This is a genomic window from Mesorhizobium sp. B3-1-9, from assembly GCF_006439595.1.
In the GTDB taxonomy this organism is placed as follows: domain Bacteria; phylum Pseudomonadota; class Alphaproteobacteria; order Rhizobiales; family Rhizobiaceae; genus Mesorhizobium.
The window spans coordinates 1-56,768 of sequence record NZ_VFTJ01000001.1; the positions used below are offsets into that span (position 1 = coordinate 1).

General features: G+C 65.1%; 49 protein-coding genes (1 of these 49 running past the window's edge). 17 read left to right on the forward strand and 32 right to left on the reverse strand.

The genetic code is table 11. The features are described from left to right. Positions 1-73: 73 nt before the first annotated feature. The 3 genes from FJW07_RS00005 to FJW07_RS00015 all read left to right on the forward strand — a co-directional run bounded on the left by FJW07_RS00005 (position 74) and on the right by FJW07_RS00015 (position 4,573). Positions 74-2,449, forward strand: a complete 2,376-nt coding sequence (locus tag FJW07_RS00005; RefSeq protein ID WP_140853617.1) for an aldehyde dehydrogenase family protein — start codon at positions 74-76, stop codon at positions 2,447-2,449. Between the two features lie 347 nt (positions 2,450-2,796). Next, positions 2,797-3,528, forward strand: coding sequence for an SDR family oxidoreductase (locus tag FJW07_RS00010; protein WP_140853619.1), 732 nt, complete (start codon positions 2,797-2,799; stop codon positions 3,526-3,528). Positions 3,529-3,727: 199 nt separating this feature from the next. Beyond that, positions 3,728-4,573 carry a fumarylacetoacetate hydrolase family protein gene (locus FJW07_RS00015; protein ID WP_140853621.1) on the forward strand — a complete coding sequence of 282 codons (846 nt, stop codon included), beginning with the start codon at positions 3,728-3,730 and terminating at the stop codon, positions 4,571-4,573. Positions 4,574-4,878: 305 nt separating this feature from the next. Here FJW07_RS00015 and FJW07_RS00020 read toward each other — a convergent pair whose 3' ends face one another. From FJW07_RS00020 to FJW07_RS00045, 6 genes are all read right to left on the reverse strand, one after another. Beyond that, positions 4,879-5,877, reverse strand: coding sequence for an ABC transporter ATP-binding protein (locus FJW07_RS00020; protein ID WP_140648047.1), 999 nt, complete (start codon positions 5,875-5,877; stop codon positions 4,879-4,881). A gap of 15 nt (positions 5,878-5,892) precedes the next feature. Then, a complete protein-coding gene (locus FJW07_RS00025) occupies positions 5,893-6,954 on the reverse strand; it encodes a Gfo/Idh/MocA family oxidoreductase (RefSeq protein WP_140853623.1) in 1,062 nt (353 codons plus the stop codon). Continuing rightward, the gene (locus FJW07_RS00030) at positions 6,951-7,790 is read right to left on the reverse strand and encodes a carbohydrate ABC transporter permease (RefSeq protein WP_140853625.1); all 840 of its coding nucleotides are present in this window, start codon (positions 7,788-7,790) and stop codon (positions 6,951-6,953) included. The genes FJW07_RS00025 and FJW07_RS00030 overlap by 4 nt, the downstream gene beginning before the upstream one ends. A gap of 8 nt (positions 7,791-7,798) precedes the next feature. Beyond that, positions 7,799-8,728: a sugar ABC transporter permease gene (locus FJW07_RS00035; protein ID WP_140648051.1), complete on the reverse strand. Its 930-nt coding sequence runs from the start codon at positions 8,726-8,728 to the stop codon at positions 7,799-7,801. A gap of 244 nt (positions 8,729-8,972) precedes the next feature. After that, complete coding sequence (locus FJW07_RS00040; protein ID WP_140853627.1) at positions 8,973-10,232, reverse strand: ABC transporter substrate-binding protein; 1,260 nt, start codon at positions 10,230-10,232, stop codon at positions 8,973-8,975. A 117-nt stretch (positions 10,233-10,349) separates the two neighbouring features. Beyond that, entirely contained in the window at positions 10,350-11,300 is a 951-nt protein-coding gene (locus FJW07_RS00045) for an N-acetylmuramic acid 6-phosphate etherase (protein WP_140853629.1), read from the reverse strand. A 201-nt stretch (positions 11,301-11,501) separates the two neighbouring features. Here FJW07_RS00045 and FJW07_RS00050 point away from each other — a divergent pair, with 201 nt between their 5' ends. Genes FJW07_RS00050 through nagA form a run of 4 tightly spaced genes read left to right on the forward strand, consistent with a single transcriptional unit; the run spans position 11,502 to position 15,344 of the window. After that, complete coding sequence (locus FJW07_RS00050; RefSeq protein WP_140853631.1) at positions 11,502-12,383, forward strand: N-acetylglucosamine kinase; 882 nt, start codon at positions 11,502-11,504, stop codon at positions 12,381-12,383. Further along, positions 12,380-13,159: a GntR family transcriptional regulator gene (locus FJW07_RS00055; RefSeq protein WP_140659693.1), complete on the forward strand. Its 780-nt coding sequence runs from the start codon at positions 12,380-12,382 to the stop codon at positions 13,157-13,159. The genes FJW07_RS00050 and FJW07_RS00055 overlap by 4 nt, the downstream gene beginning before the upstream one ends. Then, complete coding sequence (locus FJW07_RS00060) at positions 13,156-14,187, forward strand: SIS domain-containing protein (RefSeq protein ID WP_140853633.1); 1,032 nt, start codon at positions 13,156-13,158, stop codon at positions 14,185-14,187. Before FJW07_RS00055 ends, FJW07_RS00060 begins: the two co-directional genes overlap by 4 nt. Then, positions 14,184-15,344 (forward strand): N-acetylglucosamine-6-phosphate deacetylase, encoded by a 1,161-nt coding sequence (gene nagA / locus FJW07_RS00065; RefSeq protein WP_140853635.1) that lies wholly within the window; start codon positions 14,184-14,186, stop codon positions 15,342-15,344. The genes FJW07_RS00060 and nagA overlap by 4 nt, the downstream gene beginning before the upstream one ends. A gap of 118 nt (positions 15,345-15,462) precedes the next feature. Here nagA and FJW07_RS00070 read toward each other — a convergent pair whose 3' ends face one another. From FJW07_RS00070 to FJW07_RS00125, 12 genes are all read right to left on the reverse strand, one after another. After that, positions 15,463-16,989, reverse strand: coding sequence for a malonyl-CoA synthase (locus FJW07_RS00070; protein ID WP_140853637.1), 1,527 nt, complete (start codon positions 16,987-16,989; stop codon positions 15,463-15,465). A gap of 180 nt (positions 16,990-17,169) precedes the next feature. Continuing rightward, positions 17,170-17,907, reverse strand: a complete 738-nt coding sequence (locus tag FJW07_RS00075) for a GntR family transcriptional regulator (RefSeq protein ID WP_246680615.1) — start codon at positions 17,905-17,907, stop codon at positions 17,170-17,172. A gap of 256 nt (positions 17,908-18,163) precedes the next feature. Beyond that, positions 18,164-18,841: a ribulose-phosphate 3-epimerase gene (gene rpe, locus FJW07_RS00080; RefSeq protein WP_140648036.1), complete on the reverse strand. Its 678-nt coding sequence runs from the start codon at positions 18,839-18,841 to the stop codon at positions 18,164-18,166. A 290-nt stretch (positions 18,842-19,131) separates the two neighbouring features. Next, positions 19,132-23,010, reverse strand: a complete 3,879-nt coding sequence (locus FJW07_RS00085) for a hypothetical protein (protein WP_140853641.1) — start codon at positions 23,008-23,010, stop codon at positions 19,132-19,134. A gap of 11 nt (positions 23,011-23,021) precedes the next feature. Next, entirely contained in the window at positions 23,022-24,986 is a 1,965-nt protein-coding gene (locus FJW07_RS00090) for a hypothetical protein (RefSeq protein ID WP_140853643.1), read from the reverse strand. A gap of 365 nt (positions 24,987-25,351) precedes the next feature. Further along, positions 25,352-26,284: an alpha/beta hydrolase gene (locus FJW07_RS00095; RefSeq protein ID WP_140853645.1), complete on the reverse strand. Its 933-nt coding sequence runs from the start codon at positions 26,282-26,284 to the stop codon at positions 25,352-25,354. A gap of 214 nt (positions 26,285-26,498) precedes the next feature. After that, on the reverse strand, positions 26,499-27,281 hold the full coding sequence (locus tag FJW07_RS00100; protein ID WP_140853647.1) for a carnitinyl-CoA dehydratase: 783 nt from the start codon (positions 27,279-27,281) through the stop codon (positions 26,499-26,501). Beyond that, entirely contained in the window at positions 27,274-29,352 is a 2,079-nt protein-coding gene (locus FJW07_RS00105) for an acetate--CoA ligase family protein (RefSeq protein ID WP_140853649.1), read from the reverse strand. Before FJW07_RS00105 ends, FJW07_RS00100 begins: the two co-directional genes overlap by 8 nt. Before the next feature lie 64 nt (positions 29,353-29,416). Beyond that, a complete protein-coding gene (locus tag FJW07_RS00110; protein WP_140853651.1) occupies positions 29,417-30,580 on the reverse strand; it encodes an acyl-CoA dehydrogenase in 1,164 nt (387 codons plus the stop codon). Between the two features lie 4 nt (positions 30,581-30,584). Then, positions 30,585-31,730, reverse strand: coding sequence for a carnitine 3-dehydrogenase (locus FJW07_RS00115; protein ID WP_246680616.1), 1,146 nt, complete (start codon positions 31,728-31,730; stop codon positions 30,585-30,587). 5 nt (positions 31,731-31,735) lie between these two features. Continuing rightward, positions 31,736-32,362 (reverse strand): HD domain-containing protein, encoded by a 627-nt coding sequence (locus FJW07_RS00120; RefSeq protein WP_140853653.1) that lies wholly within the window; start codon positions 32,360-32,362, stop codon positions 31,736-31,738. Positions 32,363-32,376: 14 nt separating this feature from the next. Continuing rightward, positions 32,377-33,300, reverse strand: coding sequence for a 3-keto-5-aminohexanoate cleavage protein (locus tag FJW07_RS00125; protein ID WP_140853655.1), 924 nt, complete (start codon positions 33,298-33,300; stop codon positions 32,377-32,379). A 131-nt stretch (positions 33,301-33,431) separates the two neighbouring features. Between FJW07_RS00125 and FJW07_RS00130 the strand changes: the two genes are divergently transcribed. Continuing rightward, positions 33,432-34,412 (forward strand): GlxA family transcriptional regulator, encoded by a 981-nt coding sequence (locus FJW07_RS00130; protein ID WP_140853657.1) that lies wholly within the window; start codon positions 33,432-33,434, stop codon positions 34,410-34,412. Positions 34,413-34,484: 72 nt separating this feature from the next. On the opposite strand, the gene FJW07_RS00135 is transcribed toward FJW07_RS00130, so the two are convergent. Continuing rightward, positions 34,485-34,688, reverse strand: coding sequence for a hypothetical protein (locus FJW07_RS00135; protein WP_140702175.1), 204 nt, complete (start codon positions 34,686-34,688; stop codon positions 34,485-34,487). Between the two features lie 171 nt (positions 34,689-34,859). Beyond that, a complete protein-coding gene (gene xylA, locus FJW07_RS00140) occupies positions 34,860-36,185 on the reverse strand; it encodes a xylose isomerase (RefSeq protein ID WP_140853659.1) in 1,326 nt (441 codons plus the stop codon). A 113-nt stretch (positions 36,186-36,298) separates the two neighbouring features. Between xylA and FJW07_RS00145 the strand changes: the two genes are divergently transcribed. Continuing rightward, on the forward strand, positions 36,299-36,661 hold the full coding sequence (locus FJW07_RS00145) for a nuclear transport factor 2 family protein (RefSeq protein ID WP_140853660.1): 363 nt from the start codon (positions 36,299-36,301) through the stop codon (positions 36,659-36,661). A gap of 197 nt (positions 36,662-36,858) precedes the next feature. Here FJW07_RS00145 and xylB read toward each other — a convergent pair whose 3' ends face one another. The 3 genes from xylB to FJW07_RS00165 form a co-directional block, all read right to left on the reverse strand. Next, complete coding sequence (gene xylB, locus FJW07_RS00155) at positions 36,859-38,313, reverse strand: xylulokinase (protein WP_140853662.1); 1,455 nt, start codon at positions 38,311-38,313, stop codon at positions 36,859-36,861. A gap of 82 nt (positions 38,314-38,395) precedes the next feature. After that, positions 38,396-39,715, reverse strand: coding sequence for a tetratricopeptide repeat protein (locus FJW07_RS00160; RefSeq protein ID WP_181182546.1), 1,320 nt, complete (start codon positions 39,713-39,715; stop codon positions 38,396-38,398). 108 nt (positions 39,716-39,823) lie between these two features. Further along, entirely contained in the window at positions 39,824-40,447 is a 624-nt protein-coding gene (locus tag FJW07_RS00165; protein ID WP_140853666.1) for a LysE family translocator, read from the reverse strand. A gap of 330 nt (positions 40,448-40,777) precedes the next feature. On the opposite strand from FJW07_RS00165, the gene FJW07_RS00170 reads away from it, so the two are divergent. The 6 genes from FJW07_RS00170 (at position 40,778) to FJW07_RS00195 (ending at position 46,829) form a co-directional block, all read left to right on the forward strand. Continuing rightward, positions 40,778-41,446 (forward strand): L,D-transpeptidase, encoded by a 669-nt coding sequence (locus FJW07_RS00170; protein WP_246680637.1) that lies wholly within the window; start codon positions 40,778-40,780, stop codon positions 41,444-41,446. Positions 41,447-41,681: 235 nt separating this feature from the next. Then, entirely contained in the window at positions 41,682-42,848 is a 1,167-nt protein-coding gene (locus FJW07_RS00175; RefSeq protein ID WP_140853670.1) for a diphosphate--fructose-6-phosphate 1-phosphotransferase, read from the forward strand. A 14-nt stretch (positions 42,849-42,862) separates the two neighbouring features. Further along, positions 42,863-43,609 (forward strand): MBL fold metallo-hydrolase, encoded by a 747-nt coding sequence (locus FJW07_RS00180; protein ID WP_140853672.1) that lies wholly within the window; start codon positions 42,863-42,865, stop codon positions 43,607-43,609. Positions 43,610-43,795: 186 nt separating this feature from the next. Then, positions 43,796-45,334 carry a DegQ family serine endoprotease gene (locus tag FJW07_RS00185; RefSeq protein ID WP_140853674.1) on the forward strand — a complete coding sequence of 513 codons (1,539 nt, stop codon included), beginning with the start codon at positions 43,796-43,798 and terminating at the stop codon, positions 45,332-45,334. A 113-nt stretch (positions 45,335-45,447) separates the two neighbouring features. Beyond that, complete coding sequence (locus FJW07_RS00190) at positions 45,448-46,059, forward strand: molybdopterin-dependent oxidoreductase (RefSeq protein WP_140831968.1); 612 nt, start codon at positions 45,448-45,450, stop codon at positions 46,057-46,059. Positions 46,060-46,082: 23 nt separating this feature from the next. Continuing rightward, positions 46,083-46,829 (forward strand): ferredoxin reductase, encoded by a 747-nt coding sequence (locus FJW07_RS00195; protein ID WP_140853676.1) that lies wholly within the window; start codon positions 46,083-46,085, stop codon positions 46,827-46,829. A 13-nt stretch (positions 46,830-46,842) separates the two neighbouring features. Here FJW07_RS00195 and FJW07_RS00200 read toward each other — a convergent pair whose 3' ends face one another. The 6 genes from FJW07_RS00200 to FJW07_RS00225 are packed head-to-tail and all read right to left on the reverse strand — an operon-like array spanning position 46,843 to position 52,134. Continuing rightward, the gene (locus FJW07_RS00200; RefSeq protein ID WP_140853678.1) at positions 46,843-48,315 is read right to left on the reverse strand and encodes a nucleotidyltransferase family protein; all 1,473 of its coding nucleotides are present in this window, start codon (positions 48,313-48,315) and stop codon (positions 46,843-46,845) included. After that, entirely contained in the window at positions 48,315-48,992 is a 678-nt protein-coding gene (locus tag FJW07_RS00205) for a glycosyltransferase family A protein (RefSeq protein WP_140853680.1), read from the reverse strand. The genes FJW07_RS00200 and FJW07_RS00205 overlap by 1 nt, the downstream gene beginning before the upstream one ends. Beyond that, a complete protein-coding gene (locus FJW07_RS00210; protein WP_140853682.1) occupies positions 48,992-49,744 on the reverse strand; it encodes a glycosyltransferase family A protein in 753 nt (250 codons plus the stop codon). Before FJW07_RS00210 ends, FJW07_RS00205 begins: the two co-directional genes overlap by 1 nt. A gap of 46 nt (positions 49,745-49,790) precedes the next feature. Further along, entirely contained in the window at positions 49,791-50,543 is a 753-nt protein-coding gene (locus FJW07_RS00215; RefSeq protein ID WP_181182524.1) for a glycosyltransferase family A protein, read from the reverse strand. After that, positions 50,512-51,588 carry a serine kinase gene (locus FJW07_RS00220; RefSeq protein WP_140853684.1) on the reverse strand — a complete coding sequence of 359 codons (1,077 nt, stop codon included), beginning with the start codon at positions 51,586-51,588 and terminating at the stop codon, positions 50,512-50,514. The genes FJW07_RS00215 and FJW07_RS00220 overlap by 32 nt, the downstream gene beginning before the upstream one ends. 36 nt (positions 51,589-51,624) lie before the next feature. Further along, complete coding sequence (locus tag FJW07_RS00225) at positions 51,625-52,134, reverse strand: PqqD family protein (protein ID WP_246680617.1); 510 nt, start codon at positions 52,132-52,134, stop codon at positions 51,625-51,627. 534 nt (positions 52,135-52,668) lie between these two features. On the opposite strand from FJW07_RS00225, the gene FJW07_RS00230 reads away from it, so the two are divergent. Beyond that, positions 52,669-52,875 carry a DUF680 domain-containing protein gene (locus FJW07_RS00230; RefSeq protein WP_140650748.1) on the forward strand — a complete coding sequence of 69 codons (207 nt, stop codon included), beginning with the start codon at positions 52,669-52,671 and terminating at the stop codon, positions 52,873-52,875. 70 nt (positions 52,876-52,945) lie between these two features. Continuing rightward, positions 52,946-53,179 (forward strand): DUF680 domain-containing protein, encoded by a 234-nt coding sequence (locus FJW07_RS00235; RefSeq protein ID WP_140853686.1) that lies wholly within the window; start codon positions 52,946-52,948, stop codon positions 53,177-53,179. Positions 53,180-53,273: 94 nt separating this feature from the next. Here the strand turns inward: FJW07_RS00235 and ugpC are convergent, their stop codons facing one another. The 3 genes in view from ugpC to FJW07_RS00250 are tightly spaced (at most 33 nt apart) and all read right to left on the reverse strand, a layout consistent with a single transcriptional unit that may run on beyond the window. After that, on the reverse strand, positions 53,274-54,386 hold the full coding sequence (ugpC, locus tag FJW07_RS00240; protein WP_140853688.1) for a sn-glycerol-3-phosphate ABC transporter ATP-binding protein UgpC: 1,113 nt from the start codon (positions 54,384-54,386) through the stop codon (positions 53,274-53,276). Positions 54,387-54,419: 33 nt separating this feature from the next. Continuing rightward, positions 54,420-56,084: an alpha-glucosidase gene (locus FJW07_RS00245; protein WP_140702209.1), complete on the reverse strand. Its 1,665-nt coding sequence runs from the start codon at positions 56,082-56,084 to the stop codon at positions 54,420-54,422. Positions 56,085-56,088: 4 nt separating this feature from the next. Beyond that, positions 56,089-56,768 carry the 3' portion of a carbohydrate ABC transporter permease gene (locus tag FJW07_RS00250; protein ID WP_140650738.1) on the reverse strand. Its footprint extends 475 nt past the window's final position, so only the last 680 of its 1,155 coding nucleotides appear in the window; its start codon lies beyond the right edge, outside the window — the gene reads right to left on this strand; the stop codon is at positions 56,089-56,091.

Sequence of the window (56,768 nt, forward strand, 5' to 3'; positions counted from 1 at the left end):
GTGGGGGAGATGTCCGGCAGGACAGAGGGGGGCGCGAAGGATCGCCTGCCAAGACGATTACCAGGAGCATGTTATGAACATCCTCGAACGCTATCACGCCATGGAATACGGCCCGGCGCCGGAAGCCCGCAACGAGGCCGATGCCTGGCTTGCCGCGCGCGATTTCTCCAAGGCCCTGTTCATCGACGGCGCCTGGAAAGCGGCGGCCAGCGGCAAGACTTTTGAGACCAGCGAACCGTCCTCGGGCAAGCTGCTTGCCAAGATCTCGGATGCTGGCGCCGCCGACATCGATAGCGCGGTCGCTGCTGCGGCAAAAGCGCTGCCGAAATGGTCGGCATCCTCGGGCTATGCCCGCGCAAAAGTGCTCTATGCCATCGGCCGCGCCATGCAGCGCCACCAGCGCCTGTTCGCGGTGCTGGAATCGATCGACAATGGCAAGCCGATCCGCGAGAGCCGCGACATCGACGTGCCGCTGGCGATCCGCCATTTCATCCATCATGCCGGCTGGGCGCAGGCGCTCGAGAAGGATTTTCCCGACCACAAGCCGGTCGGCGTCGTCGGCCAGGTCATCCCGTGGAATTTTCCGCTGCTGATGCTGGCCTGGAAGATCGCGCCGGCTCTTGCCGCCGGCTGCACGGTGGTGCTGAAGCCGGCTGAATTCACGCCGCTCACCGCCATCCTGTTCGCCGAGATCTGCGAGCGGGCGGGCGTGCCGAAAGGCGTCGTCAACATCGTCCAGGGCGGGCCGGAAGCGGGTGCCGCCATCGTCAATCATCCCGGTGTCCAGAAGATCGCCTTCACCGGTTCATCCGAAGTCGGCAAGATCATCCGCAAGGCGACGGCCGGCTCAGGGAAAAAACTGTCGCTGGAGCTTGGCGGCAAGTCGGCCTTCATCGTCTTCGAGGATGCCGATCTCGACAGCGCCGTCGAAGGCCTGGTCGACGGCATCTGGTTCAACCAGGGCCAGGTCTGCTGCGCCGGCTCGCGCCTCCTGGTGCAGGAGGGCATTGCGGAAGCACTTATCGCCAAGATCAAGGTCAGGATGAGCCGGCTGCGGGTCGGCAGCCCGCTCGACAAGAACACCGACATCGGCCCGTTGGTCGACCGCAGCCAGCTCGACCGTGTCAAGGGCCTGATCGCCGAAGGCGCCAAGCAAGGCGCCGTCTGCTGGCAGCCGGACGCCGCGCTGCCGGCAACCGGCTATTATCATCTGCCGACGCTGGCGACGTCTGTTTCGCCGGCTAATATTCTGGCGCAGGAAGAGGTCTTCGGGCCGGTGCTGGCGACGATGAGCTTCCGCAACACCGAGGAAGCGATCGAGCTTGCCAATAACACGCGATACGGCCTCGCCGCTTCGGTGTGGAGCGAGAACGTCAACCTCGCGCTGCATGTCGCGCCGCAATTGAAGGCAGGCGTCGTCTGGGTCAACGGCACCAACATGTTCGACGCCGCCTGCGGCTTCGGCGGCTATCGCGAAAGCGGCTTCGGCCGCGAAGGCGGCCGCGAAGGCATGTTCGAATATCTCACCGCCAAGCTGCCGGTCGGCCCGGCCATCAAGCCGGCCGCGGCTGGCTCGGCCCAGCCGGTCGAGCAGGCCGACGGCTTGGCCATCGACCGCACGGCAAAGCTGTTCATCGGCGGCAAGCAGGTGCGGCCGGACGGCAATTACTCGCTTGCCGTCGCCAGTGCCAAGGGCAAGCTGGCCGGCGAAGTCGGTCTCGGCAACCGCAAGGATATCCGCGACGCCGTCGCCGCTGCCCGCGCCTGCAAGGCCTGGCCGGATGCGACGGCCTTCAACCGCAGCCAGGTGCTCTATTATCTTGCCGAAAATCTGTCCGGCCGCGCCGACGAGTTCGCCGCGCGTCTTGTCCAGTTGACCGGCGTCGCCGCCAAGGCTGCGCGCGAAGAGGTCGAGCAGTCGATCGAGCGGTTGTTCCTCTATGCCGGCCTCACCGACAAGTTCGAGGGCCGCGTCCATCAGCCGCCGGCCCGTGTCGTGACGCTTGCTCTGCATGAGCCGGTGGGTGTCGTCGGCATCGTCGCGCCCGACAATCAGCCGTTGCTTAACTTCGTCTCGCTGGTCGCGCCGGTGCTCGCCATGGGCAACGCCGTGGTCGCCGTTCCGTCGGAGCGCCACCCGCTTTTGGCCACCGATCTCTACCAGGTGATCGAATATTCCGACATTCCGGCTGGCGCCATCAACATCGTCACCGGCCGCAGCGCCGAGCTGGCCGGCGTGCTGGCCAAGCATGACGATGTCGACGGGCTCTGGGTGTTCGCCGACGCCGAGACCTGCGCTAAAGCGGAGGCCGACTCCATCGGCAATTTGAAGCGCGTCTGGACCGGCAATGGCCGCTCGCTCGACTGGGCGTCGGACGAAGCTGCCGGCGAGGCTTTCCTGCGGCGCGCCATCGAGGTCAAGAACGTCTGGGTTCCCTATGGCGACTGAAGCCCTTCGCACGAGGCGCGTCCGCAACCTTGCGGCAATGATGTCGGCGCGCCGGAGCCCGTCTGGTCGCTGTCGCGAAGGTGATGGCGTTCGGGCTTGACGCTCGGGCGCGTGTTCTTTAACGAGAAAAAACATCTTTATCTGTGAAGCAGGGACTTAGGCCGCACGATGCTGGCGGTCTGGCACACGACGCCGGGGCTGGCCATCGATAGAGGCGGACGCACTGAAGCAATTTTCCAGGAAAGTGTGAGCGGTTTTCCGTCCGGAATTGCATCAAAACAAGGAGATAGAGCGGTTCGCCGTTTCCGTGAAACGGTCAGACGCTCCAGGCAGGCGAGGAGAAGAACATGGCGGATCTGGCGGGTAAGGTGGTTGTGGTCACCGCGGCGGCGCAAGGCATCGGCCGGGCGAGCGCGCTGGCTTTCGCCAAGACGGGCGCGACCGTTCACGCCACCGATATCAACGAGCCGCTGCTGGCCGAGCTGGGCAAGACGCCTGGCATCAAGATACGCAAGCTCGATGTGCTGAACGATGCGGCCGTCGCTACTGCCTTCGCCGAGATCGGCCAAATCGACGTGCTGTTCAACTGCGCCGGTTTCGTCCATGGCGGCTCCATCCTCGAGATGAAGGACGAGGACCTCGACTTCGCGCTCAACCTCAATGTCCGTTCGATGATCCGCACCATCCGTGCCGTGCTGCCCGGCATGCTGGAGCGTGGCGACGGCTCGATCATCAACATGGCGTCGCTTGCCAGCTCGCAAAAGGGTGTGCCGAACCGCTTCGCCTACGGCCTGACCAAGGCGGCCGTGGTCGGCCTGACCAAGGCGGTCGCCGCGGACTATGTCGCCAAGGGCATACGCTGCAACGCCATCTGCCCGGGCACCGTCGAAAGCCCGTCGCTGCAGGACCGCATGCATGCCCAGGGCGACTATGAGGCGGCGCGCGCGGCTTTCATCGCCCGCCAGCCCATGGGCAGGCTTGGCACGCCGGAGGAAATCGCCGATCTCGCCGTCTACCTTGCCGGCGCCACCTACACCTCGGGGCAGGCCTACAACATCGACGGCGGCTGGTCGATCTGAGGGATCGGAACGGGCTTGGCAGGAGATCGGGGTTCTGCATCCATCAGTCTGAAAATCCCTTTCGCCAGATCGCCCGATGCGGCGTTCGCGCTTGCCGGGGATCAGATCGATGGCTACGGTCCGCCCGGCTTTCGCGACGTCACCCCAATCGAAACGAATTCTGCAAAATGGCTTCAGGCCGCACCTTAGGAGAAGAATGATGAAGTTGTTGCGCTATGGCGAAGCTGGCAGCGAAAAGCCCGGCCTGCTCGATGCGGATGGGACGATCCGCGACCTTTCTGCTCACGTCGCCGATATCGCCGGCACGACGCTCCATCCGGCCTCGCTGGAGATGCTCTCGAAGCTCGATCCGAAGTCGCTGCCGGTGGTTTCCGGCAAGCCGCGCCTGGGCGCCTGTGTCGCCGGCACCGGAAAATTCATCTGCATCGGCCTCAACTATTCCGATCACGCCGCTGAGACCGGGGCTACCGTGCCGTCCGAGCCGATCATCTTCATGAAGGCAAGCTCGGCCATCGTCGGGCCGGATGACGACGTGCTGATTCCGCGCGGCTCGGTCAAGACCGACTGGGAGGTCGAGCTCGGCGTCGTCATCGGCAAGACGGCGAAGTATGTCTCGGAGGACGACGCGCTGGATTATGTCGCCGGCTACTGCGTCGCGCACGACGTTTCCGAGCGCGCCTTCCAGGCCGAGCGTCAGGGCCAGTGGACCAAGGGCAAGTCCTGCGACACCTTCGGCCCGACCGGCCCGTGGCTGGTGACCAAGGACGAGGTCGCCGATCCGCAGAACCTCAAGATGTGGCTGACCGTCAACGGCAAGACGATGCAGAACGGCTCGACCAAGACCATGGTCTACGGCGTGAAGTATCTGGTTTCCTATCTCAGCCAGTTCATGTCGCTGCATCCCGGCGACATCATCTCCACCGGCACGCCGCCTGGCGTCGGCCTCGGCATGAAGCCGCCGGTGTTCCTGAAGGCCGGAGACGTGGTGGAGCTGGGCATCGAAGGGCTCGGTCAGCAGAAGCAGACGTTCAAGGCGGATGAGTAACGCAGACTTTCCGTTCTCTCCTTTTGATATTCCGGAAGTGAGAAGGTGGTTTCGCGCCCTTCCTCTCCCCCGTCGATCGGGGGAGAGGTGGCTCGGCGAAGCCGAGACGGAGTGGGGGCTCGACCACTCGTCAAGACCAACATCAAGGATCCAAAGAATTCATCATTCGCTGTCTGCCGGGGCGCCCGCACCAGCGCCCCGGTTCCTGTTCTACGGCTTCGACTTGGGTCTAGGTCTTCCCCCACTCCGTCGCCGCTTCGCGGCGCCACCTCTCCCCCTCCGGAGGGAGAGGAAAGAAACTCCGCCTACTTCAACACCTTCCCATCCGCCCCGAACCGATACGTCTTCGCCGCATCGGGCGTCGCATAAAGCGTCGCGCCTGGCTCGGCATTGTAGACGCCGAAGATGCGCACCGTGATCAGCCCGGCCTTCTCGCAGTCGAGATAGAGGTTGGTGTCGGCGCCGAGATGCTCGGCATGCACGACCGTGCCTTTCCAGGCGCCGGACTTCGTATCGACCGTCAGATGCTCCGGCCGCACGCCGACGGTCTTGGCCGTCTCGCCGAGCCTGGCGCCATCGATGAAATTCATCTTCGGCGAGCCGATGAAGCCGGCGACGAATTCGTTGGCCGGCGAATTGTAGAGCTCCATCGGGCTGCCGATCTGCTCGATGCGGCCGGCATTGAGCACGACGATCTTGTCGGCCAGCGTCATCGCCTCGACCTGGTCGTGGGTGACGTAGATCATCGTCGCCTTGAGGCGGCGGTGCAGCTGCGCGATCTCAAGCCTGGTGTTCACGCGCAAGGCGGCATCGAGGTTGGACAACGGTTCGTCGAAGAGGAACAGCTTCGGCTCGCGCACCACGGCGCGGCCGATGGCGACGCGCTGGCGCTGGCCGCCCGACAGTTCCGCGGGCCGGCGCTCGAGATAGGGCTCGAGCGACAGCATCGCGGAAGCGATCTTGATGCGCCGCTCGATCTCGGCCGCCGGCGTGCCGGCCTGCTTCAGGCCCAGCGCCATGTTGTTCTTCACCGTCAGATGCGGATAGAGCGCGTAGGTCTGGAACACCATGGCGATGCCGCGTTTCGCCGGAGGCGTGATCGAGACATCGGCGCCGTCGATCAGCACGCGGCCGGAGGTCGAGTCCTCAAGCCCGGCGATGACGCGCAGCAGCGTCGATTTTCCGCAACCGGACGGGCCGACGAAGACGACGAACTCGCCGTCCGTCACCTCGAGGTCGATGCCCTTCAGAACCTCGACCGGCCCGAAAGCCTTCTTCACATTCTCGATCTTCAGCGAGCCCACGGCTTCGTTCCTGTTCTAGAGTTTGACGGCGTCGCCTGTGCGCACGCTCTCGTCGGCGGCGAGGCAGACGGCGAGCGATTTCACGGCATCATCCATGTGGCGGGTGAGGTCGATATTTTCGCGGATGGCCTTGAGCAGGAAGGCTTGCTCCAGATCGCAGAGCTCCTGATGGCCCGGCTCGCCTTCCATCGACAGCAGCCGGTCTTCCCTGGCGAATTTACCGTCCGGTCCGGTCTCGGCGCTGTGCAGCCGGATCGTCGAGGTCTTGGTGTGGGTGTCGATGTCGTCGGACTTGACGCCCTCCTTCATTACGATTGACACACAGCCTTTGGGCGACATCACATCCTTCACGAAGAAGGCCGTCTCCGAGATCATCGGCCCCCAGCCGGCCTCGTACCAGCCGACCGAGCCGTCCTCGAACAGCACCTGCAGGTGCCCGTAATTGTACATCGACGGCGCCACCTCGTCGCTCAGCCGCACCCCCATGCCGCGCACTTCGACCGGCCTGGCGTCGGTGATCTGCAGCATGACGTCGAGATAGTGCACGCCGCAGTCGACGATCGGCGACGTGGTCTGCATCAATTGCTTGTGCGTCCCCCAGGTATGGCCGGAGGATTGCTGGTTGAGGTTCATGCGGAAGACATATGGACCGCCGAGCTTGCGCGCCTCGGCGATCAGCCGCACCCAGGACGGATGGTGGCGCAGGATATAGCCGATCACCAGTTTCCTGCCGTTGGCCTTGGCGGCGTCGACGACGCGCTTTGCGTCGGCAACCGTCGTCGCCAGCGGCTTCTCGACGAAGACATGGCAGCCGGCCTCGAAGGCCCTGACCGCATAATCGGCATGGCTGTCGGAATAGGTGGCGATCGCGGCGACGTCGGGTTTCTCGTCGCGCAACGCGTCCTCGAAGGAGCGTCTGATGCCGTAGTTCCCAAGCCCGTCCGGCAGCGGCACGTCGGAACGGTTGACGAGTGCGGCGATCTCGAAACCTGGATTGGTGTGGTAGGCGAGCGCATGGCTGCGGCCCATATTGCCGAGGCCGGCGACGACAACGCGAAGGGGTTTTTCCGAGCTCACTTGACGGCTCCCGACGTGATGCCGCGGATCAGCTGCCGCGAGAAGATGACATAGAGGATCAGCACCGGCAGGATCGCCAGCGACAGCGCCGCCAGGATCGCGTTCCAGTTGGTGACGAACTGGCCGAGAAAGAGCTGCGCGCCGAGCGTCACGGTCTTGGTCGCTTCCGAAGGCGCCAGGATCAGCGGGAACCACAGATCGTTCCAGATCGGGATCATTGTGAAGACGGCGACGGTCGCCATCGCCGGCCGCACCAGCGGCAGCACAAGGCGGAAGAAGATCGTGTATTCCGAGAGCCCGTCTATGCGGCCTGCGTTCTTCAGATCGCTGGACACCTGCTTCATGAATTCCGACAGGATGAAGATCGCCAGCGGCAGCCCTTGCGCCGTGTAGACCAGGATCAGCGCCGTCAGCGTGTTGACCAGCCCGCTCGCCACCATCAATTGCAGGATGGCGACGGTGCCGAGCCTGATCGGGATCATGATGCCGAGCGCCAGGTAAAGACCCATCAGCGTGTTGCCGCGGAAGCGGTATTCCGACAGCGCGAAGGCGGCCATCGCCCCGAACAGCAGCACGAAGAACAGCGAGGCGACGGTGACGACGAGGCTGTTCTGGAAATAGTGGAAGAAATCGCCCTGGCCGAACACCGTGGTGTAGCCGATCAGGTCGAAGGTCTTCGTCGTCGGCGGCGTCAGCGGCGCGCCGAAAATGCCCGCGCGAGACTTGAACGAATTCATCACCACCAGGATCACCGGGAACAGCGCGATCGCCGTGTAGGTCAGCAGGATCGCATGCGCGCCGATGGTGCGGGGAAGCGAACGGGTGGCTGTGCTCATGGCGCGCCTCAGAACTGGTAGCGACGCAGGCGCGTCTGCACGAGGAACAGGTAGACGCAGACGCCGGCCAGAATGATCAGGAACATGATCGTAGCGATCGCCGCGCCCATGTTGGGGTCGCCGACCTGCAGCTGGAAGCCGAAGAAGGCGCGGTAGAGGAAGGTGCCGAGGATATCGGTCGAATAATTCGGTCCGGCGAGCGCGCCTTGCGCGGTGTAGATCAGGTCGAAGGCGTTGAAATTGCCGACGAAGGTCAGGATCGAGATGATGCCGATCGAGGGCAGGATCAGCGGCAGCTTGATCTTCCAGAACTGCGCCATGCCGGTGACGCCGTCGCATTCGGCCGCCTCGATCACCTCGTCGGGGATCGACAGAAGCGCCGCGTAGATCAGCATCATCGGGATGCCGACGAACTGCCAGACCGACACCAGGCTGAGCGCGGTGAGCGCATATTGCTCCTTGCCGAGCCATGGCGTGAACAGGCTCTTCAGGCCGACGAAATCGAGCAGATGCGGCGCCACGCCCCACAGCGGCGACAGGATCAGCTTCCAGGCGAAGCCGACGATGACGAAGGACAGGATCGTCGGCACGAAGATCGCCGTGCGGTAGAAGGCGGTGAAGCGCAGCCTGGGGCTGGAAAGCAGCGCCGCGAGCAGGATGCCGATCGGGTTCTGCACCAGCATGTGGATGATGAAGAACCAGACATTGTTCCGCAGCGCATTCCAGAAATTCACCGACCAGTTCGGATCGCCGAACAGCGTGCGGAAATTGCCGAGTCCGACAAAGACCTGGGACTGGTCTATGTTGCGGAACAGCGAGAGCTGCAGCGTGCCGAACAGCGGCAGGATCATGAATGCGGTGTAGACCAGCACCGCCGGCGCCAGGAAGACGCCGACATGCCAGCGTATCGGTCTTTTCGGTCGCGTTTCTGCAGCCATGAGTTCGGTAGCCATGAGTTCGGTTCCCCGCCGTCTCTGGATTCCAGTTCGGTTGATACTAGCTGATGCCTCGATGCACGGCTTGGCTGTCCCCTTCGAGGAGAAAAGACAAGGCCAGCGACAGATCGGCTCCGTCTTCCCCGCAAGATGAGGGTAAGACCGGGAGGCTGCGCCGACAATCGCTATGTGGAGCTGTTTGAATGCCGGCCGGGTCCGCGCCCGGCCGGCATCGCAATCGATGCTCTTACTTCGCCGGCTTGTACCAGCTGTCCAGGCCGTCCTGCAGCTTCTTGGCCGCGGCTTCCGGGGTATCGGTGCCGTTGATCACATTGGCCGATTCGACCCAGGTCTCGTTCTCGAGGTTCGGCGTGCCGCGCGACAGGATCTGGTAGGTCGAGCGGATCGTCGACTTGCACTTGCCGCGCCAGGAAACGAACTCCTGCGCCAACGGGTCTTCCATCTTCACCGGCGAGGAGTTCAGGCTGAAGAAGCCCGGCAGCGCGTTGGCGTAGATGGTGGCGAAATCCGGCGAGGCCACCCAGGACAGGAAGGTCTTTGCCGCGTCCGCGTGCTTGGAAGCAGCGTTCAGGCCCATGCCGATGTCGGTATGGTCGGAGATGTAGCAGGTGTCGCCGGCCTTCTCGACCGGCGGCGGGAAGGCGCCCATCTTGAACTGCGCCTGGGTGTTGAACAGGCCGATTTCCCACGAGCCGGCCGGGTAGATGGCGGCGCGGCCGAGCGTGAACAGGTTCTGGCTGTCCGGATAGGTCTGCGCCTCGAAGCCGTCGCCGAGATACGGCTTCCACTTGGCCAGTTCCTCATATGGCGCGACCCAGTCCTTGTCGGTCAGCTTCTGCTCGCCCTTGATCAGGGCGGCGCGGCCGTCCTCGCCCTTCCAGTAGTTCGGGCCGATGTTCTGGTAGCCCATGGTCGCGGCCTCCCAGAGGTCCTTGGTGCCCATCGCCATCGGGATGTAGGTGCCGTCGGCCTTGATCTTGTCGAGCACGGCGAAGAACTCGTCGCGGGTCGTCGGCACCTTGAGGCCGAGCTTGTCGAACGCGTCCTTGTTGTAGATGAAGCCGTGGATGACCGAGGCCATCGGCACGCAGAAGCTCGACTTGCCGTCGTCGGTCTGCCAGGCGGACTTGGCGACGGGCGAGAAGTTTTCCATGCCCGGCAGCGAGCTAAGGTCGGCGAGGTTGCCCTTCTTGAACAGTTCGAGCGACTTGTCGAAGGGGCGGCAGGTGATCAGGTCGCCCGCCGAGCCGGCGGCGAGCTTGGCGCCGAGGGCCGCGTCATACTCGGTCGGGGCCGAAGGCGCGAACACCACCTTGATGCCGGGGTTCTTGGCCTCGAAGGCCGGGATCAGCTTGTCCTTCCAGATGGTCAGGTCGTCGCCGCGCCAGCTTTCGATGTTGAGCGTTACGTCCTCGGCCAGCGCCATCCCGGTCGTGCCGAGGATGCTTGTGCCGAGCAGAAGGGCCGTCAGTAGTTTGGTCTTCATCTTCAGTCTCCCTGTTGACCTTTTTCAGGTTCCGTTTTGATGAGAACAGGGGCTCAGCGCCCCTTGCTCCCCTCGCAAGCCCGTTTCACCCCGATGGAAATCGGGATGAAACAGGCCCTACTTCTTTGTTAGGGCATGATCTTTTCCGAAAAGCGGGTTCCACTTTTCGGGATCATGCCCCAGCGCGGAAAGCGCCGGCCGAAGCTTCTGGCCGGTTCCTTCCAGTATCTTCTCGGCCGCGTCGGCGTTGGCGGCGCCGGCGGCGAGCAGAATGGCGGTCTTGACGACGCCACCGCTTTCCTCGAGCAGGCGGGCGGCGTCGTCGCGGCTCTTGCCGCTGATGGCGGCGACCATGCGTACGGCGCGGTCGCGCAGCTTGATGTTGTCGGCGGTGAGATTGACCATGTAGCCGTCATGGACATGGCCCAGATGGATGGCGGCGAGCGTCGACAGCATGTTGAGCGCGATCTTCTGCGCGGTGCCCGCGCCCATGCGCGTCGAGCCAGCGATCAGCTCCGGGGGCGTTTCGAGCAGGATGGCGACGTCGGCTTGCTTGAACAGCGCGGCGCCTCTGTTGTTGGCGATGGCGATGGTGGCGGCGCCCCGGCGCCGCGCGTCCTGCAGCGCCTGGACCGCATAAGGGGTCGAGCCGCTGGCGGAAATGGCGATCAGGCAGTCGCCCTTGCCGATATCGGCCGCTGCGACGGCCGCCGCCGCTTCCCCGGTGTCGTCCTCCGGTCCGCCGGCCAGCGTGCGGAAGGCCTCGTCGCCGCCGGCGATCAGGATGGCGATGCGGTCGCGCGCAATGCCGAAAGTGCCGGGCAGTTCCAGCGCATCGGCCAGCGCCATAAGGCCGGAGCTGCCGGCCGCCGCATAGGCGAGCCTGCCGCCGCTCTTCAACTGCTTCGCGATGAGTTCGGCGGCAACGGCGATTGCCGGAATGGCGCCGTGCACGGCCTTGCTGGCCTCGATCTGGGCATTGGCCAGGAACGCCAGAATGGCTTCGGGGGCCTGGACATCCAGCCCCTCGGCATTCTGGTGGAGCGCTTCCGTGCGCGTCTCGGCCATCCATTTTCCTCCAACTGAGCGAAACAATACCAAAAAAATACCACTTGTCCACACGCATTAACGAATTTCGGGCAGGGGAATTTGCTTGCCGGCAAATTGCTATGGGTTTTCAATAAAATACGCCTTAATCTTTTTTGAACCGAAATTAACTCTTGGCTATTGGTATTTTATTGGTATTATCCCGGCCGAGGAGAAAATCGCGTGAAATTCGTGCTTGGCATCGATGGCGGCGGCACCAGCTGCAGGGCGGCCCTTGCGACCGTCGACGGCGCTGTCGTCGGCCGCGCCAAAAGCGGCGCCGCCAACATCCGTACCGACCTCACCGGCGCCCGCGCCAACATCGTCGAGGCGGCCAGGCAGGCTTTCCTCGCCGCTGGCCACGATCCGGAGCTGATCCCGCGGACACCTGCCGTCCTTGGCCTCGCCGGCGCCAATGTCGGCACCTACCGGCAGCAGCTCGAGGCAATCCTGCCTTTCAGCCAAAGCCGTGTCGAAACCGATGCCGAGATCGCGCTCGAAGGCGCGGTCGGTTCCGGCGACGGCGCCATGGCTATCCTGGGCACCGGCACCGCCTATATGGCGCGTAAGGGCGGAAAATCGCGCGCCATCGGCGGCTGGGGGTTCCAGGTCGGCGACCAGGGCAGCGGCGCCCGCATCGGCCGCGACCTACTCGAGCAGACGCTGCTTGCCTATGACGGCATTCGTCCCGGCTCACCCTTGACCGACGCCATGCTTGCCGTCTTCCGCAACAATCCGGAAGACGTGGTCGAATTCACCACCAACGCCAAGCCGGGCGATTTCGGCGGCTTCGCGCCAAAGGTCTTCGACCATGCCGAAAAGGGCGATCTCGTCGCCAATTGGATCCTCGGCAAGGCGGTGGCCGATGTCGAGGCTTCGCTCGGCGCGCTCGATCTCGCCGAAGATGCCCCGCTCTGCCTGCTCGGCGGCCTGGCGCCGCTTTACGCGCCGCGCTTGTCGGCGCGCTACCAGGCGCTGCTGAAAGCTCCGCTCGACGACGCGCTCGGCGGCGCCGTGCAGATGGCCTTGCGCATCTTCGCCAGGGGTTCGGAGGTCGGCCGATGAGCGCCGCCGACCAGATCTTCGCCATGCTGAAAGAGTCCTCGCAGAGCGGTGCGCCGCTCTATTTGCAGCTGAGGAGAAGCATCGAGGAAGCGGTCAATCGCGGCTTGATCGGCCCCGGCGACGCGTTGCCCTCCGAGCGCGACATCGCGAGCAAGGCCGACATCTCGCGCGTCACCGTGCGCAAGGCGGTGCAGGACCTGGTCAAGGGCGGCATCCTCGTCCAGCGCCACGGCTCGGGCACCTTCGTCGCGCCGCGCATGGAGCGCGTCGAGCAGTCGCTGTCGCGGCTCACCTCCTTCACCGAGGACATGGCGCGCCGCGGCATGAACGTGCGCTCCGTCTGGCTGGACCGCGGCCTCTATGCGCCGTCGCCGGACGAGATGATGGTGCTGGGCCTGTCCTCGACCGAACTGGTGGCACGCGTCGCGCGCCTGCGCATCGCCAACGACACGCCGCTGGCGATCGAGCGCGCCGCGCTCTCGGCCAGCGTCCTGCCCGACCCCGAGGCGATCGGCTCTTCGCTCTATGCGGCGCTGGGCACGACCGGCAATCGCCCGGTACGCGCCGTGCAGCGCATCTCGGCCACCAACCTCGGCGACGCCGATGCGCGCCTGCTGGAAGTGCCGCCGGGGGTTGCCGGTCTGCAGATCGAGCGCATTTCCTATCTGGCGAGCGGCAAGGTGATCGAGTTCACCCGCTCGGTCTACAGGGGCGACGCCTATGATTTCGTCGCGGAACTCCGGCTGACCGGGCCAGGAGAGGAGATCCGGCAATGATGGCAAACACCACCCATATGCGGCGCGAGATCGATGAGATCCCTGAAGCCGCCGCCCGCCTTCTCGACGGCTCGGCTTCGGCTTTGGCCGAGGCCGGTCGCGGCCTGCGCGAGCGCGATCCGCATTTCGTCGTTACCGTGGCGCGCGGCTCGTCCGACCACGCCGCGACCTTCATGAAATATGCCGTCGAGCTGACGGCGGGCCTTGCCGTCGCCTCGGTCGGGCCGTCGATCGCGTCCATTTATGGCGCCAAGCTCAGGCTGCGCGGCTCCGCATGCCTGGCGGTCTCGCAGTCGGGCAAAAGCCCCGATATCGTCGCCATGGCCGAAACGGCAAGGGCCGGCGGCGCGCTCACTGTCGCGATCACCAATACGGCCGACTCGCCGTTGGCGCGCGCCTCGGATTATGCCATCGACATCCTGGCAGGGCCGGAACGCTCCGTCGCCGCCACCAAGACCTTCGTCAATTCGGCCGTCGCCGGCCTTGCGCTGATGGCGCACGCGACCGACGACCAGCCGTTGCTGAAGGCGCTCGCCGGCCTGCCTGGCCATTTCGAGAAGGCGATCGCCTGCGACTGGATGGCGCTTGCCGGCGCGCTGGAGAACCCGCAGTCGCTGTTCATCCTCGGCCGCGGCCCATCCTTCGCGATCGCCAGCGAGGCGGCGCTGAAATTCAAGGAAACCTGCGCCATGCATGCCGAGGCCTACAGCGCCGCAGAGGTCATGCATGGGCCGCTGGCGCTGGTCGGACCGGGTTTCCCGGTTCTGGCGCTTGCCGCGCGCGATGCGTCCGAACCTTCGGTCGCCGAGGCGGCCGACGGGCTGACGGCCAAGGGCGCGGCCGCCTTCATCACCTCCGACAAGGCGAAGGCCGCGAGATTGTTGCCGCATGTCGCCACCGGCCATCCGCTGACCGATCCGCTGCCGCTGATCGTGTCCTTCTACGGCTTCGTTGAGGCCTTCGCGCGCCATCGCGGCCTCGACCCCGACACGCCGCGCAACCTGCGCAAAGTGACGGAAACCGTATGAGCGACCGTTTCGCACTCACGGGCGCCCGCATCTTCGACGGTGCCGACTGGCATGACAACGCCGCCCTTGTCGTCAAGGGCGACGCGGTCGAGGCCATCCTGCCCGCAGGCGCGATTCCGTCCGGCGTTCCGGCGGTCGAGACCGGTGGTGGCCTGCTGGTGCCTGGTTTCGTCGACATCCAGGTCAATGGCGGCGGCGGCGTGATGCTCAACGACCATCCCGACGTCGCCTCGATTGAGACCATCTGCCGGGCGCACGCGCCCTTCGGCACCACCGCGCTGCTGGTGACGCTGATCACCGACACGCCGGCCGTCACCGCCGCCGCCATCGCCGCCGGCGCCGAGGCGGCCCGGGAAAAGGCGCCGGGCTTCCTCGGACTGCATCTGGAAGGGCCGCATCTCTCCGTAGCCCGCAAGGGCGCGCATGATCCGGCGTTGATCAGGCCGATGACCGATGCCGACCAGGCCGCGCTCTTTGCGGCGCGCAAAGAGCTTCCGGTGCTGCTTACCACGATCGCCCCGGAATCGGTCGAACCGGCCCGTGTCACGGCGCTGGCCAAGGCCGGCGTCGTCATCAGCCTCGGCCATAGCGATACCGACTATTCGACCGCCAGCGCGTTTGCCGGCGCCGGCGCCACGGTGGTGACGCATCTGTTCAACGCCATGAGCCAGATCGGCAACCGCGAGCCGGGTCTGGCGGGCGCTGCGATCGACACCGGCGGCTTGTACGCCGGCATCATCGCCGACGGCATCCATGTCCATCCCGCGACGATGATCCTTGCGCTGCGCGGCAAGCAGCGGCCGGGCAAGATCGTGCTGGTCACCGACGCCATGGCGACGATCGGCACCGATATGACGTCGTTCACGCTGAACGGCCGCACCATCTACCGCAAGGACGGCAGCCTCAGGCTTGCCGACGGAACGCTGGCCGGCGCCGACCTGGACATGATTTCCGCCGTCCGCTTCGTCCACCGCGTCGTCGGCCTCGACCTCGACGAGGCCTTGCGCATGGCCTCGCTCTATCCGGCCGAAGCAATCGGCCAGGCGCATCGCCTCGGCCGTTTCGCCAACGGCACCGCCGCCGACATTGTCGGCCTGTCGGAAGGGCTGGATGTCAGGAACGTCTGGATCGGCGGCAAGAAGGTTTTTGGGGCGTAACCTCCGCGATTTTCGTCATCCTCGGGTCTGCGCGCGTCGCTTCGCTCCTTGCTCCGCCCTAGAATGACGAAGCGATGGGCGTTTCGGCTAACCTCCGAGGCCTGCGGCTCGATAATCGTTAGCCGGCTCCACGCACCCCGTAGATATCCTTGTACGACTCGCGCAGCACGTTCTTCTGCACCTTGCCCATCGTGTTGCGCGGCAGTTCGTCGACGAAGATCACCTGCTTCGGATGCTTGTATTTCGCCAGCCGGCCAGCGATGGCGGCGGTAATACCGGCCGCATCTACCGCCGATCCCGGCTTGCGCACCACGACCGCGGTGACACCTTCGCCGAAATCCGGATGGGCGACGCCCACAACCGCGCTTTCGCTGACGCCATCGAGCGCGTCGATCTCGCTCTCGATCTCCTTCGGATAGACATTGTAGCCGCCCGAGATGATTAGGTCCTTGCCGCGCCCGACGATGTGGACATAGCCGTCGGCATCGATCCGCCCGAGATCGCCGGTGATGAAGAAGCCGTCGTCGCGGAACTCGGCCCTGGTCTTCTCGGGCATGCGCCAATAGCCGGCAAAGACGTTTGGACCCTTGACCTCGATCATGCCGATCTCGCCCTGGGCCAGCGGCTCGGCGGTCTCGGGGTTGGTGATGCGCAATGAGACGCCGGGCAAGGGGAACCCGACCGTGCCGGCGCGCCGTTCGCCGTCATAGGGATTGGACGTGTTCATGTTGGTCTCGGTCATGCCGTAGCGCTCGAGGATGGCGTGGCCGGTGCGCTCGCGCCAGGCCTTGTGCGTCTCGGCGAGCAGCGGCGCCGAGCCGGAGATGAAGACCCGGATGGCGCTGGCCGCTTCGCGCGTCAGGCCGTGCTGCTGCAACAGCCGTACATAGAAGGTCGGCACGCCCATCAGCGCGGTCGCGCGCGGCATCAGCGACAGGATGCGTGCCGGGTCGAATTTCTGCTCGAAGAACATTTTCGCGCCGGCCATCAGGATGACGTTGGTGGCCACGAACAGGCCGTGCGTATGGAAGATAGGCAGCGCATGGATCAGCACGTCGTCGGCGCCGAAGCGCCACTGCTCGACCAGCACGCGGGCATTGGAAGCAAGGTTCTCGTGGCTGAGCATCGCACCCTTGGAACGGCCGGTCGTGCCGGACGTGTAGAGGATAGCGGCAAGATCGTCCGGCCCGCGCGCGACATCGCTGAAATCCGTCGCCTGCCGCGAAGCCTGGCTGGCGAGCGTTCCCTGCCCGTCGCGGCTGAGCGTGAGCACCGTCGCGCCGATCGATGCGGCAAGCGGCTCGACGCCCGAAAGACGGTCCGGATCGCACACGATCAGCCTCGGCTCGGCGTCGCGGAAGAAATAGTCGAGCTCTGGCAGCGTGTAGGCGGTGTTGAGCGGCAGGAAGACCGCGCCGGCGCGTAACGAGGCGAGATAGAGCAGCGCCGCCTCCGGGCTCTTCTCGACCTGGACGGCGACGCGGTCGCCGGGCTCGACGCCGGCCTGCGCCAGCGCATGCGCCAGTTGCGCCGACTTCGCCAGCATGTCGCCATAGGTGATCGAACGGCCGTCATCCGTCTCCATCAGCAGCCGGTCGGGCGCCGGCATATGGGAACGGAAAGCGCCGAAGAGATGATTGGTCATGAAATGTCCTCTGGAGCAATTCGAGGAAAGGCGGTTTTCAGTCTGAATTGCGTCAAAACAAGGAGGTAGAGCGGTTCGCCGTTTTCGTGAAACGGCGAACCGCTCAGGCGTACGCAGGATGGCTCATGTGCTGCCCGAGCGATACCAGATTTGGCGGCCGGAGCAAAAACGGCGCGGCAGTTATCTGCGGCGCCCTTTGCTGACGCCTGCCTTCGGATCATAACCCTGCGCGAAGCGTTCCATGCACATCGCCGCGGTGAGGCGGTAATGATTGAGAAGCGCCTCGACCGCGCCGTCGGCGTTGCCATCCAGCGTGCGCTCGGCAATCATGCGGTGCTCGCCAAGATCGTCGCGTCCCATGCCCGGCGCGTTTTGCGAGATCAGGCGGTAGCGCGAAGCCTGATCGGAAAGCTGATCGCAAAAGCCGATCAACCAGTGCGACCGGCACGCCGCGATCAGCGCGCGATGGAAGGCGCGGTGCAGCTTCTCCCATTCCGGATTGTTGGTTGCCGGGTCTTCCGGCAGGCGGCGCTCGGCGCGCGCGAGGCGGTGCAGGGCCAACACCAGCTGCTCTTCCCATTCGGCGGTGCGGTGCGCAATGGATTCGCGCAGCGCTCGCTCCTCCAGCCAGCAGCGCGTACGCGTCAACTCCTCCAACTCCACGGCGCTGACCGGCATCAGGAAGAAGCCGCGTTGGTCGTGACGGCCGAGCAGGCCCTCGGCGGCCAGGCGGTTGAGCGCCTCGCGCACCGGCGAAGCGCCGGCGCCATAGCGGGAAACGACCCATTCGACACGCAGTTTCGTCTCGGACTCCAGAGCTCCGCGCAGCAAGTCGTCGCGGAGTTGCTGGTAGACCGAACTGGCAAGCGTGCTTTTGGCGCCCTTGCTCTCGCCCGGCTCGGTGTTTCCGTTTGTCAATCGAACTCCTGTTGCTTTGCCCCTGGTTTGCCAGGGCCCCGCGGCGAAGCAATTCCCGTACATATATCATACAGCCGGGCAACGGCGCCTCAAGCGGAAGATGACGATATTCGACCTTAAGACAGGGCGGGCCGTCTATTCATTGAATAAAGTAGAATCTCGGGGAAAAGCCGATAATCCTGCGTCGCTTCCTATATCGAACAGTCGTTCAATTGCCGCGGTCATGCAACTCGGGAGAGATGGGGTAGTTATACGTTTAACCGACGGCTCTGTCGGCGGCCGTTCGAATTGCTTCGATATTTGCCCTGTAGGCTTCGACGCTGCCGCCCTTGAAGACGGCGGCGCCCGCCACCAGCACATTGGCGCCGGCCGCGGTCACCAGCGGCGCCGTTTCTGCCGAAACGCCGCCGTCGATCTCGATGTGGATCGGCCGGCTGCCGATCAGCGCCTTGACCCGTTTCACCTTGTCGACGATCGCCGGGATGAAGGCCTGTCCGCCGAAGCCCGGATTGACGGTCATGATCAGGATGAGGTCCAGCCGGTCGAGCACATATTCGATCGCCGTTTCCGGCGTCGCCGGGTTGAGCGAGACGCCGGCCTTCTTGCCAAGGCTCTTGATGGTCTGCAGCGAACGGTCGAGATGCGGCCCGGCCTCGGCGTGAACCGTCATGCCGTCGCAGCCGGCTTCGGCGAAGGCCGCCAGGTAAGGATCGGCCGGCGCAATCATCAGATGGCAGTCGAAGAAGGCCTTGGTGCGGTTGCGGATCGCCTTGATCACCGGCGGGCCGAAGGTGATGTTGGGCACGAAATGGCCGTCCATCACGTCGAGATGGATCCAGTCGGCGCCGGCCGCCGCGACGGCCTCGACCTCGTCGCCGAGCTTGGAGAAATCCGAAGCCAGCACCGATGGCGCGATCAGGGTCTTCTTGCTCATGGCGCAAATTCTCCCGGCAGTCCTGTGCGCGTGGTCGCGCGTCTGTCAGGGCGATTGCCTAGAGCAATTCCAGGAAAAGTGCGAGCGCTTTTCCGTCCGGAATTGCGTGAAAACAAAGAGATAGGGCGTTTCACCGTTTCCGTGAAACGGTAAAACGCCCTGGACCAGGATCCGGCCAAGGGGAAGCATGTTTTCGACGGGCGCACTGGCCCGCCTGCCATAGGGCTTTCTTCGATGTGGAAGAGAAAACCCGCCGGATCGCTCCGGCGGGTTTTGGTCTTCAGCCAAGATTACGGCTTGAAGTTCTGGATGTTGGCGCCCGCCGGATCCTGCAGCACGCGCCGCGGCTGGCGCTGCGGCACCAGTTGCTGCAGCACGTTCGGGTTGAGCAGGATGCCGGGGTTGATCTCGACGCCCGGCCGCCTGCGGATCGGCGTGCAGTCCGGGAACCGTCCGGTCGTGCCGACCGGGCAGCGCCGCTTGGTCAGCAACGGCTGGCACTGGCCGTCGATGTAGCGCGAGCCCGGCGCGCATTCCTGTTGCGGCTTGCGGCAGGCGCCGTCGCGGATTTCGGTCCCACGCGGGCAGACGCAGTCGCCCCGCTTGTTGTGGACCTGACCGCGAATGGTGCACTGCTCCTGCTTCGGCTTTGGCGGCCTGCAGGCCTTGCCCCGCACCTCCAGGCCGTCCGGGCAGGCGCAGTTGCCGTTGGCGTCGCGCACCTGGCCGCGAATCGGGCATTGCCTCGACACGATCGGCCGGCAGGCGCCGTCACGGACTTCCGTGCGGCTCGGGCAGACGCAATCGCCATCGGCATTGCGGGACTGGCCCCGGATGCGGCACTGGGCGGGCGGCTGCCTGTCGGGCACGCAAGCCTTGGCCAGGCGGTCGAGATGCGTGCCGTCCGGGCAGGTGCAGCCATTGCCGTTCGAAGTCGGCACCGCGCCGCGCACCGTGCATTTCGGCGGGATGACCTGGCAGACGCCGTTGACGAGTTCGCCGCGGCGGCACACGCAGTTGCCGTCCTGGTCCCGGTACTGGCCGGGACGCAGCGTGCACTGCGGCTCCTGTGGCTCTTCGCCCCGCACGCATTTGCCGTTCTCCAGCTCCGTGCCGCGCGGGCAGACGCAGCGTCCGTCCGCTGTCCGGATCTGGCCCTGCAGCAGGACGCAGCGCGGCGGCACGGGCAGCGGCAGGAGCTTGGTGCCTCCACCGCCTGAGCACTGGCCGTTGCGGAAGGTGGTGCCGTCCGGGCAGGCGCAACGGCCGGCCGAGTTCAGCACCAGCCCGTCCGAGCACTGGTTCTTCACCTCATGCCTGATGGTGAAGGGGTGGCATGCATAGGCCTTGCCGCGATCGCCCTGGCTGGTGGTCAGGTCGCGCGACAGCACGTCGCCGCCGCCGTGCACCGGCGTGTTCGGAGGAAGCACGCCGACGCAGTTCTGTCCGGTGACCGTTCCCTGCAGATCGGCGAGGCGCCCGTCCTCGGGAAGGATCACGGTGACGTGGTGGGTGTGGCTTTCGCCGGCGCCCAGCGTCAGGTTGGCGATGCAGGATAGAGGCAGTGTCGTCGGCTCCGGCGAGCAGCCGAAGGGCGGATCGATCGAGGAGATCTGAACGCCTTCCAGCCGGCCGAGACCCTCCACGCCGATCGCATCGCCGATGCGAACCGGACCGGAGAAGGGGTTCGGCCCATCATTCATGATGGTGATCTCGAACGAGCAGGGTTCTCCCGGCTGGCATTCGGCATCGCCGGTCTTCTCGACGCGGATGGTCGAGGCGCCGCCGCCCTTCGCGCAAGCCTGGCCGATCGGGTAGACGATGTCGTCGCCCGGCGCCGGCCCGTAGGAGCCGCGCGCGCAGTTCTCGAACGCGCCATTGCCGCTCACCGTCACGTCGAAGTGCCTGGAGGCTCCGGGCGTCATCACGGCGCCGGGAATCTGGCACGACAGCGTGTTGGCAGGCACCGGTCCGCAGTTCCATTCCGGGCCGTCCGGGACGACGGTCTGGATTTGCACCGGCGCACCGCCCGACACCAGGGCCGCGGCATCGTTGACCCGCACCGGTCCGGTGGGGGCCGCGGTGCCGGCATTGCTGACGGTGATGCGGCAAGCGACCATTCCGGCGCGCACGAGTTGATCGCCGCTGCAGGTCTTGGTGATGCGCAGGCCAGGCTGGCCGCCATTCGGATGGCGGATGCGTTCGGTGGCGCAGGCCTTGTTGTTGGCGAGGTCGACCTCGCCGGGAATGGCCTTCACCTCGGCGCAATTCTCCACCGTATCCGGCCGGTAGTTTGCCGGCATCACCGCCTTGACGACGATCGGCGTCGAGGCGCCCGGAGGCAGCGAGATGCCGGCATTGTCGCAGCGGAACTGTCCGGGCCCGTTCGGTCCGCAGCTCCACGGCGGGCTCGGCCCGAAGGCCGACGAGGTGGGCGCACCGCCGGGGTAGTTGTCGATCACCGTCAGCGGCCCGCTATAGGTGTTGGTGCCGTTGTTGATGACGTCGATCACGAAGAAGCACACGCCGTCCGGCGTGCAGACCGGTACGCGGGCGCGCTTCTTCAGGATCAGGTCGACCTTCTTTTCGACCGGCGGATTGCACTGCGGATCGCGGTCGCCACGGGGGCAGATCGGGATCGAAGCGCAGCCGCGGTCGTTCTGCTGGCTGCCGAACAGCGGCTTGCCGCTGGCCTGGTAGTCATAGGCGGCGCAGTTGCGCAGCACGCTGCCCTGCAAGCCGCCCGCCGGCTTGAAGCCGAGCTTGAGGTTGACGAAAGCGCCGGGGTTGAGCGTGGTCGGCGGATAGGTACAGGTCATCGGCGTCGTGCCGGGCAGGCAGACCCAGGGCGCATTCGGCCCGGAGGTCAGCACGGAGCCTGCCGGCAGCGTCACCTCGTCGAGCACGATCTTGCCGTTATAGGGCGCGTCGCCGACATTGGTGACGGTGATGGTGAAGTCGCAGCCGCCGGCCATCGTGCAACGCGGCACGTCGGCATGCTTCTCGACCTTGAGGTCCGGCTCCTTGTCCTTCGGCGGGCATCTCAGATCGCGCGGGATAAGGATGTCGATGACCTGCGTGCAGCAGAGCCCCCAGCCTTCCTTCGGCCCGGCATAGGTCTCGATGCCGGTGACGATGAGGTGGATGGCCTCGCCGGGCGAAGCCCCGATGATCTTCCAGTTCAGCACGCCGCCGCCGACCGGCACCTTTTGCGTGTCGGGAACGATGGTGATGCCGGGCGTCGTCGTCGACACCTGCACCCACTTGCCGCCCATCTCCGGGCCGACCGGCATGTGGTAGATGAAGGCGCCGCCGCCGGGCACGCAGTCGACCGTGCCGTGCTCGACCTTGAAGCATTCCTTGCTGGGAGGTGGCGGCGGGTTGCACTTGGTGACGTCGATATGGATCGTCGTCTTGGCACCGGTCAGGAAGTCGCCGTCGTCCGGCTTGCTCGGGTCCTGCGACGGGATGACGGTCCCCGGGCCGCCTCCCATTGTCACCTTGATCTGACCCTGGTTGTTGACATTGGCCGGCGCGGGAAACGCCGCCTGGTCGATCTTGGCCAGGATGCGGAAGGTGATGGTGCGTTCGTTCGGCGCGCCCGAACCGTCGAGATCGTCGGTGGAAATCCGGAAATCGGACACCGTCGCCGTATCGTCGGGGTTGGCCGAGCTGCTGATCGTGGCCGCCGGCAGCGCTCCGCCGCCGGCATCCGTGCCGTCGCCGGTCACATTCACGTTGACGATCTTCAGGCCGTGCGCAAGCTGGTCCTTGAAGTCGATCCTGGCGTTCTTCAGTGCGTTGGCCAAAGCCGGATTGGCGAAGGCTTGCGCATTGCCGCGCAGGCCGAAGGTCAGCGTGTAGTAGACATAGTCGCAGCCGCGCTGGCCGCCCGTCTTGGTGAAGAAGGGCACGATGCGGCCGGGTTCGGGGTTGACGATGCGCGGATTGTCCAGGTCGAGCCTGGGCTCCGGTCCGGCGACTTCGGTGAGCTTGGCCGGAGCGGTGTCTTCGGCGAGCGCCGGCAAAGCCGGGATCATGGCGACCGCGATACCGGCCGCCATCAGCCAGCGCGCGCCGCGCCTGGCGTATGACAGGGGTTTCATGATCGTCTCCATGACGGGTTTCGTGTTGCGCGAGGCGAGGTGGGAAAGGGCGAGATTTGTCATCTGTCCCTCCCTCAACGTTCGCAGCTGACGGCTGGCGTTCTGAGCGGCAGCGTCATCTTGCAGCAAGGGTAGTAGCCGCCCTTGTCCTGGTCGGACTTGCGATAGAAGCAGAGCCCGACATTGACGGTGTCGCCAGGATCATGGCCGGTGATGTCGACCGTGTAGGGCTTGCCCGGGACATGCGACATGGGGGTTGTCATCCCGACGCCGGGCGTCCTGGACCGCGCCTTGATCGAATCGCCGCCGAAGCCGGCATGGTCATGGAGATAGAGTTCGGCCCGAAGTCCGCGCGGCGTGCAGTAGTAGTGCACGTCCTCGACGTCGACGCAGGGCGGCAGGTTGCCGGGCGGCGGGAAGTCGGGCGGATAGAACGGAGGCAGATAGCCGCCGCCCGGGATTTCGTCATAATAGCCGGCGCGGCCCTCGCAGGGGCGCCAGACCCTGACGTCGCCGACATGGCCTTCGACCTCGGGGTCTTCGAAATAGCCGTCGAAGTCGACGAACCAGGAGCCGAAGGGCGGCACGTTGGCCGGCTTGACCAGCGCGCTCGGCGTCAGTTGCACGCCATGCACGGCGAGCGGCCCGCCGGCGGCGAGCCGCTCGGCAAGCTCGGGATTGTCGCGCAACTTGTCGCCGGTATTGACGACGGTGTCGGTGCAGACGCTGGTGTCGATATTGCCGTCGGCATCATAGCCATACTGCAGGTCGACGCCGCCGGCCGACTGTCGGTTGCCTTGCGGGAAGCCGACCGCATATTCCTGCGGCACCTCGACCCAGGCCGATTCCGTCGCCGGATCGTCCGGGTCTTCCTGCCAGTAGCGGATCAACTCGCCTTTGCCGGAATCGGCGAAACGGCTGTAATCGTAACGGTTTTCGACCGGGCCGCGCTGGGCGAGATACATGAAGCCCTTGTTGTCGAAGGCTATGTCGGTGACGGCGTAATCCTTCTCGGCCTTGACCGTCAGTTCCCAACGCGGATCGCCGGCGAACGTGCCGTCGCGCGCAATGCCGACCGACCAGATCTCGGATTTTTCGCCGACCGAATAATAGAGCCGGCCGCCGTGATAGGAGACCGCCCAGACACGGCGCTCGTCCTGCGTATAACCCCAGGTCTCGGGGTCTTCGGTACCGAAGGCCGCGCCCTGGATGTCCATAACCGCGCCATCGTCGGCGACGGGGCCAAGCCCATGCGCCGGGCGGCCGGCGACGCCATGGTCGAACGTGTCGATCAGATGGCCGTCGGCGTCGATGCGATGGATCAGGCCGGTGTCGATATCCGAGGCGAAGAACTGGCGGTGGATGGGATCGAAGGCGAGGTTGCCGATGCCCGGTCCGCTGTTGGTGTCGATGTCGGCGAATTTCGAGACGGCGCCCGTGATGCCGTCGATCTTCCAGATCGTGCCTGGGCCGCCGCCATTCTCGGTGCCGAACTGGCCGTCCATGAAGGTGGCGCCGGCGGCGCCGCGACGCTGCCGCTCCGGACGCCCGTCGTCGTCGGCGTCCGGCGTGACGATCTCGACGCCATGCAGCGAGGTCGCGGCGGCATAAAGATTGGGAATGCCCGATGGCACGCCATCGCGTACGCCGTCGTCATAGGTCAGTCCGAACACCTCGCCGATCTGCCCAGCCGTCACCTCGAAGGGCGGCGGCGTGAAGACGAGCTGGCCCGAGGCAGGCCCGCCGAGATGCGAGACGTCGAAAATGCGCAAGGATGCCCGCGAGGTGTCGATGAAGGTCTCGTCGACCGGGTCGGTGCCGGGCGGCAAGCCCTGGTCGAAACCGGGGATTATGGTGCCGGGGAAGCCGGTGACTGCCATCGATCCAGGATAGATGATCTGGGTTTCCTGCGCCTTCGCCACGCCGCCGAGCCAGAGGCTGGCGGACAGCGCCACGGCAAGAATTCCGCTGGTGGATGCTATTGCGCGGCGCAGACGGCCGCCACGAGAACGCAGAAACGAGCCGCGAGCGCCAGACATTGAACTCCCCCCGAAGCCGCAGGAAGGAACATCCGGTCTTGTCGCGCCAACCAGGGCAAGGCGCGGCGTTGCGGCACGTTCTTCCCCGATCGAATTGTCTGCTTTCCTCTTGGTGACGATACGCCTGCGCCTATGCAGGGTCAACGGAATCAGCCGAAAGCCCAGCGCGTCGACCCCTTCCCGAAGGCGGTGATCGCGCTGGACTCCCGTTGTTCCCGGAGACCGCGTAGTCTCTGGGTTTCTGGTCATGGGGCTTTCCCTTTCCGGGCCGCACCATTGCAGCGCCTGGCCATCAGTCGCTGTCAGGCAGGGAAAGGTTCATTTGAGGGATAGCGCGGCGGAAAGCGTTCCCCGGCCGCCGGGCGTCACCAGATCCAGTCGCCCCGGCCGAGCGCCGATACCGCCTCGACGATGCGGGTGAAACTGGTCCGTGCCCGGCCGACCATGTGCCGGGCCCTGAGATAGCCGTGCACAAGGCCCGGCTCCTCGAACCAGGCGGCGCGTCCGCCGGCCGCGACGATGCGGTCGCGATAGGCCTCGCCGTCGGACGACAGCGGGTCGCATTCGGCGGTGATCAGCACCGTCGGCGGCAAATTGGCGAAATCGGCGTCGGCGAGCGGGTAGAGCGTGATATCGCCGGTCCGGTCCGCGCCGCCGGTGCGGATATGCTTGTAGAAATCGAGGTCGCGCACCGTCAGCATCGGCGCCTCGGCATGGGTGACGTAGGAGCCGCGCGAATGGTCGCCGCCAAGGCCGGGATAGATCAGCATCTGGCCGGCCGGCTTCTTTGCATGGCCGCGCGTCGCATGCGCTGTCGCCGCGCAGAGATTGCCGCCGGCGCTGTCGCCACAAAGCACGACAGGGCGGTCATAGGTCCTGGCGGCCCATTCGAAAGCGTCCATCGCGTCGTCGAAGGCGGCCGGATGCAGATGTTCCGGCGCCAGCCGGTAATCGACCGAGACCACCTCGAAGCCGGTGCGGGCGCAAAGCTCGGCGCAGACATCGTCATGGCTGTCCAGCCCGCCCAGGATGAAGCCGCCGCCATGGAGATAGAGCACCATGGCGGCATTGTTCGGCGTGGCGTTGCGATAGATGCGGATCGGGATGCCGTTGGCGATGCTTGTCGTCTCGGCGGTCACGCCTTGCGGGTAGCCGGCAAAGAACTCCCGGCACATCCGGTCATAGATCGCGCGCTGCTGGGTTATCGTGTAGTCGATCGTGTCCGGCGGATAATAGGAGTTGGTCTTCTCGATGAAGGCCCAGGTCTCGGCATCGATCAGGGTTTTGTAGTCGGTCATGGCGATTGGACCGACTGGAGAGGTTCAGCCCGGTCACCCCCCTCTGGCCCGCCGGCCATCTCCCCCGCAAGGGGGGAGATCGGATGTCGCATTTGCCTTCGCCAATCTCCAGCGGGGGAAGGTGAGCGCCGGCGCCGACACTGCCAATCTCCCCCCTCGAGGGGGAGATGCCCGGCAGGGCAGAGAGGGGTGCCTCGCGCCGTCATCTCCGACGTTATCGTCCCTTCCAAACCGGGTCGCGCTTTTCCGCGAACGCCCGGAACCCCTCCATATTGTCTTCGGAGCCATAGAGCGCGTCGACCGTCGGCAACTGCCGGCGTGTCACCTTGTTCATCGCGTCCTGGAAGGTCAGCGCCTCGGCCACGCGCGCCGTCTCCTTGATCGAGGCGAACACCAGCGGCGGGCCGCTGGCCAAGAGCCTTGCGATCTCCCAGACGCGCTCTTCGAGCTTGTCCTTGGGCAGCACTTCGTTGACTAGGCCCCAGCGATGCGCTTCGGCGACATCCATCCAGCGGCCGGTGAACAGGAGGTCCATGGCGATGTGGTAGGGGATGCGCTTCGGCAGCTTGATGGTGGCTGCGTCGGCCAGCGTGCCCGCACGGATCTCCGGCAGCGCGAAGGAGGAATGGTCCGAGGCGTAGATGAGGTCGCAGGACAGCGCCAGTTCGAAGCCGCCGCCCACCGCCATGCCGTTGACGCAGGCGATCACCGGCTTGTTGAGGTCGCGCAACTCCTGCAGCCCGGCAAAGCCGCCGACGCCGTAATCGCCGTCGACCGCGTCGCCGGCGGCGGCCGCCTTCAGGTCCCAGCCGGCGCTGAAGAACTTGTCGCCTGCGGTCTTGACGATCGCGACGCGCAGGTCGGGATCGTCCCGGAACGCCCTGAAGGTCTCGCCCATCAGCCGCGATGTCTTCAGGTCGATGGCGTTGGCCTTCGGCCGGTCGAGCGTGACCTCGAGGATCGTGCCCTCGCGGCGGGTGGTGATGATTTCAGTCATTCTTCTTTTCTCCAAGCACCAGCAGGGCATCCGCGATCCAGGCGCCCTTGCCTTCGGCACAGACGATCAGCGGGTTGATGTCGAGCTCCTCGATCTCGACTTCGTTCTTCTGGACGAAGTCGGCAATGCCGGCGATGGCGTCGATGGCCGCCTGGACATCGGCCTTCGGCCGGCCGCGATAGCCTTCGAGCAGCGGATAGAGCTTCAATCCATGCAGCGCCGCCTCGATGTCGTCGCGCGTCGCCGGCAGCATCAGGGTCACGCTGTCGCGCAGAAGCTCCACCAGCACGCCGCCGGTGCCGAGCGTCATCACCACGCCGAACATCGGATCGCGGGTGAAGCCGACGATCAGTTCGGCGACGCCGTCGCGCACCATGCGCTCGGCATAGAGCCCGGTGCCGAGCGGCAGAAGGTCATGCGCGGCGGCGCTGACGGATTCGGCGTCCTTGAGGTTCAGCCTGACGGCGCCGACTTCCGACTTGTGCGTGACGCCGAGCGCCTTCAGCGCCACCGGGAAGCCCAGCGTCATCGACGAGATCACCGCCTCGACCGCGTTGGAAGCGCGCTCGCCCTTCGGCACCGGCAGGCCGGCCTTGATCAGCCTTTCCTTGGCTTCGGCCTCGTCCGGCGTCACGTGTCTGGCTTCCGACGCGCCCGCGGCCGTGGTGTCGACCGGCTGCGCCTGCGGCTCGCGCCAGGCCCAGCCGATGAAGGCGGCGGCCTGGGCGGCGTCCATAGCCTCCGAAATGCCGAACAACGGCACCATGCCGCGCCCCATCAGCCCGGCGGTGTACTCCTCCGGCAGGTTTTCCGGCAGCGAGGAGACGATCGCGCCTTGCGCCTTGTTGGTCTTCAATGCCGCCTCGAAGGCGCGCAGCGTCGCCCACCAGTCGACGTCCGAGCAACGGTCGGGGCGCGGGAAGTCCAGCACCAGCATGTTGAGGTCGAAACCGCCCGACACCATGGCGGTGAAGGTGGCCGTCATCGCCGGCTCGTTGTTCCAGATGAAGGTGTGATAGTCGAGCGGATTGGCAACCGCGACCAGCGGTCCGAGCGTCGATTTGACATGCGCGCGATGCTGATCGGCAAGCGCCGGAAAATGCACCCAGCGGCCCTCGGCGCTGTCGGCCATCACGGAGGCTTCGCCGCCGGAGCAGCTCATCGAGGAAAGCTTGTAGCCGGGCAACGGCCCGGTGATGTGCAGCAGCTTCAACGCTTCGATGAAGGCCGGGATGGAATCGACACGCGCAATGCCGAGCCGCTTCAGGAACGCGCCGGAGGCGGCGTCCGAGCCGGCCAGCGAGGCGGTATGCGAGACGGTCGCCTGCCGCGCCTGCTCGGAGCGGCCGACCTTCATGGCGATGATCGGCTTCTCCAGCTCGCGGGCGCGCGCCGCCAGCCTTTCGAAGCCGGCTACCGAGTCGAAAGCCTCGATATGCAGGCCGAGCGAAGTGACGCGCTCGTCCTCGATCAGGCCGAGCGCCATTTCGGACAGGCCGGTCTGCGCCTGGTTGCCCGCCGTCATCAGGAAGGCGATCGGCAGGCCGCGTTTCTGCATCGTCATGTTGATGGCGATGTTGGACGATTGGGTGATGATGGCGACGCCCTTGCCGCCCTCGGCCAGGCGGATGCCGCCATGCTGGTCGGGCCACAACAACGCGCCGTCGGCATAGTTGATCAGGCCATAGCAGTTCGGGCCGATGATCGGCATCTGGCCGGCGGCGGCAACGAGTTCCGCCTGCAGCCGCTCGCCATCCTCGTCATAGGCCTCGGTCTCGAGGAAGCCGGCGGCGAAGCAGACGGCGCCGCCGGCGCCGCGCTCGGCCAGCGCCTTGATCACCTCGATGGTGAGGTGACGGTTGACGCCGACAAAGGCGGCGTCCGGTGCTCCGGGCAGGTCGGCGACGGAGCGGTAGGCCTTGCGACCGGCGACCTCGTCCTTGGTCGGATGCACCGGCCAGATATCGCCGGCAAAGCCCATCTTGATCGACTGTGCCACGACGGCGGCGGCCTGCGCCCCGCCGAACACGGCGATCGATTTCGGGCGCAGGAGACGTTCGAGTTTATGCATGGCCATCTTTTCGTTTGAGCGCGATCTTTCCCCAAAACCGGTCCCGGTTTGGGGTAATCATGCTCTAAGCTCCGAACGGACGCAGCAGCGCCCGCGAAATAATATGTCGCTGAATCTCCGACGTGCCTTCCCAGATGCGCTCGACGCGGGCATCGCGCCAGATGCGCTCCAGCGGCAGGTCGTCCATCAGACCCATGCCGCCATGGATCTGGATGGCTTCGTCGGCGACAAAGGCCAGCATCTCGGTGGCCTTCAGCTTGGCCATCGCCATGTCCTGGTCGGTGACGGTGCCCTGATCGTACTTCCAGCCGGCTTCGAAGACCATCAGGTCGGCGGCCTTGAGCTCCGTCGCCATGTCGGCGAGCTTGAAGGAGACGCCCTGGAACTTGCCAATCTGCTGGCCGAACTGCTGGCGCTGCGCGGCATATTCGATGGCGTGCGACAGCGCGCGCTCGGCGCGGCCGAGGCAGGTTGCGCCGACCTGCAGGCGCGTGGCCCCCAGCCACGAATTCGCGACGTCGAAACCCTTGTGCACCTCGCCGAGTACCTGGGATGCCGGCAGTCGGCAATCGTCGAATTCCAGGATCGAATTGGTGTAGCCGCGATGCGAGACATTGCGGTAGCCGTCGCGCACCGAAAAACCCTTGGTGCCCTTGTCGACGAAGAAGGCGGTGATCTTCTTGCGCTTGCCGCGCGGCGAATCCTCTTCGCCCGAGGCCATGAAGACGATGGCGAAGTCGGCGATGTCGGCATGCGAGATGAAATGCTTGGTGCCGTTGAGCACCCAGTCCGAGCCGTCCTGCACGGCGGTTGCCTTCATCCCGCGCAGGTCGGAGCCGGCGCCCGGCTCGGTCATCGCCAGGCAGTCCCACTTCTCGCCGCGAATGCAGGGGAAGAGGTATTTCTCGCGCTGCTCCGGCGTGCCGGCGAGCAGGATGTTGGAAGGCCGCGCCACGCAGGTCCAGTGCAGCGCGTAGTTGGCGCGGCCAAGCTCCTTCTCGTAGAGCAGCCAGCTTACTGTGTCCAAGCCGGCGCCGCCGACATCGGCCGGCATGTTGGCGGCGTAGAGCCCGGCCCCGATCGCCTTGGCCTTCAATTCGTCGATCAGCTCGCGGCGCAGCACGCCGGTGCGCTCCACCTCGCGCTCATGCGAATAAAGCTCGTTCTCGACGAAGGCGCGCGTCGTCTCGACGATAAGCTTCTGTTCTTCCGAAAGACCGAAATGCATCGCCTCAGCCCTTCTTCTTGCTCTTCTTCGCCTTGTCGGCCTTGGCGGGTTTTGCAGCCTTTGCAGGCTTTTCAACCTTTGCCGGCTTTGCGGCCTTATTCGTCGGCTTGGCGGCTTTGGCCTTAACGGCGGTCTTGGCGGCCGGTTTCGCCGCCAGCTTGGCGAGCTGCTTCGTATAATCCTTGTGCAGCGCGCCGGCGCCCCAACCCTTGCCCTTGTTCTGCTTCGACAGCGCTTCCATGATCGCGACCAGATTGTCGTCGCGGATCTTCTCCAGCTCGCGGATCGACAGGCCGTGCGCCTGCTCGTCCGACTGCGTGGCGATCAGGTCGACAAGCTCGTCGTTGAACTCCGGCACGTCCATCAGCTTGGTCCACGGCCATTTCAGGCAAGGTCCGAACTGCGCCATGAAGTGGCGCATGCCGGCCTCGCCGCCGGCGACCCGGTAGACCTGGAACATGCCCATCTGCGCCCAGCGCAGGCCGAAGGAATAGCGCATGATGTCGTCGAGTTCCTCGACGGTGCAGATGCCGTCCTTGACCAGCCAGAGCGCCTCGCGCCAGGCGGCTTCAAGCAGGCGGTCGCCGACAAAGGCCTCGATCTCCTTGCGCACCACCACCGGCTTCATGCCGATCGAGGCGTAGAGCTCCTTGGCGACCTCGATCGCTTCGGGGAACGTCTGCTCGCCGCCGACGATCTCGACCAGCGGCAGAAGATAGACCGGGTTGAACGGATGGCCGACGACCAGCCGCTCCGGGTGCTTCTTCATCGCCACCTGCATGTCGGTCGGCTTGATGCCGGAAGTCGACGAGCCGACGATGGCGTTGGCCGGCGCATGCGCGTCGATCTCGGCCAGCACCTTGTGCTTGAGATCGAGCCGCTCCGGCACGCTTTCCTGGACAAAGTCGGCATCGACCACCGCCTCGGCGATCGTCTTGGCGAAGGTGAGCTTGCCTTCCTTGGGCAGACCGCCGGGCAGCATCTGCTTGTAGGCGCGGCGCGCGCCCTTCAAGACCTCGCCGACCTTGCGCGACGCTTCCGGATCGGGATCGAAGATCGACACGTCGATGCCGTTCAAGAGCAGCCGCGCCACCCAGCCGGCGCCGATGACACCGCCGCCGATGGCGGCCGCCTTGTTGATGATGCTCATGCTTGTCAGGCTCCGGTTCTCGTCTTGGCTGTATCGGGGTTGGTGAGGGCCACGCGCTCGCCGGCGCGGATCACCGCCGGGTCGTAGGCCTTGCGGGCGAAGACTTCGAGCACGAAGGGCCGGAAGAACTCGACCGGCAGTGTCTCGTAGTCGGGATCGAAGCTCGACTGGTCCCAGCGCTCGCAGAACCGGTCGCAGTCGTCGAAATAGGGATGGCCGGCGAAGCGGTCGCGGGTATGCCGGTTGCCGCCAAGGTGATGCGCGTAGTAGAGCCGTTGGAAGTCGCCGTGCTTTTCCACCACCCAGGTGCATTGCTCGCGCACGAAGGGCTTCAGGATCGCGGCCGCATATTCGTCGTGATTGTAGGGCGCGTAGATGTCGCCGATGTCGTGCAGCAGAGCGCAGACGATCCAGTCGGTGTCGGCGCCGTCCTGCCAGGCCCGCGTCGCCGCCTGCAGCGAATGGCCGAGCCGGGTGATCTTGTAACCGGAAAGCCCTTCGTCCAACTGCACGAGCGCGTCGAGCAGCCGGTCGCCGGTCTTGGCGGCATAGTCGATCTCATGGGCGGTCAGGAATTCGTAGTCTTCCTTGTCGCCGTCCTTCATCGCGGTGAATTTGACGGTATCAGCCATGACCAACGCCCGCCTTACGCCGCGGCCGCGATCGGTGCCCGCTTGGTGAGATTGAGCTTCTTGCGCACTTCCTCAGGCCCGAGCACGCGCGCGCCGAGATTGGTGACGATGCTGGCCGCGCGCTCGACCAGCTGCGCGTTTGTCGCCAGCACGCTCTTGTCGAGCCACAGATTGTCTTCCAGGCCGACGCGGACATTGCCGCCGGCAAGCACGGCCGCCGCCGCATAGGCCATCTGGTTGCGGCCGATCGAGAAGGCCGACCAGTTCCAGGTCGAGGGCACGTTGTTGACCATCGCCATGAAGGTGTTGAGGTCGTCCGGCGCGCCCCATGGCACGCCCATGCAGAGCTGCACCAGCGCATCCGGGTCGAGCACCTTTTCCTCGACCAGCTGCTTGGCGAACCACAGATGTCCGGTGTCGAAGGCCTCGATCTCCGGCTTCACGCCCAGCGCCGTCATCATACCGCCCATGGCGCGCAGCATGCCGGGCGTGTTGGTCATCACATAATCGGCCTCCGCGAAATTCATCGTGCCGCAATCCAGCGTGCAGATCTCCGGCAGGCACTGGCGCACATGTTCCATGCGGTTGGTGGCGCCTCCCATGTCGGTGCCCTTCTCGTTGAGCGGCAGCGGCGCTTCCGGCGAGCCAAACACCATGTCGCCACCCATGCCGGCGGTCAGGTTCAGCACCACGTCGACGTTCGCTTCGCGGATGCGCTCGGTCACCTCGCGGTAGAGATGCACGTCGCGCCTCGGCTTGCCGGTCTCGGGGTCGCGCACATGGCAATGGACGATCGCCGCACCCGCCTTGGCGGCGTCGATCGCCGAATCGGCGATCTGCTTGGGCGAGCGCGGCACATGCGGGCTGCGGTCCTGCGTGCCGCCGGAGCCGGTCACGGCACAGGTAATGAAGACCTCGCGGTTCATCGCAAGCGGCATCTTGATCCTCCCAGATTCGATCGGCCATGCATGCCACCCAGAAGCGGGAGCCGATAGCGGCACGGCATGCACGGCAACTCAGCAAGAATGCCCGACTTGCCGGAAACTGTTTTGCGTTTTACGAAGCTCTCATGATCAAAAGCGAAAAACCGACCATCTTTCGGTCCGAGCGCGAGACGCTGAAGGTTACGCTCCTCGTGTTCTCGGGGTCATCGATCATGTGCGTGGCCTCGGCGGTCGACCCGCTGCGCGCCGCAAACCGCATCTCAGGCGAGACGCCGTTCGATTTCAAGCTGGTCTCGGTCACCGGCGAGGCGCCGGTGACGACATGCGGCCTTCCCGTGGCTGTCAGCGGCCGCTTCGACGCGGCCGAGGCCACCGACATGCTGGTTGTCGTCGCCGGCTTCGGCACGCAGAACTACGCCACGTCGGCATTGCTCGCGGGCCTGCGCAGGGCAGCGCGCGCTGCACGCGCTTGCGGTGGTGTCGAGGCGGGAACCTGGCTGGTGGCGCGCGCCGGCCTGCTCGAGGGCCGCAGCGCCACCACGCATTGGGAAGACATGGAGGATTTCTCCGCCGCTTTCCCGGGCGTGGATGTGCGGCCGGATCGCTATGTCATCGACGGGCCGGTCTTCACCTCCGGCGGCGCCTCGCCGACCTTCGACCTGATGCTGCATCTGGTCCGCACAAGGCTCGGCATGGCCGCCGCGCTCGATGTAGCGAGCGTCTTCATTTACGACCAGGCGCGCGCCGCGACCGACGCGCAGCCGCTGGTCTCGCTCGGCCGGCTCGACGGCTACGATCCGCGGCTTGCCCAGGTAATCCGGCTGATGGAAGCGCATGTCGACCAGCCGCTCACCATCGACGCCGTGGCAAAACGCGCCGGCGTCACGGCGAGAACGCTGGAAAGCATTTTTCGCAAGTCGATCGGCGAGACGCCCGGCGCCTATTATCTGAGGCTGCGCCTCAGCGCCGCCCGCCGCCTGGTGGTCGATACGCGCATTGCCATGGCCGATATTGCCGGGCGGACAGGCTTTTCGTCCGCCGCAGCATTTTCCAGGGCATTTTCGAGAGCGTTCGGCGAGGCGCCGGTCAGGCTTCGCCGAGGGTAGGGCTAAGGCGGCGGCTTGCCGCTCGCTGAGGCGGCGGCTTGCCGCTCGCTCAAGCGGCAGCCTGCTGCTCGCTCAAGCGGCGGTCTGCCGGTCGCTGGCGCTGTCCATCTGCGAGCGCATCTGTCTCGCAAGACGGATTTCGAAGCGGTTGCTGACGGCGCGATCCCATTCGGTCTTCACGTCGTTCGTCGGCCGCGGCAATGCCATCAGCCGGTCGATGATTGATCCGGTTTCGCCGGACGAGAGCAGGGCGTCGATTTCGCGTTCATGCTGCATATCGGTTCGCCTCCTTCTTCTTCACCCGCCACAGGAGCTACGTTTATACGAGTTCCGTGACGGCTGTTTGAAGGCAAGAGCGGGGCGATTAAGGGGCGGCTCGGGGCAAAACCTTGTCGTGAAGTTCTGCCCCGCGCGAATGCAATACGGTCGGGCATTCCGCCTGAGCGATCAGACGTAGCGGTTGACGATGTTCTCCAGCAGTTCCTGCCGGCCGGAGCGCGGCTGCGGCTCGATCTTCTCCTTCACCACGCGCTCGGCGATCTCCTCCAGCGTGCGCTCGCCCGAAACGATCGCCTTGCCTTCGGCGGTGTTCCAGCCAGCATAGCGCTCGGCGAGCGGGCCGGACAGCGCCTTGTCCTCGATCATCTTGGCCGCCGCCTTGAGGCCGCGCGCGCAAGCATCCATGCCGCCGATATGGCCGATCAGGAGGTCGCCCGGGTCGAGCGACTGGCGCCTGAGCTTGGCGTCGAAATTGGTGCCGCCGGTCTTGAAGCCGCCGGCCTGCAGGACCTGGTAATAGGCCAGCGCCATTTCCGGCACGTTGTTGGGGAACTGGTCCGTGTCCCAGCCCGACTGGTAGTCGTTGCGGTTCATGTCGATCGAACCGAAGATTCCGAGCGCATTCGCCAAAGCCAGCTCATGCTCGAAGGAATGGCCGGCCAGGATCGCGTGGCCCTGCTCGATGTTGAGTTTTACTTCCTTCTCCAGCCCGAAGCGCTTGAGGAAGCCATAGACGGTGGCGACGTCGTAGTCGTACTGGTGCTTGGTCGGCTCCTGCGGCTTCGGCTCGATCAGTATCGTGCCCTTGAAACCGATCTTGTGCTTGTAATCGACGACGAGATTGAGGAAACGGCCGGCCTGCTCCTGCTCGCGGGCAAGGTCGGTGTTGAGCAGCGTCTCATAGCCCTCGCGGCCGCCCCACAGCACATAGTTCTCGCCCTTGAGCTTCTTGGTGGCGTCGATGCAGCTTTTCACCGTCGCGGCCGCATAGGCGAACACGTCCGGATCGGGATTGGTGGCCGCGCCCGACATGAAGCGGCGGTGCGAGAAGAGGTTTGCCGTGCCCCATAGCAGCTTGACGCCGGTCTCGCTCATTTTGGTTGCGAAATAGTCGGTGATCTCGTCGAGGCGCGCGGCGCTCTCCGAAAAATCCTTGCCTTCCGGGCGCACGTCTGCGTCGTGGAAGCAGAAATAGGGCGCCCCCAGCAGCGAGAACATTTCGAAGGCGACGTCGGCCTTGAGCTTGGCCAGTTCCATCGTGTCGACGCCGCCCGGCTTGGCGAACCAGGGGCGGTCGAAGGTCTGGCCGCCAAACGGGTCGCCGCCCGGCCATGCAAAGGAATGCCAATAGGCGACGGCGAAGCGCAGATGGTCTTCCAGTCGCTTGCCGGCGACGACCTCGTCCGGATTGTAGAAGCGATAGGCGAGCGGATTGGTCGAATCCGGCCCTTCATATTTGATTGTCTTGATGTCGCCGAAAAATCCGCTGCTCATGGTTTCCTTCCTCTCCGAGATGGTTTCGCCCGATTACCTCAGGCGTAATTGGTTTCACTCTTTTGCGGCGCGAAAAGCGTCATGTCGAAACGATCCAACGAAGGATGATGACAATGACCGAACTCAACACGATCGCCCGCAACTACATCGCCGCCTGGAACGAGAGCGATGCGGCCCGCCGCAAGGCACTCCTCGACGCGGCCTTCACCAAGGATGTCAGCTATCGCGACCCGGTCATGCACGGCGACGGCCACGCCGGCGTCGCGGCACTGATCGACGGCGTGCAGCAGCGCTTTGCCGGCTTCCGCTTCTCGCTGAAGGGTGAGCCGGACGGCTTCGCCGACCGCATCCGTTTCTCGTGGAATCTGGGACCCGAAGGCACGGAGTCCGTCATCGAGGGAACGGATATCGGCGTCATCGAGGATGGCCGCCTCAAGAGCGTCACCGGGTTTTTGGATAAGGTGCCGGCGCAGTGAGGCTAATTTCGGAGGGGCGGTGCGAGGCCCCCCTCTCTGGCCTGCCGGCCATCTCCCCCTCGAGGGGGGAGATCGGACGTCACGCCGGCTTTCGCTAATCTCCAGCGTTGCAGGAAGGAGCAGGGCGCCCCAACTGCCAATCTCCCCCCTTGAGGGGGAGATGCCCGGCAGGGCAGAGAGGGGGGCCTCGCGCCTGCTCACGCGGTTACCGCCCGGATCGCCGGATAGAGCGCGCGATAGCGCTGGTAGGCATCCGCGAAGGCGCCACCCAGGCTTGCGTCCGGCTCGATGGTCGCATCCGTTGCCGGCGCTGTGCACACGGCCAACGGATCAGCACCCGTCGCGGCGATCAACCCCAGCCGTGCCGCGCCGAAGGCGGCGCCGAAATCGCCATCGGCGGGAATATCGACCGGCACCTGCAACGCGGTGGCGATCGCCTTCAGCCAATAGCGCGAGCGCGAGCCGCCGCCGATCGCGGTCACCCGCGTCAGCTCCGTGCCGGCCTTCTTCAGGGCCTCGAGACTGTCGCGGAAAGCGAAGGCGACGCCTTCGAGCACCGCCTGCGCCAGCACCGCCCGGCTCGATTCATGCGCGAGCCCGGTGAAGGAGCCGCGGATGGCGGAATCATTGTGCGGCGTGCGCTCGCCCGAAAGATAGGGCAGGAAGGTGACGCCTGTCGGCGCCTTCAGCGCATCGCCGAGTTCACGCGTCAGGTCGCCGGCGCCCTTTCCGGTGATTTCCGATAGCCAGTTGAGCGAATCGGTGGCCGACAGGATGACGCCCATCTGGTGCCATGTGTTGGGCAGCGCATGGCAGAAAGTGTGCACCGCGCTTTCCGGGTTGGGCAAATAGGAGGCGTTCGCTGCAAACAGCACGCCCGACGTCCCGAGCGAGACGAAGGCGTGGCCGGCGCCGACCGTGCCCATGCCGCAGGCCGAGGCCGCGTTGTCGCCGGCGCCGCCGGCAACAGGAATACCCGCCGCGACGCCCCACTTGGAAGCGAGTTCACCGCGCAGCCCACCGGCCTTGGCCGTGCCCTCGACCAGCGACGGCATGTGCTTCTCGTCGAGCGACGTCGCCGCAAGCAATTCGGGCGCCCAGCGCCGCTTGCCGACATCCAGCCACGATGTGCCGGCCGAATCCGACATTTCCGAAATATGCTCGCCGGTCAGCCAGAGCCGCAGATAGTCCTTGGGCAGCAGCACCTTGGCGACGGCGGCAAAGATCCGGGCTTCGTGTTCCTTCACCCAGGCAAGCTTTGGCGCGGTGAAGCCCGGAAAGACGATGTTGCCGGTGAGCTTGCGGAAGCGCGGATCGGCATCGAGCGCGGCCGCCTCGACATGGCTGCGGGTGTCGTTCCACAGGATGCAGGGGCGCAACACCTTGTCCGATGCATCGAGCAGGGTGGCGCCATGCATCTGGCCGGAAAGGCCGATGCCCTTGACCGCGGCCAGCTCTTTTGGATGCGAAGCCTTGAGTTCGGCAATCGCCGCCTCGCATGCCTCGATCCAATGCGCCGGATCCTGTTCCGACCAGCCCGGATGCGGCCGCGAGACATCGAGCGATCCGTGGCCGGAGCCGATGACCTTCTGGCCGCCGTCGATCAGCAGCGCCTTGACGCCCGATGTGCCCAGGTCGAGGCCGAGATACATGATTTCCTCCCAATGCCGTTAATTTTTTCGGATCTCGAAAAAATCTGGCTTGGCCAGTTTTTAGGGCAAGATCCGTCCCGGGTCAATTCTCTGACAAATCGGCGGCGCGCCGCATGAACAGCGCCGATAGCGGGCTTTCCGGCCGCGCCAGCTGTCGCTCGGCCGTCAGCGCCCGCGCGAGCGCCGTATCGCCGGCGCGCAGAGCGGCCTCGATCAGCGTCAGGTCGATCACGTCGCGCTGCGCATGGCTGCCCCCGAAACGATGCGCGATCGAGCGGATCGGCCGGATCAGGCGCACTGTCTCGTCGTGATTGCCTTCGCCGAAGGCCTTGATCGCAAGCGTCAGCGGATGTCCGACATCGCGCGTGAAGGCGGCATTGTCGTCGCTGCCGCGCATCGCTTCGCGTTGCGCCTCGAGCAGCGTCTTGGCCGGCGCCTCCAGTCCGGCGCCGACAAAGGCCATCATCGCATGCGCGTCGTTGAAGGCGTAATTGCCGGCGGCGGCTTTCGGGATCCAGTTGGCGGCGAGCGCCGCCCAGCGGTCGCCGACATCGACGCCGCCCAGAGTGAGGCGCCACAGGATCGCCGAGGCATCGACCATGTTGAGCGCCAATGTCGAGGGGTCGCCATAGATCGGCCCGTCATAGAGCTTGAGCACCTCGTCGGTTTCGCCGAGATCGTAATGGAACAGCGCCAGGTGCCACCAATTGTGGATCTGCAGGAAGCTGTCCTTCGACCAGGCGTCGGGATCGGCGCGCATCCAGGCGATGCCGTCTCGTTGTCGGCTTTGCATTTCCATGACATGCGCGACCGCATGCTGCGCCCAGCCATCGCGCGGTTCGATCTCCACAGCCTGCCGGCCGAAGGATTCGGCACGGGCATAATCGCCCATCTCCTCCAGCCCGAAGGCCTGCATGCCGAGAATGGCGTGGTAGCCCGGCATGCCTTTTTGCCAGGCCGGCAGCGCCCGGCCGATGCGGTCGCGCAGCATGCGCGCATTGCCGGTGAAGAAGTCGATCTGATGCCCCACTTGCAGCGCCAGCGCGTCGTGCGGGGTGTCGATCGCGATGTCCTCGAGGATGCGCGCGGCTTCATGCCAGTGGCCATTGGCGAGATGGCCGAGCGCCGCGACATGCGCCTGTTCGCGCGTGGCGCCGGCAAGCGGCTGCGCCGCCGCATGACAGGATCGCACGACGGCCGTCGCCTCCCGCTCCGTGGCAAGGCCGAACAGATAGCCTTTGAACACATGCGCCATCACGAAGCCGGGATCGTCGGCGATGGCGCGATCGATTGTAGCGACCGGGTCGCCGACGAAGCATTGCAGCTCATGCACGGCGCGGGCATAGGACGGGAACCCGGCTTCAGTCGCGCCCGAGTAAGCCAGGCCGAATGCGTCCTCCATCATTACGTCCTCGCTATCGACGATTTTTCGGTCGGGATCCGATCCTAGAGCAACCCGTACCAACCCGCCAACCGCGGAGACGTGATCTGCCTCGCTTTTGCCCCAGGCCTAGCTGCTGGAGCGCATCGCCACCGTGGCGATGCCGGCGCCGACCAGCAGCGTGCCGCCGGTGCGATTGAAGATGCGGATCGCCTTCGGGTTGCGCACGATCGCGCGGGCCCTGGATGCAACCAGCGCATAGCCGAAGGCGTTGGCGAAAGCCAAGGTCAGGAAGGTCGTCTCGAAGATCAGCATCTGCGTCCAGAAGTCGGCGTGCCGGTCGAGGAACTGCGGCAGGAAGGCGACGAAGAAGGTGATGCTCTTCGGGTTCAGCGCCGTCACCAGCCAGGCATGCGCCATCATCCTTGCCGCCGAGACCGCGTCGGTGCGCGGCTCGGCCTTCAGCGCGCCGCCGGCGCGGAACAGTTTTATGCCGAGATAGATGAGATAGCCGGCGCCGATCGCCTTGAGCACGGTGAACACCGTGGCCGAAGCCGCGAGCAGCGCGCCGATGCCGAGCATCGACAGCGTCATGGCGGTGAAGTCGCCCAGCGCCACGCCCACCGCCATCGGCAGCGCGGTGCGCCAGCCTTGCCCCAGCGCGTAGGAGACGACCAGCAGGATCGTCGGGCCTGGAATGACGAGAAGGATGGACGAGGCGGCGGCGAAGGCGGCCCAGTTTTCGAAGGACATTTCCCTGCTCCTTGAGCGCAAAGAAAAGGATAAATCCTGGGGTCGCCGGGAATGTAAAGAGCCGATGCGGAAAACTCTTCGTCAGCGGCTATGCGCGTGGGGGCCAAGCAACCAGGCGTTAGGGTTAAGGCCGGCGCAAAGTCTTTCACGCTTTTTCAACCATGAATGAGGAAAATACCCGCTATCCGGCCGGACCGTGCTTCCCGCCGGCAGCGTAGGGTTTGGTGCATGCGCGAGTTGCCGCAAAGTCTGACGCCGCCTTCCAACGGCGCCGCAATCGATACCGAAATTCAGCTTTCCCGCCGCGCCGTGCTTTCCGGTGCCGGCGCCATGGCGCTGCTCGGCCTGGCCGGCTGCAGCGCCACCGACACGCTCGACCTGCCGCAAATGCAGCTCGACAACACCGTCACCGGTTCCGTGCCGCCCATGCGCCCGGCGATCAGCGTCGACAAGAACATCACCGGCCCCGACGTCATGTACGCCTCGCTCACCGACGGCGGTTTCCAGGTGCCGGAGGTGCCGTGGCGGAAGGTCAAGCCGCAGTTCCGCCGCCAGATCGTCGTCGACCAGACCGGCGAGGCGCCCGGCACCATCGTCGTCCATCTGCAGGAGCGCATGCTGTATCTGGTGCAGCCGGGCGGCGACGCCATCCGCTACGGCGTCGGCATCGGCAAGGACGGCTTCCGCTGGTCGGGCCGCGCCAACATCCAGTACGGCCGCGAATGGCCGGTCTGGACGCCGCCGCCGGAGATGATCCAGCGCAAGCCGGAATTGGTGAAATGGCAGGGCGGCCAACCCGGCGGCCTCACCAACCCGCTCGGCGCCCGCGCGCTCTACATCTACCAGAACGGCAAGGACACCGGCTACCGCATCCACGGTTCGCCCGAATGGTGGAGCATCGGCCAGGCGATGTCGTCGGGCTGCGTGCGCCTGATCAACCAGGACATCATCGATCTCTACAGCCGCGTTTCCAAGAAGAACCCGGTCGTGGTGGTCTGATCTTTTTCGGGCGGCCTGTGCGGCCGCCACTTTCAGGATCATGCTTCCGTTTCTTCCGTTGCGCGATGCCGCAAGACAGGCGAAGGTGCCCTGAAAGCCTTCGCCTAGAGCCGGATGATTTCAGGTCTGTTCGACCTGAAATCTGAATCCGTCTCCAAATCAAAGAATTAGAGCATGATGTCGTCCGAAAACCGCTTCACACTTTTCGGCATCATGCTCTAGGGAGTGAAAAAGCATGGCTGAAACCTTCGTCATCGCGCAGGGCGGTGGCCCGACCGCCGTCATCAACCAGACTGTCGTCGGCGCCACGCTGGAAATCCGCAAGCGCCATCCCGGCGCCAAGGTGCTGGGCTCGATCCACGGCGTGCGCGGCATCCGCGACGGCAATTATGTCGATCTTTCCGCCATTCCTGAGGACCGGCTTCGGCTGATTGCCGGCACGCCGAGCGCCGCCCTTGGCTCGACCCGCGACAAGCCCGACGCCGCCTATTGCGAGGTCATCCTCAACGGCTTGAAGAAGGCAGGCGCCGACGCCTTCATCTATATCGGCGGCAACGACACGTCAGGCACCCAGCAGATCCTGACCGATGCCGCCGGCGGCTCGATCGCCTTCGTGCACGCGCCGAAAACCATCGACAACGACCTCGAGGAGAACGACCATACGCCGGGCTTCATCTCGGCCGCCGAATTCGTCGCCGGCGCGTTCCTGTCGGTCGATCTCGATTTCCGTGCGCTGCCCGGCATTTATGTCGGCATCGTCATGGGCCGGCATGCCGGCTTTCTCACAGCTGCCGCGGCCGCCTGGCAGCTCGATCCCGACAGCGGCCCGCATTTGATCTACGTGCCCGAGCGCGCCTTCTCGGCAAAGCGCTTCATCGATGAAGTGCGCGAAAAGCTCGATCGTCACAAGCGCTGCATCGTCGCCGTCTCGGAAGGCGTCAGCACCGCCGATGGCAAGGCGCTGGTCGAAAGCCTGGTGCCGGCGGACAAACTCGAGCGCGACCAGCACGGCAACGTCAAACTGTCGGGCAGCGACCTGCCGGCGGCGCTCGAACGCGCTCTGGCCGAAGGCCTGCCGGGCAAGCGCGCGCGGGTCGACGCGCTGGGCTACATGCCGCGCGGCTATGTCGGCGCGATCAGCGCCGTCGACGCCAAGGAAGCCTTCGACGCCGGAGCCTTCGCAGTCGCCGTCGCCGGCGAAGGCGGCGGCTCGGTCGCGATCCAGTATGACGGGTCGAAGACCGTGCTGAAGAAGGTGCCGCTGAAGGCGGTGGCCGGCAAGACGCGCCACATGCCCGACGATTTCATGCAGCCGGACGTCAACCAGCTTTCGGAAGCCGGCATGGCCTACCTGAAGCGGCTGGTGCCGGAAAAGTACAAGGTCGGGAAGCCGTTCGTCTGATGGGCGGCGGCCCGATGCCCGAGCTTGAGTTTGGCGACTGGTTCGGCACGGCAAAAGTCGATGCCGCGACGACGATGCTGACCGAGCCGTTCGTGCATGATTTCGTGCGCGCCAATATCTGGCATCTCAAGGGCCGTGACGCCGATCTGCTGGTAGACACCGGCATGGGTATTTGCCCGCTGGCGCCTCAGATCGACACGCCGGCCGGCAAGCCGCTCATCGTCGTCGCCACCCACATCCATCTCGACCATGTCGGCTCGTTGCACGAATTCCCGCTGCGCATGGGGCCGAAGATGAGCGCTGCGCAATTCGAAAGCATGGATGATGCCGTCACCTACGCTTATATGTTTCACAATCTCGACGGCGCCGTCTCGAAGCTGCCGGCTCAGGGTTGGACGGCGGCTGACTATCGCATTCCTCCCGCCCCGCTGACCCGCGCGCTCGACGAGGGCGATATCGTCGATCTCGGCGACCGGAAATTCCGCGTGCTGCATCTGCCCGGACATTCGCCGGACTCGATCGCGCTTTTCGACGAGACCGACGGCCTGTTCTTCGCCGGCGACGCCATCTATGACGGCATGCTGATCGACGACCTGCCGGATTCGGACCGCACCGCCTATTGCCGCACCATGCAGCGCCTGCTCTACCTGCCGATCCGCATCGGCCATGGCGGCCACGGACCCAGCTTCGATGCCGCCCGCATGCGCGAAATGGCCTCGTCCTACCTGCGCCGCCGGGAGCGGTTCGTAAGCGCCCTCTGAATTAAATCTTCGTAAGGTCGCCTCAAAACCCTAATTATGGCAACTAGGCGTCCTAGATGCGTGTCTGTCGAGACGGCCGGCTGCCATGCACGGCGAGACAGGCAAATCCGGTCATCGGCACGTCGACGGACGATCCCGTGGGAGCGCCCGCGACGCCGGACCAACGCTCGCCCGGACAGAACGACCATGTCACCCTCAAGCATTCTTCGCAGACATCGCGTCGCCGCCCTGTTGGGCGCCGCGCTGATCATTTCGCCCGTCATCGTCTCCTTCGCCCAGAGCAATGCCGGCCTCAGCACCGTAGCCGCGACCACGCAGACGCCCGTCGCCGGCATTACGGCTCCGAACGGCTCCTTCGCGCCGATCATCGCCGTCACCAAGCCGGCCGTTGTCACCATCACTTCGGTGATGAAGGCGCAGCCACAGGACGAGAGCTCGCCGCTCGGCGGCAATGCGCCTTTCGACCAGTTCTTCCAGCAGTTCTTCGGTGACCAGGGCATGCCGATGCCAAAGGCGCCGCCGCAGCAGCAGGGGCAGCGCGCCGAGGCGCTTGGCTCCGGCTTCATCGTCGGCGCGGACGGCACCATCGTCACCAACAATCACGTCATCGACGGCGCAAGCTCGATCAAGGTGACGCTCGACGACGGTACCGAGCTTCCCGCCAAGCTCGTCGGTCACGACGCCAAGAACGATCTGGCGGTGCTCAAGATCAAGGCCGACAAGCCTCTGCCGACCGTCAAATGGGGCGATTCCAATAAGCTGATGACCGGCGACCAGGTGCTGGCGATCGGCAATCCGTTCGGCATTGGCACCACGGTCACCGCCGGCATCGTCTCGGCGCGCGGCCGCGACCTGCATAGCGGGCCGTTCGACGACTTCATCCAGATCGACGCGCCGATCAATCACGGCAATTCCGGTGGCCCACTGGTCGACGTCAACGGCAATGTCATCGGCATCAACACCGCCATCTATTCGCCCAATGGCGGCAGTGTCGGGGTCGGCTTTGCCATCCCGTCCGACCAGGCTGAGAAGGTCGTCGCCAAGCTGATGAAGGGCGGTGACATCGAGTATGGCTATCTTGGCGTGCAGATCCAGCCGGTCACTCAGGATGTCGCCAGCGCCATCGGCCTCGATCATCCGGGCGGCGCGCTGGTTTCCCAGGTCACCGACGGGTCGCCCGCCGCCAAGGCGGGCATCGAGACCGGCGACGTCATCACCGGCTTCGCCGGCCAGGAGATCAAGGATCCCAAGGATCTGTCGCGCGCCGTAGCCGACGTGTCGCCGGGCGCCAAGGAAACGCTCGATGTCTGGCGTAAGGGCAAGGCGATGCAGATTTCCGCTGATGTCGGCCGCAACGCTGACGATCAGAAGACGGCGTCGAACGGCAATGAAGGCCGCAGCCCGTCGGCCGAACAGGGCTTGCGCGTTCCCTCGCTCGGCCTCGGCCTGACCGACCTCACGCCCGATATTCGCGACCAGCTCAACCTTGCCGGCAACCAGCGCGGCGCGGTGGTCGAGCGGGTCAATCCGGACAAGGCGGCTTCGGTCGCCGGCATCCAGCCCGGCGATGTCATCGTCGGCGTCGACCAGATGCCGGTGAAGACCGCCAGGCAGGCCAACCAGGCGATCGCCGAGGCAGGCAAGTCCGGCAAGAGGTCGGTGCTTTTGCTGATCGATCGCGGCGACGCGCAGATCTTCGTGGCCGTGCCCTTCGCCGCCGGCTGACGAACGCATGGTGGCCTGCCGGAAACCGGCAGGTCGCCGAGATTCCTGTTGCCCATGGCGATATCTTCGAGAACACTGCGCCGATTGTTTCTGCCGGCGCAGGAGATGTCTCTATGGTGACCCGTGGTTTCTTTTCCGGACGGCGTCCTCCTTCCGACACCGACGCGCGCATTCCGCCCGGCCAGTATCTGGAGCAGGGTTTCCCAGTTCTGTCGGCCGGGCCGACGCCGCGGGTGCGCGCCGAGGACTGGTCCTTCACCCTCAAGCAGGGGCCGCGGCCGATCAAGAAATGGAACTGGGCCGAATTCAACGCACTGCCGCAGAGCAAGATGACGCGCGACATCCATTGCGTGACGGCCTGGACCAAGTTCAATACGCCGTGGCAAGGCGTGATGATCGACGACATCCTCGCCGATGCCGGCATCGAGCCACCGACCGCCTATACGCTGGCGCTGTCCTTTGATGGCTATTCCACCAATGTTCCGACCAAGGACCTCGTCACCGGCAAGGCGATGGTGGCGCTGCTCTATGAGGGCAAGCCGATCACATCAGATCATGGCGGGCCGGCGCGGCTCCTGGTGCCGCATCTCTATTTCTGGAAATCGGCCAAATGGGTGAACGGGCTGCAGTTCACCGAACGCGACGAGCCGGGCTTCTGGGAGCTGCGCGGCTATCACATGTATGGCGATCCCTGGCGCGAGCAGCGCTATTCCAGTGACCCGTGAGGGCGATCTGTGAGCAGCAATCGATGACCGCCGAGCCGTCGCCGCAATCGCCCTGGCAGGCAGCCACGATCGCCCGCATCGAAAAGCGCACGCCGCGCGTCACCAGCTTCTGGTTCCAGCCGTCGCGGCCCTTCGCCCATCTTGCAGGGCAGCATGTCGACATCAGGCTGACGGCGCCGGACGGCTATCAGGCGCGCCGCTCCTATTCCATCGCTTCGGCGCCGGAAGCAGGTGGCGGCATCGAGCTCGCGATCGAACGGCTCGACGACGGCGAGGTCTCGCCCTTCTTCCACGACGTGGCGGCGGTCGGCGACGAGATCGAGCTGCGCGGGCCGCTGGGCGGCCATTTCATCTGGGAAGAGAGCGACGGCGGGCCGATCCTTCTGGTCGGCGGCGGCTCGGGCGTCGTGCCGCTGATGGCGATGCTGCGCCATCGCACGCTGCGCAACAATGCGGTGCCCGTCGCGCTGGTGTTCTCGGCGCGGGTCTGGGACGAGGTGATTTTCCGTGACGAGCTGGTCGGCCTCGACGATCGTCGCGACGGATTCGATCTGGTGCTGACGCTGACCCGCGAGCCGGCCAGGCGGCCCTCCGATTATTCCCGGCGTGTCGACGCCCGCATGATGGCGCAGGCCCTCGAGCGTCTGCCGAAGACGCCGAGGCTCGCCTATGTCTGCGGCTCGAATGCATTCGTATCGGCCGCCGCCGACGCGCTGATCGGCGCCGGCGTTCCGGCGGGGTTGATCCGCACCGAGCGCTATGGCGTCTGAGGCGAGCCTCGTCTCAGCCGGGTCGGGAGAATCTTGCCGAAACGAGCTGGAAAGGCAGCGCCCCATAGGTGGCGACGGCCTGCTCGTTGTCCCAGACGCGAAACTGCCGTGACGGCCGCGCCTCCAGCACCAGGGCCCGTCCCGTCCGGTCAAGCTTCACCTTGCCGCGAAAGCGTAGCATCCGCTCCCCGCCGGAACGGCTGATCGCCATCGAGCGCAGCCGGGCCACATGCCGGTCGCCCGCATTGACCTCCATTTCGATGCGTCGCCTGACCGGCGGAACGACGATGCGCACGACGAGATCGAGCATCATCTCGCCGGCTTCCCCCTGCGGCTCATCCAGGGTTTGCGAGAGCACAAATGCAGCAGGCCCGCCGGCTGCCTTCGCCGCCATGGACTTGCCGCGCCACACGATGTCCGGCTCGGTCTGCTTCAGCCGGCCTTTCTTGCGCCGCAGGCGCAGCTGCTTCGCAAACCCCCGCGACAGCCAGGTCAGCGCGCCGAAATCGGTACGCGGCTTGGCCTGCAGGACGGATGACAGGCGCGCCGCGCCGCGCCGGTCGGCCATGCCCACCACCTGCGCCAGGACGGCTTCCGGCACCGCGATGCCGATCTCCAGCGCAAGGTAGGAAAGCGCCACCGCCGCGGCGACGGCGAGACCGCGCCTGGCGATGACGTCGAGGAATAGCGCCCAATCGACATCGCCGCCTTCGATGGCCACGGTGCAGTCGACCAGCCAGTCGCTATGCGTATGCGCGTCGAGGCCGCCATGCGCGATGGCGAGCGCGATGCGGTCGGCGGGCGAGGGGACGACCACGCTGACGTCGCTGAACCTGGCGGCAATCGCGCGGCGCCAGATCGCGAGGTCGTCCTCGGCGTTCTGCTGCGAGCCATCATAGGCGAGCTGATGCAGGTCGATGTCGCCGTAATTGCCCTTGAAGAAATTCATCGAGCGCAGCGATGCCAGCCTTGTGCGCAGATATTGCGGGGAAACGCCGGTGGCGATCTGCCAGCCGCGGTCGCGCAGCACATCGAAAGCCGGCTGCATATCGCCCGGCCGCACCAGTATGTCGATGTCATGCGCCACGCGCCCGCGCTGCGCGGCGGCGTCGAGCGCGATGCGGCTGGCGCCCTTGATCAGCATAACCGCGCAGCCGGCATCGACCATTGCCTTCAACGCCGGCTCCGCCTCGCGCATGGCCATGCGCGACTTGGTCCACAGCATCTTCTGCAGGCCGACGAGGCGCGGATGGGCGGCGTGGCCGGCAAGCTTGCGCCCGAACCTGTCGGAAATAGCGGCAAGCAGCCGGTGCTCCCGGAAGGAGACACGGTCGATGTCGTTCTCGTCCAGCCACCTTTCGGCGCAAAGGCGCGCCGCCTCTTCGTCGGGCAGAAGCGCTGCCTTGAGCAATTGGTCGAGCGAGCCGGTCGGCCAGGACCAGCCATAGTCTGGAAAACGCTTGCCGATGTGACGGATATTCGCCATCAGCTGGAGCTGGCCTTGCTTTGCGCCCGTCGCAGCATGGCCAGCCGTGCCACTTCCAGGTAGCCGCGGTCGCGTGCCGTATCGCGCCCGTAGGACAGGCTTCCCGGCCTGATGCGTCGCAGCGCCAGGATGTCAGGCATCATGTCGAGGACAAAACCGCTTTCCCGCGCCCGGGCGATCCAGTCGATCATCTCGCCACGGCCGCCCGGCGGGTCGATCATCGGTCCGACGCTCTCCGCAGCCGCTCGGCGCATCAGCATCGTCGAGCGCGACCAGCCGGGCGTTGCGGTCGGGGCCATCGCATCGGGCTCTCCGTCGCGAAAACTGCGTATATGGGTGAAGACCCCCGATGTCCCGGGAAGCCGTTCGAGATGGGCAAGCTGCGCCGCGATCTTTCCGGGCACCCAAAGGTCGTCGGCGTCGAGCGTGGCGATGAAGGGCGTCGACAGCGCGGCGATGCCGCGGGTGGTCGCGCTGCCCGGCCCGGCATTGTCCTGGTGGAAAAGCTTGAGCGGCAGGTCGATGCCGTCGACAGCAGTGGCAATATCATCGGTCGAGCCGTCGTCGACCACCACGACCAGCTCGGGCCGCGTCGTCTGCGCCGCCACTGATCGCAGCGTCTCGGCGATCGTGGCGCTGGCGTTGTAGGCCGGAATGACGACGCCGTATCCGCTCATCACATGAACCGCCAGTCCGCGAGTTTCTTCAGTTCGAAAATGCCTTCGATCGGCTTGAGCGACGGGTTGGCCCTGCGGCGCTTCATCGATTTGTAGATCGCGCGCATGAACTCGCGCGCCTGGACGTCTTCCTGCCTCGTCATGTTGCCGGCATGCCGCCGGTAATAAAGCGCCAGCGTGTCCGGGAGCAGGTATCGGGGGCCGACCTCGAAGCTGCGCAGCAGAAAGTCCGTATCTTCGGCCTGGACGAAGTCCTCGTCGAAATCGCCGAGCCGGTCGACCAAACGGCGCGAGAAGATCGCGGCCGACAGATGGATGCCGCGAATGGTGATGCTGTTGCAGTCTTGTGCCGGCTCCAGCGTTTGGTCATCGATCCTGTCGACCAGCATCATCCTGGAATAGGTAAGATCGAGAGCGGGATCCTTCCGGAAAAGCTCTATGTCGGCGGCGAAGCGCCCGGCTGGCGAGATGTCGTCGGAATCCAGAAAGGACACCAGCTCCGCCTCCGGCTCGAGCTGTCTCAGTCCGCTGTTGCGCGCCCGGGTCACGCCCATGTTCTCCTGCTGAAACAGCCGGATGCAGGATGCTTGGTCCATCATCGCGCGCACGGCTTGAGCCGAACCGTCGGTCGAGCCGTCGTCGATCACGACGATATCGAGATCGGCGGCGTCGCGCTGTCTGAGCAGCGAGCGGAGTGCTGCGCCGACGTAAGTCTCGCGGTTGTGAACCGGCATGATCACGGAGAGCTTCATCCGTGATCCCCGAACTGTCTTGTGTGGTCCAGCCCCCCGGCGTCCATCACATACCCTGCCAGCTGGGTGGGCTCTTATACTCGAAAATGCCCGGAGCCTCGCGCAGCGACGGATCCGCCCTGCGCCGCCGCATCGCTTTGTGGATCGCCCGCAGATGGTCGCGGAGCCTGCCGTCATTTTGCCGTGTCGCGTTCCCTGCATGACGCCGGTAGTAGATCGCGACGTTGTCCAGCAGCTCGTAACGGGGACCCGTTTCGAAGACGCGCAGCAGATAGTCTGTGTCCTCTGACAACTCGAACTCCTCGTCGAACCAGCCGATACGATCGACAAGCGCCCGGCCGAACAGGGCGGTGCATAGCGAGAGCCCGCGAAGCGTCAAGATATGGCTGTTCGCGGCCGGCTCCAACGTCTCGTCGTCGATCCGGTCGACCAGCGTCATTAGCGAGTAGGTCAGATCGAGGCCGGGATGCGTTTCGAAATGAGCGAGGCCGGCCTCGAAACGGCCGGGAAGGGAAATATCGTCGGAATCGAGGAAGGACACGAAGCCGGCGTCCGCCGGCAATTGCCGCAGACCGGCATTACGGGCTCGGGCAACACCCATATGAGCGTGTTGGAACAGGCGTATGCAGGCGTTCTCGTCCATCATCGCGCGAACCGCCTCGGCCGACCCGTCCGTCGAGCCGTCGTCGATCACGATGATGTCGAGGTCGACGGCGTCGCGCTGCCGCAGCAGCGAGCGCAGGGCCGGGACGACGAAGCGCTCGCGGTTATAGACCGGCATGATCACGCTCAGCTTCATCGGGCGCCCGCGCAAGGAAATCCGCAATCGTGCCGGCGATCTCCTCCGGATGCGTCCCGAGGTAAAGCCGGTAGCATGGCAGCAAGCGTGTGAGATCGCTGAAGAAGCGAAACCCGCTTTCCCGCTCCCCGGGCATCTGGGCAATGCCGGAGGGCGCCAGCGCGATGAGCGCATCCTTGCGCGAAATCGGTGCGATCGAACTCGTCTTTCCGCCACTGACATGTGGCACCATCAACGCAGAAATGTCCAGACTCGCGCGTACTGGCCGAGGCGCGATCTCGTTAATGTGAAAGGCATGCTTGCCTTGCCAGTTGAGCGGTCGGTCGGTTCCCAGCCGCCTTCCCAGCCCGAGTCGGGCGAAACCCTGCGGATCCTGTTTCAGGATCGAAAACAGCGGTCGCGCGGTCACGCCGCCGGAAAGGTCGATCAGCACATAGTCGTCGCCGACGCTGTCCAGCCCGTTGAGCAGTCCCGCAACGACGGTTCCGGATTTTCCCGCGCCCCCGGCGCCGGCCAGCAGCACGCCCTTGCCATCGAGGCCCAGCGTGCCGGCATGAGCAAGGCGCATGCCGCGCGCCGCGTATTCCCAATGCAGGAAGGCGCGCAGCGGCGCCCCTTGCTCCCAGGGCGGAAACGCGTCGGGGGACCGCATCAGCTGGACGCCAATCCGTCGGTCGGGATCGCAGACCTGCCAGAAATCCAGATCGTGGTAATGATGGCCGCGCAGCCCCGCCTCGGCGAGTTTCTGGGCAAAGCCGTGTTCGGTGAAATGCGCATCGCCCCAGCGTGCCGGCACCGGCATGCCGCCGACGCCTGGATGGCCGATGAAGACATGGCATTGGCGGGAGTCCCGCGGATCGCCGCCGGCTTCGATGAAAGCCTGGCCAAGGGCATCCGCGAGCGCGCCGGGCTCTAGATGCGCGATCAATTCCAGCCCTGGCAGCCGGACAGTCCGCTGGACCGGGAATTGCCCGGCCCCGCTCTCGGCGGCGGCAAGGAGGAAGCGGGCGTAGTCCGGCAGGGTCTCGAGCGTGACGCGTGGCATGGTCTGTTCCGGCCTGACCTCGCCCTCGCCGGTCGCTCAGGAAACCTGCTTGACGGCCGGCCAGCCGAGCGGTTCCTCGACTTCGTGGATCGGATCGACGGTGATGAGGTCGGCAAGATCGTCATGGACGCTGACATTGAGCGGCTCGCGCGCCGCCGCCAGCGCCGCCGGCAAATCGTCGGAAGAGGGCAGCGGCGTCGCGCCGGAAGGCGTCAGCAGCCCAAACTCGACCAACTGCCCAATGAAGGACTCGAGCGCGGCGGCGTCGATCCTGGCAGCGCCCGCCGCCGATCGGATCAGCGCCTCGGTACCGACACCCGAGGCCAGCGCCTGCCATACCTTGCTGCCGGAATCGGAGAAGCCGAAATACTTGCCGTTGGAGAGGTCGAGCACGACAGCCTCGCCGTCGAAGGATTCGAAGACAATGTCCTTGCTCGCAACGGCATAGATGTCGGAAAGAGGCATGTCGTTGACCCCGCTGCAATTCCAGCCGGCGGCTGCGCCGGTCGTATCGTTGCCTGACCCCTGGACAACGCCTGTAAACACTCGGTCCTTGCTTGGCAAGGCAAGGCGTGCCGGCGCCATCTCGACCATCTTGGGTTTAGTTCGCGGCTCGAGTCTCGATATCGAGCGTCGACAAGGGGCAGCCGCGGCGCTTTCGGCACGAACGCCGCTTTTAGCCTTCGGTCGGAAACACGGGCCCGATGGGGCCGAATCGGCCCTTGGAACGGGGGTAGGATGGTTAATAGTATCGAAAAGTGACTATTAGGAGATTCTAAAATCGAACTGAACGGTTCGTTTCTGTTGACGGTGCGTGCAGGATGGTGTGAACGTCGGTGCTCCGATACATTTGGTGAGCCAACCGCCAAATTGGAATAAGCTATTGATTTTATTCAATAAAAATAAAGTCGCAGGCATGCTTATGAAAACTTCAAGATGCGGATTCATGGTCCAGAGGGAAAAACTTCGTGATTGGAATCCGGCAGTCGGTCCACCCAAATCAGCGTTGTCCGAACGACGCGATTTCATTCCCAAGACACGCCGCTAGACGGACTGACTTAAGATACTGGAGTAGTAAAAATGAAAAAGATTGTTCTCACTGCCGCAGCCCTTCTGGCAATTTCTGGCAGCGCCTTCGCTGGTAGCGACCATTACAACCCGAACGAAGCCAATCAGGCGGCCGCCAAGGTCGACTCTTCCTACACGGCTTCGGTCCACCAGCCTGCGCCGGCCACTCAGCAGCCTGCCACGACGGGCGCCGACCACAACCTGTTCGGCAACAACTAACAACCGACCTTGAACCGGCGGCGGGCTAGCCCGCCGCATCGGTCGGATCGCAAGATTCAGGAGCACTGAAATGAAGAAGATCGTTCTTGCCACGGCCGCCCTGTTGGCCGTTTCCGGCGCTGCTTTTGCCGCGGAGAGCGGCCATACCGGTAACGTAGGCGCCAGCCAGACGGCTCCCGCCGTCGACACCACGCGCACGTCGTCGATCAATACCGACTCGACGGTCTACAAGCTGTTGCACTCGTCGAACGACGTTCACAAGTCGGCCCCTCAGGGCAGCGACCGTAGCCTCTTCGGCCGCTAACAACTTTAGACTATATACGAAAGAAGAACGGCGGGCCTTGGCCCGCCGTTCTTCTTTTCCGCAATGGCTATGCGTCAGCCGGAGCGGCTAACCGTCAGGCAGCCTTTGCTTCCTCGCGATGCAGCGTGAAGGAATGGCCGTCGGCGTCGAAGATGTGCAGATCGCCGCCGCTGGCGTTGAGCCGCAGGGTCTCGCCGCGCTTGACCTCGACATTGCCCGGCAGCTTGGCCACCAGCGGCAGGTCGGTGCGGCCGATATCGACATAGACGAGCTGAACCTCGCCAAGTTGCTCGATATAGTCGACCTTGCCTTCGAACAGATAGTCCGCGCCGGTCGCGATCGCGAGATCCTCCGGCCGCACGCCGAAGCTGACCGCGGCGCCATTCGCCGAGACCGGCGTCGCGATCGGCACCGTCGCCTTGCGGCCGCCGACATGGCTGACCACGGTCGGATTGCCGGCCTTCTCGATCTTTGCCGGCAATATGTTCATTGCCGGGGAGCCGATGAACTGGGCGACGAACAAATTGCCCGGACGCTTGTAGAGCTCCATCGGCGTGCCGACCTGTTCGATATAACCTTCCTTCAGCACCACGATGCGGTCCGCCAGCGTCATCGCCTCGACCTGGTCGTGCGTGACGTAGATCATGGTGGTGTTCGGCATCGATTCCTTGAGCTTGGCGATTTCGATGCGGGTGGCGACGCGAAGCGCGGCGTCGAGGTTCGACAGCGGCTCGTCGAACAGGAACACCTTCGGGTTGCGCACGATGGCGCGGCCGATGGCGACGCGCTGGCGCTGGCCGCCCGACATCGCCTTGGGCAGGCGGTCGAGATATTTGGTCAGCTGCAGGATCTCCGCCGCCTGGCGCACGCGCTTGTCGATCTCGGCCTTGCTTTCCTTGCCGATCTTCATCGAGAAGGCCATGTTGTCGTAGACCGTCATATGCGGATAGAGCGCATAGGACTGGAACACCATGGCGATGCCCCGCTTCGACGGCGGCACGTCGTTCACCACCTCGCCGTCGATCTTCAGCTCGCCCGAGGTGATCTCCTCGAGGCCGGCGATCGACCGCAGCAAGGTGGATTTGCCGCAACCCGACGGCCCGACGAAAACGATGAACTCGCCCGATTTGATGTCGAGGTCGATGCCATGGAGAATGTTGAGGTTGCCGTATGATTTCTTCACCTGGTTCAGCGTGACATCGGCCATGTTTTCTCCTCCCAATGATTTCCGTTGCAATGTTCAGTCGACACGCCCGAACCAGGCGCCATAACCGCCGAGGCGGACCGGCCCGGTGCCAGTCTGTCCCGAAAAGCCGTGCCCCGGCAAGGGCTGCAGCGAGCCACGGCCGAGATCGACCTCGGCGGGCTTGCCGCCGAGGTTGAAGGCGCAGACGATCCGCTCATTGCCCTCGCGGCGCGTGAAGGCGACGGTGTCGCCATCGCTTTCGATAAAGTCGATGTCGCCCTTGGCCAGTGCCGGATGCTGGCGCCGGAAGGCGAGGAAGCGGCGGTAATGTTCGAGCAGCGAGCTTGCGTCGCCCTGTTGCACGTTGACGGCCTGCGACAGGTGCTTGCCCGGCACTGGCAGCCACGGCTTGGCGGTCGAGAAACCGCCATTCTTGGCAGCCGCGTCCCACACCATCGGCGTGCGGCAGCCGTCGCGGCCCTTGAACTCCGGCCAGAACCGGATGCCGTAGGGATCTTGCAGGTCTTCGAACTTCAACTCCGCTTCGCCAAGGCCGAGCTCTTCGCCTTGATAGATGCACACCGAGCCGCGCAGCGACATCAGAAGCGCCGAGATCACCTTCAGATAGCCGGGCGGATCCGCCTCGTTGGCGGCCCAGCGCGAGGCGACCCGCATCACGTCATGGTTGGAGAAGGCCCAGCACGACCAGCCGTCGCTGGCGACCGTGCCGAAAGCCTCCAGCACCGCGCGCACTTTCGCCGCGCTGATCTTCTCCGGCGCCAGGAAGTCGAAGGAATAGCACATATGCACGCGCTTGCCGTCGGCGGTGTAGGCGGCGACCACTTCCAGGCCGCGCTGGGAGTCGCCCACCTCGCCGACGGCGGCCTGCGCCGGATATTCGTCGAGAAGCGCGCGGAAGCGCTCCAGGAAGCCGAGGTTCTCCGGTCGGCTCTTGTCGTAGAGATGGTCCTGGTAGTTGTAGGGATTGACCGCCGGCGCCGTCTGGTCGTTGCGCTGTTCCGGCGGCAGCGGCGGATTGTCCTCCAGCCCCTGGCTGTGGAAGTAGAAATTGATCGTGTCCAGCCGAAAGCCGTCGACGCCGCGCTCCAGCCAGAAGCGGGTGATATCGAGCAGCGCGTCCTGGACTTGCCGGTTGTGGAAGTTGAGGTCCGGCTGCTCGGCCAGGAAATTGTGCATGTAATATTGCTGGCGGCTGGTGTCCCACTGCCAGGCCGAGCCGCCGAAGATCGACAGCCAGTTGTTGGGCGGCGTGCCGTCGGGTTTTGCGTCCGCCCATACATACCAGTCGGCTTTCGGATTGTTACGGCTGGAGCGGCTTTCCTTGAACCAGGGGTGGATGTCGGCGGTGTGCGACAGCACCTCGTCGATCATCACCTTGAGGCCCAGCCGATGGGCTTCCGTCACCAGCGCGTCGAAATCGGCGAGCGTTCCGAACATCGGGTCGACGTCGCAATAATCCGACACGTCGTAGCCGAAATCCTTCATCGGCGATTTGAAGAAGGGCGAGATCCAGATGGCATCGACGCCGAGCGAAGCGATGTAGGGCAGGCGCCGCACGATGCCCTTCAGGTCGCCGATGCCGTCGTCGTTGGAGTCCTGGTAAGAGCGCGGATAGATCTGGTAGATCACCGCGCCCCGCCACCAGTCGCGGTCGACGGCGGGGTCTGGTCTCGAAGTCGCCTTCAAAGCCGATTGCATGTCTTCAACCTCCTTTCACCGAGCCGGCAAGCAGCCCGCGGACGAAATAGCGCTGCAGCGAGAAGAACACGATCAGCGGCACGATGATGGTGATGAACGCCGATGTCGTCAGGATCTCCCAGTTGCCGCCGCGCGAGCCGAGCAGCGCGTTGAGCTTGGCCGTCAGCACGATCTGATCGGGCGCCGTGCCGAGGAAAACCATTGCCACCAGGAGATCGTTCCATACCCACAGGAACTGGAAGATGGCGAAGGAGGCAAGCACCGGGAAGGACAGCGGCAGCACGATCTTGACGAAGATCTCGAAGTCGCTGGCGCCGTCGATGCGCGCCGATTCCATGATCTCGCGCGGCAGGCCGGCAATGTAGCTCCTGAGCAGGTAGATGGCGAAGGGCAGGCCGAAGCCGGTATGCGCCAGCCAGATGCCGAGATAGGTCTTGGATGGCACGCCGAAGAAGGTGCCGACGCCGTTGTAGAGCTTGAGCAGCGGGATCAGCGACATCTGCAGCGGCACGACCAGCAGGCCGATGATGACGGCAATCAGCAGCGCCCGGCCCGGAAAGCGCATCCAGGCCAATGCATAGGCCGCGAAGGCTGCGATGAGGATGGGGATGATCGTTGCCGGGATGGTCACCGTCAGCGAGTTCATGAACGAGCGGCCGATGCCTTCGGAAAACAGCACGGCAT

Coding starts and splice junctions, on each gene's coding strand:
- FJW07_RS00010 (WP_140853619.1), top strand. CDS start 2,797: ATGGCGGATCTGGCGGGTAAGGTGGTTGTGGTCACCGCGGCGGCGCAA.
- FJW07_RS00005 (WP_140853617.1), top strand. CDS start 74: ATGAACATCCTCGAACGCTATCACGCCATGGAATACGGCCCGGCGCCG.
- FJW07_RS00210 (WP_140853682.1), bottom strand. CDS start 49,744: ATGAAGCTCTCCGTGATCATGCCGGTTCACAACCGCGAGACTTACGTC.
- FJW07_RS00095 (WP_140853645.1), bottom strand. CDS start 26,284: ATGACCGACTACAAAACCCTGATCGATGCCGAGACCTGGGCCTTCATC.
- FJW07_RS00085 (WP_140853641.1), bottom strand. CDS start 23,010: ATGACAAATCTCGCCCTTTCCCACCTCGCCTCGCGCAACACGAAACCC.
- rpe (WP_140648036.1), bottom strand. CDS start 18,841: ATGAGCAAGAAGACCCTGATCGCGCCATCGGTGCTGGCTTCGGATTTC.
- FJW07_RS00175 (WP_140853670.1), top strand. CDS start 41,682: ATGGCTGAAACCTTCGTCATCGCGCAGGGCGGTGGCCCGACCGCCGTC.
- nagA (WP_140853635.1), top strand. CDS start 14,184: ATGAGCGACCGTTTCGCACTCACGGGCGCCCGCATCTTCGACGGTGCC.
- FJW07_RS00040 (WP_140853627.1), bottom strand. CDS start 10,232: ATGAAGACCAAACTACTGACGGCCCTTCTGCTCGGCACAAGCATCCTC.
- FJW07_RS00035 (WP_140648051.1), bottom strand. CDS start 8,728: ATGGCTGCAGAAACGCGACCGAAAAGACCGATACGCTGGCATGTCGGC.
- FJW07_RS00200 (WP_140853678.1), bottom strand. CDS start 48,315: ATGGCGAATATCCGTCACATCGGCAAGCGTTTTCCAGACTATGGCTGG.
- FJW07_RS00195 (WP_140853676.1), top strand. CDS start 46,083: ATGACCGCCGAGCCGTCGCCGCAATCGCCCTGGCAGGCAGCCACGATC.
- FJW07_RS00120 (WP_140853653.1), bottom strand. CDS start 32,362: ATGGCTGATACCGTCAAATTCACCGCGATGAAGGACGGCGACAAGGAA.
- FJW07_RS00215 (WP_181182524.1), bottom strand. CDS start 50,543: ATGAAGCTGAGCGTGATCATGCCGGTCTATAACCGCGAGCGCTTCGTC.
- FJW07_RS00180 (WP_140853672.1), top strand. CDS start 42,863: ATGCCCGAGCTTGAGTTTGGCGACTGGTTCGGCACGGCAAAAGTCGAT.
- FJW07_RS00135 (WP_140702175.1), bottom strand. CDS start 34,688: ATGCAGCATGAACGCGAAATCGACGCCCTGCTCTCGTCCGGCGAAACC.
- FJW07_RS00130 (WP_140853657.1), top strand. CDS start 33,432: ATGATCAAAAGCGAAAAACCGACCATCTTTCGGTCCGAGCGCGAGACG.
- FJW07_RS00220 (WP_140853684.1), bottom strand. CDS start 51,588: ATGCCACGCGTCACGCTCGAGACCCTGCCGGACTACGCCCGCTTCCTC.
- FJW07_RS00070 (WP_140853637.1), bottom strand. CDS start 16,989: ATGACCAATCATCTCTTCGGCGCTTTCCGTTCCCATATGCCGGCGCCC.
- xylB (WP_140853662.1), bottom strand. CDS start 38,313: ATGTATCTCGGCCTCGACCTGGGCACATCGGGCGTCAAGGCGCTGCTG.
- FJW07_RS00115 (WP_246680616.1), bottom strand. CDS start 31,730: ATGAGCATCATCAACAAGGCGGCCGCCATCGGCGGCGGTGTCATCGGC.
- FJW07_RS00235 (WP_140853686.1), top strand. CDS start 52,946: ATGAAGAAGATCGTTCTTGCCACGGCCGCCCTGTTGGCCGTTTCCGGC.
- FJW07_RS00015 (WP_140853621.1), top strand. CDS start 3,728: ATGAAGTTGTTGCGCTATGGCGAAGCTGGCAGCGAAAAGCCCGGCCTG.
- FJW07_RS00045 (WP_140853629.1), bottom strand. CDS start 11,300: ATGGCCGAGACGCGCACGGAAGCGCTCCACCAGAATGCCGAGGGGCTG.
- FJW07_RS00125 (WP_140853655.1), bottom strand. CDS start 33,300: ATGCCGCTTGCGATGAACCGCGAGGTCTTCATTACCTGTGCCGTGACC.
- FJW07_RS00205 (WP_140853680.1), bottom strand. CDS start 48,992: ATGAGCGGATACGGCGTCGTCATTCCGGCCTACAACGCCAGCGCCACG.
- FJW07_RS00145 (WP_140853660.1), top strand. CDS start 36,299: ATGACCGAACTCAACACGATCGCCCGCAACTACATCGCCGCCTGGAAC.
- FJW07_RS00165 (WP_140853666.1), bottom strand. CDS start 40,447: ATGTCCTTCGAAAACTGGGCCGCCTTCGCCGCCGCCTCGTCCATCCTT.
- FJW07_RS00110 (WP_140853651.1), bottom strand. CDS start 30,580: ATGCATTTCGGTCTTTCGGAAGAACAGAAGCTTATCGTCGAGACGACG.
- FJW07_RS00060 (WP_140853633.1), top strand. CDS start 13,156: ATGATGGCAAACACCACCCATATGCGGCGCGAGATCGATGAGATCCCT.
- FJW07_RS00030 (WP_140853625.1), bottom strand. CDS start 7,790: ATGAGCACAGCCACCCGTTCGCTTCCCCGCACCATCGGCGCGCATGCG.
- FJW07_RS00160 (WP_181182546.1), bottom strand. CDS start 39,715: ATGGAGGACGCATTCGGCCTGGCTTACTCGGGCGCGACTGAAGCCGGG.
- FJW07_RS00230 (WP_140650748.1), top strand. CDS start 52,669: ATGAAAAAGATTGTTCTCACTGCCGCAGCCCTTCTGGCAATTTCTGGC.
- xylA (WP_140853659.1), bottom strand. CDS start 36,185: ATGAGCAGCGGATTTTTCGGCGACATCAAGACAATCAAATATGAAGGG.
- FJW07_RS00185 (WP_140853674.1), top strand. CDS start 43,796: ATGTCACCCTCAAGCATTCTTCGCAGACATCGCGTCGCCGCCCTGTTG.
- FJW07_RS00105 (WP_140853649.1), bottom strand. CDS start 29,352: ATGCATAAACTCGAACGTCTCCTGCGCCCGAAATCGATCGCCGTGTTC.
- FJW07_RS00055 (WP_140659693.1), top strand. CDS start 12,380: ATGAGCGCCGCCGACCAGATCTTCGCCATGCTGAAAGAGTCCTCGCAG.
- FJW07_RS00190 (WP_140831968.1), top strand. CDS start 45,448: ATGGTGACCCGTGGTTTCTTTTCCGGACGGCGTCCTCCTTCCGACACC.
- FJW07_RS00170 (WP_246680637.1), top strand. CDS start 40,778: ATGGCGCTGCTCGGCCTGGCCGGCTGCAGCGCCACCGACACGCTCGAC.
- FJW07_RS00090 (WP_140853643.1), bottom strand. CDS start 24,986: ATGTCTGGCGCTCGCGGCTCGTTTCTGCGTTCTCGTGGCGGCCGTCTG.
- FJW07_RS00245 (WP_140702209.1), bottom strand. CDS start 56,084: ATGCAATCGGCTTTGAAGGCGACTTCGAGACCAGACCCCGCCGTCGAC.
- FJW07_RS00100 (WP_140853647.1), bottom strand. CDS start 27,281: ATGACTGAAATCATCACCACCCGCCGCGAGGGCACGATCCTCGAGGTC.
- ugpC (WP_140853688.1), bottom strand. CDS start 54,386: ATGGCCGATGTCACGCTGAACCAGGTGAAGAAATCATACGGCAACCTC.